54 protein-coding genes and 1 pseudogene (2 of these 55 running past the window's edge) are annotated in these 56472 nt (G+C 71.7%); 20 read left to right on the top strand and 35 right to left on the bottom strand.

Going from position 1 to position 56472, the window contains the following annotated elements; genetic code table 11:
* From OG792_RS14340 to OG792_RS14325, 4 genes are all read left to right on the top strand, one after another.
* On the top strand, positions 1 to 599 hold the 3' portion of the coding sequence (locus tag OG792_RS14340; RefSeq protein ID WP_329110039.1) for a ThuA domain-containing protein. Its footprint begins 91 nt before the window's first position; only the last 599 of its 690 coding nucleotides appear in the window; the start codon falls outside the window, past its left edge; the stop codon is at positions 597 to 599.
* 100 nt (positions 600 to 699) lie between these two features.
* Complete coding sequence (locus OG792_RS14335; protein WP_329110037.1) at positions 700 to 1671, top strand: LysR family transcriptional regulator; 972 nt, start codon at positions 700 to 702, stop codon at positions 1669 to 1671.
* A 359-nt stretch (positions 1672 to 2030) separates the two neighbouring features.
* Positions 2031 to 3530 carry a S1 family peptidase gene (locus OG792_RS14330; RefSeq protein WP_329110035.1) on the top strand — a complete coding sequence of 500 codons (1500 nt, stop codon included), beginning with the start codon at positions 2031 to 2033 and terminating at the stop codon, positions 3528 to 3530.
* 239 nt (positions 3531 to 3769) lie between these two features.
* Positions 3770 to 4006 carry a hypothetical protein gene (locus OG792_RS14325; protein WP_329110034.1) on the top strand — a complete coding sequence of 79 codons (237 nt, stop codon included), beginning with the start codon at positions 3770 to 3772 and terminating at the stop codon, positions 4004 to 4006.
* 117 nt (positions 4007 to 4123) lie between these two features.
* Here the strand turns inward: OG792_RS14325 and OG792_RS14320 are convergent, their stop codons facing one another.
* The 3 genes from OG792_RS14320 to OG792_RS14310 all read right to left on the bottom strand — a co-directional run bounded on the left by OG792_RS14320 (position 4124) and on the right by OG792_RS14310 (position 7360).
* Positions 4124 to 4474 (bottom strand): DUF3140 domain-containing protein, encoded by a 351-nt coding sequence (locus tag OG792_RS14320; RefSeq protein WP_329110033.1) that lies wholly within the window; start codon positions 4472 to 4474, stop codon positions 4124 to 4126.
* Positions 4474 to 4674, bottom strand: a complete 201-nt coding sequence (locus OG792_RS14315; protein WP_329110032.1) for a hypothetical protein — start codon at positions 4672 to 4674, stop codon at positions 4474 to 4476. The genes OG792_RS14320 and OG792_RS14315 overlap by 1 nt, the downstream gene beginning before the upstream one ends.
* 121 nt (positions 4675 to 4795) lie before the next feature.
* Complete coding sequence (locus tag OG792_RS14310; RefSeq protein WP_329110030.1) at positions 4796 to 7360, bottom strand: ATP-dependent Clp protease ATP-binding subunit; 2565 nt, start codon at positions 7358 to 7360, stop codon at positions 4796 to 4798.
* 89 nt (positions 7361 to 7449) lie between these two features.
* On the opposite strand from OG792_RS14310, the gene OG792_RS14305 reads away from it, so the two are divergent.
* The 5 genes from OG792_RS14305 to OG792_RS14285 all read left to right on the top strand — a co-directional run bounded on the left by OG792_RS14305 (position 7450) and on the right by OG792_RS14285 (position 12515).
* Entirely contained in the window at positions 7450 to 7830 is a 381-nt protein-coding gene (locus OG792_RS14305) for a hypothetical protein (protein ID WP_329110029.1), read from the top strand.
* A gap of 205 nt (positions 7831 to 8035) precedes the next feature.
* Complete coding sequence (locus OG792_RS14300; protein ID WP_121160520.1) at positions 8036 to 8296, top strand: hypothetical protein; 261 nt, start codon at positions 8036 to 8038, stop codon at positions 8294 to 8296.
* Between the two features lie 7 nt (positions 8297 to 8303).
* Positions 8304 to 9173 carry a hypothetical protein gene (locus OG792_RS14295; RefSeq protein ID WP_329110028.1) on the top strand — a complete coding sequence of 290 codons (870 nt, stop codon included), beginning with the start codon at positions 8304 to 8306 and terminating at the stop codon, positions 9171 to 9173.
* The gene (locus OG792_RS14290; protein ID WP_329110026.1) at positions 9166 to 11868 is read left to right on the top strand and encodes an FtsK/SpoIIIE domain-containing protein; all 2703 of its coding nucleotides are present in this window, start codon (positions 9166 to 9168) and stop codon (positions 11866 to 11868) included. Before OG792_RS14295 ends, OG792_RS14290 begins: the two co-directional genes overlap by 8 nt.
* On the top strand, positions 11865 to 12515 hold the full coding sequence (locus tag OG792_RS14285; RefSeq protein WP_329110024.1) for a hypothetical protein: 651 nt from the start codon (positions 11865 to 11867) through the stop codon (positions 12513 to 12515). Before OG792_RS14290 ends, OG792_RS14285 begins: the two co-directional genes overlap by 4 nt.
* Positions 12516 to 12533: 18 nt before the next feature.
* Here OG792_RS14285 and OG792_RS14280 read toward each other — a convergent pair whose 3' ends face one another.
* The 6 genes from OG792_RS14280 to OG792_RS14255 form a co-directional block, all read right to left on the bottom strand.
* On the bottom strand, positions 12534 to 13787 hold the full coding sequence (locus OG792_RS14280) for a cupin domain-containing protein (RefSeq protein ID WP_329110023.1): 1254 nt from the start codon (positions 13785 to 13787) through the stop codon (positions 12534 to 12536).
* A gap of 13 nt (positions 13788 to 13800) precedes the next feature.
* Positions 13801 to 14106: a hypothetical protein gene (locus OG792_RS14275; protein WP_329110021.1), complete on the bottom strand. Its 306-nt coding sequence runs from the start codon at positions 14104 to 14106 to the stop codon at positions 13801 to 13803.
* A gap of 176 nt (positions 14107 to 14282) precedes the next feature.
* The gene (locus tag OG792_RS14270) at positions 14283 to 15305 is read right to left on the bottom strand and encodes a LacI family DNA-binding transcriptional regulator (protein WP_329110020.1); all 1023 of its coding nucleotides are present in this window, start codon (positions 15303 to 15305) and stop codon (positions 14283 to 14285) included.
* A gap of 505 nt (positions 15306 to 15810) precedes the next feature.
* Positions 15811 to 17016 carry a DUF418 domain-containing protein gene (locus tag OG792_RS14265; protein WP_329110019.1) on the bottom strand — a complete coding sequence of 402 codons (1206 nt, stop codon included), beginning with the start codon at positions 17014 to 17016 and terminating at the stop codon, positions 15811 to 15813.
* Positions 17017 to 17311: 295 nt separating this feature from the next.
* On the bottom strand, positions 17312 to 18247 hold the full coding sequence (locus tag OG792_RS14260; RefSeq protein WP_329110018.1) for a sensor histidine kinase: 936 nt from the start codon (positions 18245 to 18247) through the stop codon (positions 17312 to 17314).
* A gap of 183 nt (positions 18248 to 18430) precedes the next feature.
* A complete protein-coding gene (locus OG792_RS14255; RefSeq protein ID WP_329110017.1) occupies positions 18431 to 19012 on the bottom strand; it encodes a hypothetical protein in 582 nt (193 codons plus the stop codon).
* Between the two features lie 199 nt (positions 19013 to 19211).
* On the opposite strand from OG792_RS14255, the gene OG792_RS14250 reads away from it, so the two are divergent.
* Positions 19212 to 19580, top strand: coding sequence for an FKBP-type peptidyl-prolyl cis-trans isomerase (locus tag OG792_RS14250; protein ID WP_329110015.1), 369 nt, complete (start codon positions 19212 to 19214; stop codon positions 19578 to 19580).
* Between the two features lie 78 nt (positions 19581 to 19658).
* Here the strand turns inward: OG792_RS14250 and OG792_RS14245 are convergent, their stop codons facing one another.
* On the bottom strand, positions 19659 to 20510 hold the full coding sequence (locus tag OG792_RS14245) for an alpha/beta fold hydrolase (RefSeq protein WP_329110014.1): 852 nt from the start codon (positions 20508 to 20510) through the stop codon (positions 19659 to 19661).
* A gap of 386 nt (positions 20511 to 20896) precedes the next feature.
* Between OG792_RS14245 and OG792_RS14240 the strand changes: the two genes are divergently transcribed.
* Positions 20897 to 23305 (top strand): glycoside hydrolase family 3 N-terminal domain-containing protein, encoded by a 2409-nt coding sequence (locus OG792_RS14240; RefSeq protein WP_329110013.1) that lies wholly within the window; start codon positions 20897 to 20899, stop codon positions 23303 to 23305.
* A gap of 19 nt (positions 23306 to 23324) precedes the next feature.
* On the opposite strand, the gene OG792_RS14235 is transcribed toward OG792_RS14240, so the two are convergent.
* From OG792_RS14235 to OG792_RS14220, 4 genes are all read right to left on the bottom strand, one after another.
* Positions 23325 to 23753 (bottom strand): DUF2267 domain-containing protein, encoded by a 429-nt coding sequence (locus OG792_RS14235; protein ID WP_329110011.1) that lies wholly within the window; start codon positions 23751 to 23753, stop codon positions 23325 to 23327.
* A 129-nt stretch (positions 23754 to 23882) separates the two neighbouring features.
* A complete protein-coding gene (locus tag OG792_RS14230) occupies positions 23883 to 24281 on the bottom strand; it encodes a TraR/DksA family transcriptional regulator (protein WP_329110010.1) in 399 nt (132 codons plus the stop codon).
* A gap of 176 nt (positions 24282 to 24457) precedes the next feature.
* Positions 24458 to 25096, bottom strand: coding sequence for a uridine kinase (locus OG792_RS14225; RefSeq protein WP_329110009.1), 639 nt, complete (start codon positions 25094 to 25096; stop codon positions 24458 to 24460).
* Positions 25097 to 25120: 24 nt separating this feature from the next.
* A complete protein-coding gene (locus OG792_RS14220; protein ID WP_329110008.1) occupies positions 25121 to 25780 on the bottom strand; it encodes a winged helix-turn-helix domain-containing protein in 660 nt (219 codons plus the stop codon).
* Between the two features lie 193 nt (positions 25781 to 25973).
* Here OG792_RS14220 and OG792_RS14215 point away from each other — a divergent pair, with 193 nt between their 5' ends.
* Entirely contained in the window at positions 25974 to 26897 is a 924-nt protein-coding gene (locus OG792_RS14215) for an AEC family transporter (protein ID WP_329110007.1), read from the top strand.
* A 34-nt stretch (positions 26898 to 26931) separates the two neighbouring features.
* Here OG792_RS14215 and OG792_RS14210 read toward each other — a convergent pair whose 3' ends face one another.
* From OG792_RS14210 to OG792_RS14160, 11 genes are all read right to left on the bottom strand, one after another.
* Positions 26932 to 27543: a winged helix-turn-helix domain-containing protein gene (locus OG792_RS14210; RefSeq protein WP_329110005.1), complete on the bottom strand. Its 612-nt coding sequence runs from the start codon at positions 27541 to 27543 to the stop codon at positions 26932 to 26934.
* 57 nt (positions 27544 to 27600) lie between these two features.
* Positions 27601 to 28095 (bottom strand): rhodanese-like domain-containing protein, encoded by a 495-nt coding sequence (locus OG792_RS14205; RefSeq protein WP_442932470.1) that lies wholly within the window; start codon positions 28093 to 28095, stop codon positions 27601 to 27603.
* 5 nt (positions 28096 to 28100) lie between these two features.
* Positions 28101 to 28553: a cysteine dioxygenase gene (locus tag OG792_RS14200; protein WP_329110004.1), complete on the bottom strand. Its 453-nt coding sequence runs from the start codon at positions 28551 to 28553 to the stop codon at positions 28101 to 28103.
* 158 nt (positions 28554 to 28711) lie between these two features.
* On the bottom strand, positions 28712 to 29854 hold the full coding sequence (locus OG792_RS14195) for an ABC transporter substrate-binding protein (RefSeq protein WP_329110003.1): 1143 nt from the start codon (positions 29852 to 29854) through the stop codon (positions 28712 to 28714).
* Positions 29855 to 29945: 91 nt separating this feature from the next.
* Positions 29946 to 30731 (bottom strand): ABC transporter permease, encoded by a 786-nt coding sequence (locus OG792_RS14190; protein ID WP_329110002.1) that lies wholly within the window; start codon positions 30729 to 30731, stop codon positions 29946 to 29948.
* A complete protein-coding gene (locus OG792_RS14185) occupies positions 30728 to 31606 on the bottom strand; it encodes an ABC transporter ATP-binding protein (RefSeq protein ID WP_329110001.1) in 879 nt (292 codons plus the stop codon). The genes OG792_RS14190 and OG792_RS14185 overlap by 4 nt, the downstream gene beginning before the upstream one ends.
* Positions 31603 to 32475, bottom strand: a complete 873-nt coding sequence (locus tag OG792_RS14180) for an ABC transporter permease (RefSeq protein WP_329110000.1) — start codon at positions 32473 to 32475, stop codon at positions 31603 to 31605. The genes OG792_RS14185 and OG792_RS14180 overlap by 4 nt, the downstream gene beginning before the upstream one ends.
* The gene (locus OG792_RS14175; protein WP_329109999.1) at positions 32472 to 33491 is read right to left on the bottom strand and encodes a TIGR03842 family LLM class F420-dependent oxidoreductase; all 1020 of its coding nucleotides are present in this window, start codon (positions 33489 to 33491) and stop codon (positions 32472 to 32474) included. The genes OG792_RS14180 and OG792_RS14175 overlap by 4 nt, the downstream gene beginning before the upstream one ends.
* Before the next feature lie 20 nt (positions 33492 to 33511).
* Entirely contained in the window at positions 33512 to 34993 is a 1482-nt protein-coding gene (locus OG792_RS14170; protein ID WP_329109997.1) for a CoA-acylating methylmalonate-semialdehyde dehydrogenase, read from the bottom strand.
* 23 nt (positions 34994 to 35016) lie between these two features.
* Positions 35017 to 36420 (bottom strand): dihydropyrimidinase, encoded by a 1404-nt coding sequence (hydA, locus tag OG792_RS14165; protein WP_329109995.1) that lies wholly within the window; start codon positions 36418 to 36420, stop codon positions 35017 to 35019.
* 42 nt (positions 36421 to 36462) lie between these two features.
* On the bottom strand, positions 36463 to 37302 hold the full coding sequence (locus OG792_RS14160; protein ID WP_329109993.1) for a nitrilase-related carbon-nitrogen hydrolase: 840 nt from the start codon (positions 37300 to 37302) through the stop codon (positions 36463 to 36465).
* Positions 37303 to 37542: 240 nt separating this feature from the next.
* Here OG792_RS14160 and OG792_RS14155 point away from each other — a divergent pair, with 240 nt between their 5' ends.
* On the top strand, positions 37543 to 38688 hold the full coding sequence (locus tag OG792_RS14155; RefSeq protein WP_329109992.1) for a cellulose binding domain-containing protein: 1146 nt from the start codon (positions 37543 to 37545) through the stop codon (positions 38686 to 38688).
* Positions 38689 to 38874: 186 nt separating this feature from the next.
* Here the strand turns inward: OG792_RS14155 and OG792_RS14150 are convergent.
* A pseudogene (locus OG792_RS14150) lies at positions 38875 to 39012 on the bottom strand (MerR family transcriptional regulator); the annotation flags it as partial.
* Positions 39013 to 39242: 230 nt separating this feature from the next.
* The gene (locus OG792_RS14145) at positions 39243 to 39968 is read right to left on the bottom strand and encodes a TetR/AcrR family transcriptional regulator (RefSeq protein ID WP_329109990.1); all 726 of its coding nucleotides are present in this window, start codon (positions 39966 to 39968) and stop codon (positions 39243 to 39245) included.
* 30 nt (positions 39969 to 39998) lie between these two features.
* On the opposite strand from OG792_RS14145, the gene OG792_RS14140 reads away from it, so the two are divergent.
* A complete protein-coding gene (locus tag OG792_RS14140; RefSeq protein ID WP_329109989.1) occupies positions 39999 to 41111 on the top strand; it encodes an FAD-dependent oxidoreductase in 1113 nt (370 codons plus the stop codon).
* Between the two features lie 9 nt (positions 41112 to 41120).
* The gene (locus tag OG792_RS14135; protein ID WP_329109988.1) at positions 41121 to 43046 is read left to right on the top strand and encodes a S9 family peptidase; all 1926 of its coding nucleotides are present in this window, start codon (positions 41121 to 41123) and stop codon (positions 43044 to 43046) included.
* A gap of 26 nt (positions 43047 to 43072) precedes the next feature.
* Here OG792_RS14135 and OG792_RS14130 read toward each other — a convergent pair whose 3' ends face one another.
* Complete coding sequence (locus OG792_RS14130; protein WP_329109987.1) at positions 43073 to 43846, bottom strand: rRNA methyltransferase; 774 nt, start codon at positions 43844 to 43846, stop codon at positions 43073 to 43075.
* A 93-nt stretch (positions 43847 to 43939) separates the two neighbouring features.
* Positions 43940 to 44434 carry a GyrI-like domain-containing protein gene (locus tag OG792_RS14125; RefSeq protein ID WP_329109986.1) on the bottom strand — a complete coding sequence of 165 codons (495 nt, stop codon included), beginning with the start codon at positions 44432 to 44434 and terminating at the stop codon, positions 43940 to 43942.
* 175 nt (positions 44435 to 44609) lie between these two features.
* Here OG792_RS14125 and OG792_RS14120 point away from each other — a divergent pair, with 175 nt between their 5' ends.
* Positions 44610 to 44945, top strand: a complete 336-nt coding sequence (locus OG792_RS14120; protein WP_329109984.1) for a hypothetical protein — start codon at positions 44610 to 44612, stop codon at positions 44943 to 44945.
* A gap of 264 nt (positions 44946 to 45209) precedes the next feature.
* Here the strand turns inward: OG792_RS14120 and OG792_RS14115 are convergent, their stop codons facing one another.
* Complete coding sequence (locus OG792_RS14115; RefSeq protein WP_329109983.1) at positions 45210 to 46301, bottom strand: lytic polysaccharide monooxygenase; 1092 nt, start codon at positions 46299 to 46301, stop codon at positions 45210 to 45212.
* Between the two features lie 411 nt (positions 46302 to 46712).
* The gene (locus OG792_RS14110; protein WP_329109982.1) at positions 46713 to 48158 is read right to left on the bottom strand and encodes an LVIVD repeat-containing protein; all 1446 of its coding nucleotides are present in this window, start codon (positions 48156 to 48158) and stop codon (positions 46713 to 46715) included.
* Between the two features lie 142 nt (positions 48159 to 48300).
* On the opposite strand from OG792_RS14110, the gene OG792_RS14105 reads away from it, so the two are divergent.
* From OG792_RS14105 to OG792_RS14090, 4 genes are all read left to right on the top strand, one after another.
* Entirely contained in the window at positions 48301 to 49029 is a 729-nt protein-coding gene (locus OG792_RS14105) for a DUF305 domain-containing protein (RefSeq protein ID WP_329109981.1), read from the top strand.
* 80 nt (positions 49030 to 49109) lie between these two features.
* Entirely contained in the window at positions 49110 to 49502 is a 393-nt protein-coding gene (locus OG792_RS14100) for an ankyrin repeat domain-containing protein (protein WP_329109980.1), read from the top strand.
* Between the two features lie 85 nt (positions 49503 to 49587).
* Positions 49588 to 49839: a hypothetical protein gene (locus OG792_RS14095; protein WP_329109979.1), complete on the top strand. Its 252-nt coding sequence runs from the start codon at positions 49588 to 49590 to the stop codon at positions 49837 to 49839.
* The gene (locus tag OG792_RS14090) at positions 49832 to 50782 is read left to right on the top strand and encodes a DUF3500 domain-containing protein (protein ID WP_442932413.1); all 951 of its coding nucleotides are present in this window, start codon (positions 49832 to 49834) and stop codon (positions 50780 to 50782) included. The genes OG792_RS14095 and OG792_RS14090 overlap by 8 nt, the downstream gene beginning before the upstream one ends.
* A 72-nt stretch (positions 50783 to 50854) precedes the next feature.
* Here the strand turns inward: OG792_RS14090 and OG792_RS14085 are convergent, their stop codons facing one another.
* The 4 genes from OG792_RS14085 to OG792_RS14070 all read right to left on the bottom strand — a co-directional run.
* Entirely contained in the window at positions 50855 to 51370 is a 516-nt protein-coding gene (locus tag OG792_RS14085; protein WP_329109978.1) for a DUF2231 domain-containing protein, read from the bottom strand.
* Between the two features lie 159 nt (positions 51371 to 51529).
* The gene (locus tag OG792_RS14080; RefSeq protein WP_329109977.1) at positions 51530 to 52273 is read right to left on the bottom strand and encodes a GAF and ANTAR domain-containing protein; all 744 of its coding nucleotides are present in this window, start codon (positions 52271 to 52273) and stop codon (positions 51530 to 51532) included.
* Positions 52274 to 52489: 216 nt separating this feature from the next.
* Positions 52490 to 54784: an accessory Sec system translocase SecA2 gene (gene secA2 / locus OG792_RS14075; RefSeq protein WP_329109976.1), complete on the bottom strand. Its 2295-nt coding sequence runs from the start codon at positions 54782 to 54784 to the stop codon at positions 52490 to 52492.
* Positions 54785 to 54872: 88 nt separating this feature from the next.
* A protein-coding gene (locus OG792_RS14070; RefSeq protein ID WP_329109975.1) for an ABC transporter ATP-binding protein crosses the window boundary here: on the bottom strand, positions 54873 to 56472 show its 3' portion. 170 nt of this gene lie beyond the right edge of the window; 1600 of the gene's 1770 nt are visible here — the last part of the coding sequence; its start codon lies beyond the right edge, outside the window; its stop codon occupies positions 54873 to 54875.

The raw sequence follows: 56472 nt of genomic DNA, 5'->3' as shown, positions 1-56472 counted from the left end.
GGGGCTTCGCCGTACGGGTCTACTCCGACCTCGACGTCTACACCGACACCGACCGGCTGGCCGCCGCCGACCTGATCGTGCAGTGCTGGTCGATCGGCACCATCACCGACGCCCAGGCGGCCGGCCTGGCCGAAGCGGTCCGGGCCGGCACGGGTTTCGCCGGTTGGCACGGCGGCATCGTCGGCGCCTTCCAGCACACCACCTACCACCAACTCACCGGCGGCGTCTTCATATACCACCCGCCCGGCTTCGTCCACCATGAACTGACCGTCGTGCCGGAGCGGGCCGGGCACCCGGTCGTCGCCGACATCGACTCGGTACGGGTGCACACCGAGAAGTACTGGGTGCTGACCGACCCGCTCAACGACGTACTCGCCACGGTGACCTTCGATGCCGACCCCGCCGACCCGGCCGACCCGGCGGGTGCGGGTTCCTCGGGCACACCGTGGCAGCAGCCGGTCACGGTCCCCGCAATATGGACTCGAAACTGGGGCTCGGGCCGGATATTCGTCTCGACGGTGGGCCACAAGCTGGACGATTTTGAGGTACCCGAGGTACGCCTCATCACCGAACGTGGACTGCTCTGGGCCGCACGTTAGCCCTGGTGGACCGTTCGGATACTTTTTACTTTGCCTTTGGGGGATCTTTCACTGGCCGAAGGTCTTCCCGTAGATCCCGTCATAGTCCTACCGTCACGCTATGAACCTGGAGCTGCGGCACCTGAAGGTGGTCTGCGCCATCGCGGAGACCGGCAGCGTGACCAAGGCTGCGTCCACGCTGGGACTCGCGCAACCCGCTCTCACCGCCCAGCTTCAGCGCATCGAACGTACCCTCGGCGGCCCGCTGTTCGACCGGGACCGCCGGGGCGCCCGGCCGACCGCCCTCGGCGAACTGGTGCTCGCCCGCGCCCGGGTGCTGCTGCCCGCGATGAAGGGGCTCCAGGACGAGGCGGCCCGGCTCGCCGGCACCGGTACGACGTTGAGCCGCTACCGGTTCGGTGGGGTGAACAGCCCGCTGGTCGGCCGGCTGGTGCACCGTCTCGCGGCCGACCAGCCGCACGCCCAGATCAGCACCTACGCCTCCTGGTACGTCGACGAGCTGGCCCAGATGGTGCTCGGCGGCCGGCTCGACTACGCGCTGGCCGGAGTCTGCGGCGACGCCACCCCGTCGGCGGAGTTCGGGTTGACCTGGCGGGCGATCGCGGTCGACGCCGTCTTCGTCGTCCTGCCCGAGGCGCACCCGCTGGCCGCCGCCGACGAGGTCAAGCTGGAGACGCTGCACGACGAGCAGTGGGCGGTGGCACCCGGCGACGGCTGCTTCGGTGACTGCTTCGCGGCGGCCTGCGCGCGGGCCGGATTCACCCCGCGCAAGGTGTACGAGACCGACATCCGGGGCTGTCTGGACCTGGTCGACGCCGGTGAGGCGGTGGCGCTGGCACAGGCCACCTTCCGCCCGGTGTCCGGTCTGGTGACCCGACCGCTGGCCGGTGCGCCGCTGCGGTGGCGGTTGCTGCTCGGCTGGCATCCGGAGGCACCGGCGGCCGGGATCGCCGACCGGGTGCTCGGCCACGCAGTCGCCGCGTACACCGACTCGCTGGACCGCAACCCGGACTACCTCGCCTGGCTCGCCCGCAACCCGGCCTTCGGGCCGCAGCAGATGGCCGCCGCCTGACCCGACCACGGGTCGGCGTACGCACCTGCCTGTCTCCGTGCCCGTCGCCTGCCGGGTGCGCTTCCGGCGGCGCCGCGTTCGGCCGTGACAGCGCCCGAGCGGTATGAGCAAGGTGGTATATACCTGTGTCGATTATGTGGCCGATAAGTTAAGCCTGCCCTGCTCGACCCAGGCCCCGCAGGACGGCCAACGGCCGCCCGGCACCGGGTCTGACCCCCGGTCGGCAGGGCACCGGAACATCCGCACCGCCGGGTCACCGGGTTGGACGCCGCCGCGTCGCCACGGCGTGGCGAAGCAACCCCCATGCTCCCGCTTCGCCCGCCGCGCCGGGACCCGGCACACCCTTAGGAGACGAACGGATGAAGCGAAGACTCGCCGCAGTGGCAGCGGTGATCCTGCTGCCGGCCGGTGTCCTCGGCACCGTGGCCGTACCCGCGAACGCGGCCCCCGGCACCGGATCGACGAGCGCGACCGAATCGACGAGCGCGACCGGCACCGCCGCGACGCCGGAGATGCTGGCCGCCATGGAGCGTGACCTCGGCCTGAACGCCAGCCAGGCGAAGGACCGGATCACCCGCGACGACAAGGCCAGCCGGACCGACGCCGACCTGCGCAAGGCACTCGGCCGGGCGTACGCCGGTGGCTGGGTGAGCGCCGACGGCGGCGCCCTGGTGGTCGCGATCACCGACGCCGCGCTCGCCGGCCGGGTCACCGGCGCGGGCGCCCAGGCGAGGGTGGTCGCGCGCAGCGCGGCCGAACTCGACGGTGTCAAGAGCGGGCTGGACCGCGCCGCCACGAAGGCGACGCACACCTCGGTCGCCGGCTGGTACGTCGACGTGGCCAGCAACACCGTGGTCGTACTGGCCAAGAACGGCACCGCCGCGAGCGCCTTCGTCAAGGCGAGCGGCGTGGACGCCAAGGCGGTCCGGTTGGTTCCCACCACCGAGTCCCCGGTGCCCTTCTACGACGTACGCGGCGGCGACGCCTACTACATGGGCGGCGGACGCTGCTCGGTCGGCTTCCCGGTGACCGGCGGCTACGTGACGGCCGGCCACTGTGGCACGACCGGCACCGCGACCCAGGGCTTCAACCAGGTTGCCTCCGGCACCTTCCGGGGCTCCTCGTTCCCGGGCAACGACTACGCCTGGGTGCAGACCAACTCGAACTGGACCCCGCAGCCCTGGGTGAACAACTACGCCGGCGGCAACGTGACTGTGGCCGGCTCCACCGAGTCGGCGGTCGGCGCGGCCATCTGCCGGTCCGGCTCTACCACCGGCTGGAAGTGCGGCACCGTCCAGGCGAAGAACTCGTCGGTGACCTACCCGCAGGGCACCGTCTCCGGGCTGACCCGTACCAACGCCTGCGCCGAACCGGGTGACTCGGGCGGCTCCTGGCTCTCCGGTCAGCAGGCGCAGGGTGTCACCTCCGGCGGCTCCGGCAACTGCACCTCCGGCGGGACCACCTACTTCCAGCCGGTCAACGAGATCCTGTCGGTGTACGGCCTGACGCTGCGTACCGGCAGCGGCGGCGGCAACCCGCCGCCGACCGGCTGCACCGGTTACGAGGCGACCTACAGCGGCTCGGTGACCAGCGGAAACAGCCAGATCCAGCCGGGTGGCAGCTACTACCAGTCGACCGTCTCCGGCACCCACCGTGGCTGCCTCGACGGTCCGTCCGGGGTGGACTTCGACCTCTACCTGCAAAAGTGGAACGGCAGCGCCTGGGTCGACGTGGCCGCCGCCGAGACCGCCAGCGCGGACGAGACGATCACGTACAACGGCACGGCCGGGTACTACCGCTACGACGTCTACGCCTACAGCGGCTCGGGCAGCTACACGCTCGGCATCACCAACCCGTAACGAACGGGAACCGGCCGGCGCGGGTCAGACCCGCGCCGGTCGGCCACCGCCCGGATCCGGGCGGGGTGCGGGGTACGCACCGGACCCCGCAACCCGCCCCCGGCCCACGCGACGTCCCCGGCTCGGGCAAAGTCCCGCCCCACCTGGCGTTCCCGGCCCACGCGAGGTCCCCGGCTCGGGCAACCGTGCGGAGATCGCCGGCAGGTGCGAATCGCCCCGAACCGGGTACGGGTAGGTACATGACCGACCTCATCCCGCCCGACGACGCCCGGGAAACGGCCCGGCGGATCGCCGCCGCCCACACCGCAGCCTCCCGCGACGTGGAGGCGTTCCTGCGCCGGGCGCCCGACCTGCCCACCCCCGCCGACATCGCCGAGTACGCGGCCCTGCTCGCCCGCGAGCAGGCACTGCGGGACGAACGCCGGGACGCCGCCGAAACGGCCGGCCTGGGCGCCCCCAGCATCGGCGGTGAATAACCGTCCCACCCCAACAAACGACAGTGCCCACAGGTGATCCCGAAGAGTTCGGCTCGCTCCGGCCGGCCGAACTCTTCGGGATAACGGAGTGCCCGTGGTGGGCGGCTGGTGGGTGGTTCAGCGGTCGGCGAGGGGGTCGTGGCCGAGGTCGAGCAGGGCACGCCGCCAGGTCTCGTCGCTCGGGCCGAGGTCGGGGCGGGAGTCGAGCAGGCCCTCGATCTCGTCCACCGTCTCCCGCATCACGTCGATGTCGTCCGGGGTCAGGTCGACCTTGCGCTTGCGCTTCACGGCGAGGATCTGCCGGCCCGGTTCGGGCAGGTCGAGGTCCGGACCCGGCCCGAACGCCTCCTCACCCGACCCCTGCGTCATCAGCCAGGTGCGCAACTGCTCCGAGGTGACGTTGACCCGGTCGTGGAAGTCCTGCCACAGCTGTTCGACCTCGGGTTCGATGCGTTGCTCGCGAGCCATCACCGCTCCTTCCGGGACGTCGACGAGATCCCCGTACCGGGGTCGTCCCCGGACCGGTCGGCCTCGTCGCGGTCGGCGTCGTCGCTGCCCGGCCCGTCCTGGTCGCCCCGCAACTGTGTTCGGTCGGGGTTCGCGGTCGGCGGTTGCAGCACCGCGTCGGTCTTCGGGCTCTTCTCCCGGCTTTCCTCAGGCTGACTCACCGTCCGACTCCCCTCGCCGTGCCACCGTCTGTCCCCACCCGTGCCCCCTCGCTCACCCGACCGCCGCCACCGATGGTCACCCGACCGCCGCCGATGCTCACCCGACCGCCGCTACCGGTGCTCATTCGGCGGCTGCCGAGGCAGGTGCGGGGTTGCGTCCGCTGTTGTGGTCGCTGTCCGAGACGTCGAAGGTGAGCGCACCGTCGGCGGCGTCGACCGTGATCCGCTGGCCGGGTGAGAGCGAACCGTCCAGCAACATCCGGGACAGCCGGTTGTCGATCTCGCGCTGGATCGTCCGGCGCAGCGGCCGGGCTCCGAACTCCGGCTGGTAGCCGTGTTCGGCGATCCAGTCCACCCCGGCGGTGGTGAAGTCGACGACGATGTCCTGGGCGTGCAGGCGTCGCCGGGTCTCCTCCAGCAGCAACTCGGTGATCTGCCGCAACTGCTCGCTCTCCAGCCGACGGAAGATGATCACCTCGTCGATCCGGTTCAGGAACTCCGGGCGGAAGTGCTCCTGCAACCGACGCATCAACCGCTCGCGCAGTTCGATGGTCTCGTCCTCCTCACCGTCCCCGCCGAAGCCGACGCTGCGCTGGCTGCCGGTGATCAGCTCCGAGCCGAGATTGCTCGTCATGATCAGTACGGTGTTGCGGAAGTTGACCGTACGGCCCTGGCTGTCGGTGAGCCGGCCGTCGTCGAGCACCTGGAGCAGAATGTTGAACACGTCCGGGTGCGCCTTCTCGATCTCGTCGAGCAGCACCACCGCGTACGGGCGTCGGCGTACCTCCTCGGTGAGTTGACCGGCCTCCTCGTACCCGACGTAGCCGGGCGGGGCGCCGACCAGGCGGCTGACGGTGTGCCGCTCCTGGAACTCGCTCATGTCGAGCCGGATCATCCGGTCGGACTCGCCGAACAGTGCCCCGGCCAGGGCCCGCGCCAACTCGGTCTTACCGACACCGGTCGGACCGAGGAAGAGGAAGCTGCCCATCGGCCGGTTCGGATCCGCCAGCCCGGTACGGGACCGCCGCACCGCCTCGGCCACCGCGTTGACCGCGTCGTCCTGGCCGACGATCCGCTCGTGCAGGTGCCCCTCCAGGCGCAGCAGCCGGTCGCGTTCCTCCTCGGTGAGCTGACTGACCGGGATCCCGGTCGCGCGGGAGACCACCTCGGCGATCTCCTGTGGCCGTACCTCGGGGACCTGCTGCTGGCCGTTGTCGCCCCGGGACGACTCGATCCGCTCCTGTACGCCCTGCAACTTGTCACGCAGCTGCGACGCCCGCTCGTACTGCTCGTCGGCGACCGCCTGCTCCTTGTCCCGGCGCAGGTCCTCCAGTTCCCGCTCCAGGTCGCGTACGTCGTTGTCCGGGGTGCGGGTACGGAGCCGTACCCGGGCGCCGGCCTGGTCGAGCAGGTCGATCGCCTTGTCCGGCAGGAACCGGTCGGTCAGGTAGCGGTCGGACAGTTCGGAGGCGGCGACCAGCGCCTCGTCGGTGAACCGCACCTGGTGGTGTGCCTCGTAGCGGTCGCGCAGGCCGCGCAGGATCGCCACCGTGTCGTCCACCGACGGTTCCGGCACCAGCACCGGCTGGAACCGGCGGGCCAGTGCCGCGTCCTTCTCGATGTGCCGCCGGTACTCGTTCAGCGTGGTCGCGCCGACCACCCGCAACTCGCCCCGGGCCAGCGCGGGCTTGAGCATGTTGCTGGCGTCCATCCCGCCCTCGCTGCCCGCGCCGCCGGCACCGACGAGGGTGTGCAGCTCGTCCAGGAAGACGATGAGTTCCTCGCCGTGCGACCGGATCTCGTCGATCACCTTCTTGAGCCGCTCCTCGAAGTCGCCCCGGTAGCGGGTGCCGGCGACCAGCCCGGCCAGGTCGAGCTGGACCACCCGCTTGCCGAGCAGGGTGCGCGGTACGTCGCCGTCGGCGATCCGCTCCGCCAGCCCCTCCACGATCGCGGTCTTGCCGACCCCGGCCTCGCCGATCAGGACCGGGTTGTTCTTGGTTCGGCGGGACAGGATCTCCACCGCCTGTTCGATCTCGTCGGCCCGCCCGATGACCGGGTCGATCTCGTCGGCGCGGGCCAGGTCGGTGAGGTCCTGGCCGTACTGGTCCAGGGTCGGGGTGCCCCGGTCCGGTTTGGGGCCGGCCGCCCCGGACCGCTCCGAGTTGGCGTTTTGCAGCGACTGCGGCTGGATCCGGCCGGCGGCGAGCATCCGCCCGGCCGGTGACTCGGGGTTGAGCGGCAGCGCCATCAGGATGTGCTCGGGCCCGATGTAGGAGGCGCCCATGGCGCGGGAGAGCTGGTGGGCGTCGAGCAGGGCGCGCTTGGCCGCCGGGGTGAGGGAGAGGTTCGGCGGCACCTGCCCCTGCGGCGCCGGCTCGGCCGGGCGCTGCTGGCCGCCGAGCGCACCGGCCAGCGCGTCCGGGTCGGCCCCGGCCCGGCGGACCAGTTCGCGCAGCGGCTCGCGCTGCAACGCGGCCCAGAGCAGGTGGTCGGTGTCGAGGTCGCTGCTGGAGGCGGAGGCGGCCCGGCGGGCGGCGTCGGCGAGCAGTTCCCGGGCATCGGCGGTCATCAGTCGGGTGATGTCCACCCGGTGGGCCGGACGGCGCCCCTCACCGCGCCCGAAGTACCGCGCCAGGAACTCGTCCCAGGGGTCAACGCCGGAGTCACCGGGTGGCTGCGTCATCTCTGGTCCCCTTCGGCGGGCGCGACACGGTCGGCGTGGCCTACCCGGCGGTCGGCCCGACAAACGTGCGCCGGTGGCAGGCTGACCCCATGGAGACCGAGCCGCTGCTGGTGGTGGACGCCGCGAACGTGATGGGTTCCCGACCGGACGGCTGGTGGCGGGACCGGGCCGGGGCGGCCGCCCGGCTGCGCGACGCGATCGCCCCGGTTGCCGATCAGGGTCTGCCCGACCTGCCCGCACCGGTCGAGGTGGTGCTGGTGGTCGAGGGGGCGGCCCGGGACGTGCCCGGCGCCGATCGGGTCCGGGTGGTGCCCGCGACCGGGTCCGGCGACGACCGGATCGTCGACCTGGTCCGGGCCGAGGCCGCCGGCCGGCGCTGCGTCGTGGTCACCGCCGACCGTGAGCTGCGGGCCCGCGTCCAGGCGCTGGGTGCGGAGGTACGCGGTCCGCGCTGGTTGCGACCCGCCTGACGACTGCCGTACGCCGTCTCGGGCAGTCTGTCGGAGATCCGACTTAATGTTGCCCGAAATGGTGAGTGCTGCGGTCCTACCTCGGACTCCACCGGAAGCCACGCTGTGCGCCGGAACGGACACCGAGGCAAGAACCGCCCACGGGGGTATGTTGACCCCAGCAGAAAACGAGAGCCCTCCCCGCCCGCCCCCAGGAGGTTCCGCAGTGGCGAGCGTCGCCGAGCTGAAAGCAGCCATCGATGCCGCCCTCCAGCAGATCACCGAGGGCCAGACCGCGGTGCAGGCGGCCAGCGAAAAGCTGACCGAGGCACAGCAGACCCTGGCCGGCGCGCTGGAGGGCAGTGGACACGAGACAGTCAGCGCCGCCCAGGCCTCGCTCACGCAGGCCTCCCAGGAACTGGAGGAGTGTCTCTCCGCGACCCTGGCCGCGGTGGAGCAGGCGCAGCTCTACGTCTCGACGCTCTGAGCCGCCGATGTCCATCGTGGAGGAACTGGGCGCACAGGTCCGAGCCGCCGCCGACGAACTGCCGGTGGCCCTGGTGACGCAGGCGCTGGACCGGCTCCGCCAGGCCGCGGACCGGCTGCGCTGGGTCCGCCAGGAGTCGGCCGACCCGATGGGGGTCCCCGAGCTGTCCGCGGCCACCGAGCACGCGGAGACCGCCGGGCACGCGCTGCTCGTGGCGAAGGACCAGGTCGCCGCGTACCTGGCCGCGATCGGGCTGGCCGGGGACGGGCCGCCGGTCGCCGGGCAGACCCAGCGGCGCGAGCCCACCGACGATCCGCCGACCGCGGGACCCGGACCCGTACCGGAGCCACGCGGCGCGGCCGGGCCGGTGCACCGGTGGTGGTCGGTCCGGGTGACCGAGCTGACCGGCCAGCGGGACTCGCCCGAGGCGAAACCGGACCGCGAGATCACCGATGCCGAGGACCTGCTGCGCCGGGTGGCCGAGCGGGTCCGCGCCGACGATCGGGGCCAACTGCACGCCCAGCTCCGGGACGTACCGGCGGACGTGGGGCTCGGCATGGCCGCGGTGGCCCCGCCGATGCTGCGGGACCTGGCGGCCGAACTGCTCGGGCACCCGCCCCGGGCGCAGGACCTGCCCCGGCTGCGCGACGAACTCACCGGCAAGGCCCGCGACCTGCTGCCCGGACTGCCCGCCGAGGTGCTCGAAACGGCGCTGAGTCGGGTCTGCCGGATGCCACCGCCGAAGAACCCGACCGCCCCACCGCACCCGGCCGACCCGGCGGTTGCCGCCGGGGTGCTCACCGGACTGCTGCTCAACCGGCTCGGCCACGACGCTCGCTCGGTGGCCGCCCAGAACCTGCGGGAGTCCGATGGCTGACGTCCGGACCCAGCTCGTCACCCGGGTCCGCGGCATGCTGTCGCACGCGCTCGGCGTCACCCGTGGACGACTGACCCAGGCCCGTACCGAGTTGGACGGCTCGCGGGACCGGTTGACCCGGACCCGGCGGGCCGCCGCGCGGGTGCCGCAGCGGGTCGGCGCCGAACGGGACCGCCGACTCGACGAGATCGCCGACGAGTACGACGGCCAACTCGTCGACCTGGCCCGGCGTACCGCCCATGCGGCGACCGACGCGGCGCCGGGAGCGGCCAGCGCGCCCTGGCCGGCGTGGCGGCCGAGCCCGGCCGACCGGCACGAACCCGCCGGGGCGCTGCGGGTCGGCGCGGTCCGGCTGCCCGGCGCCGAACCGGTGCCGGCCCTGGTGCCGCTGCTCGACCAGGGGCACGTGCACCTGGCCGGCGAGGACCGGGCCGGCTGCGACGCGGTGGTGGCCGCCCTGCTGCTGCGGGCGATCGGCCGGGCCGAACCCGGCGCGGTGCGGTTGATCGGGTACGACCCGGAGCACCTCGGCGGCGGGCTGGCCGGCTTCGCCCCGCTGTCCACCGCCGGCCTGCTCACCTTCGTCGGGCCGGGCGGCCTGGCCCGGCTGCTGGACGACCTGGTCGACCAGATCCGCCGGATCAACGAGACGGTCCTCGCCGGTGAGTACGGCTCGCTGCGCGAACTCGCCGCCGCCACCGGACGACGGCCCGAACCGTGGCGGGTGGCGGTGCTGCTCGGCGGGGACGAACTGTCCCGGCACGAACGCGGCCAACTCGACCGGGTGGTCCGCACCGGTGCCGCCTGCGGGGTGCACCTGGTGGTCCGGGGCATCGAACTGCCCGACGAACCGGACGTCGAACGGGTCCTGGTCGGCGACGGCCTGACCCGGCTGCGGACCGCACCGGGGCTGGCCGTACGGCTCGATCCGCCGCCGCCGGCCGCCCTGGTCACCGACACCTGCCGGGAGATCGCCGCGACGGTCACCGCCGGGCCCGCACCGGCGCCGTTCACCGACCTGCTGCCCCCGGTCGACCAGATGTGGAAGGAAGGCTCGGCGACCGGCCTGACGGTGCCGATCGGCGACGGCCCGCAGGGGCGGCCGGTGCTGCTCACCCTCGGCGACTACCCGCCGCACGCGTTGATCGGCGGCCCGTCCGGCACCGGCAAGACAAACCTGATCTTCGCCTGGATCGGTTCGCTCGCCTCCCGCTACTCCCCCGCCGAGCTGGAGTTCTACCTGCTCGACTTCAAGGAGGGCGTGTCCTTCGCCCGGTTCGCCCAGGGTCGCCGCGACCCGAGCTGGCTGCCGCACATGCGGCTGGTCGGGATCAACGTCAACACCGACCGGGAGTTCGGGCTGGCCCTGCTGCGCTTCCTCGCCGAGGAACTGCGCCGCCGGGCCGACGCCGCCAAGCGGCACGAGGTGACCAAGCTGTCCGAGCTGCGCGCCGTCGACCCGGACGGGCACTGGCCCCGGATCGTCGCCGTGGTCGACGAGTTCCAGATGCTGCTCGCCGGCCGGGACGCGGTCGCCCGGGAGGCGGCCGACCTGCTGGAGGACCTGGCCCGCCGGGGCCGGTCGCAGGGCATCCACCTGGTCCTGGCCTCGCAGGACGTGCGCGGCATCGAGGCGCTCTGGGGGCGGCCGGCGCTGGTCGCCCAGTTCACCCTGCGGATCGCCCTGCCCAAGGCGCTGCGCATCCTCGCCGAACGCAACGACGCGGCCCAGGCCCTGCCCCGGCACCACGCCGTGATCAACGCCGAGTCCGGGATGACGGAGGGCAACCAGGTGGCCCGGATCCCGTCGGCCAGCGACTGGGGCACCTGGAGTGAGTTGCAGAACCAGCTCTGGCGGATGCGTCCGCAGGACGCCGCGCCGGCTCGGCTGTTCGACGGCGACGCGGTGCCCCGGCTGGCCGAGGCGCCGGACTACGCGGCGCTGCGGCCGGTCGACGGGTCGGCCGAGGGCCGGGCGGCGGGCGGTCCGCGCGGGCCGGTCGCCCTGCTCGGCGAGATCATCGACGTCCAGGCGCGGTCGGCCGGGATGCGGCTGCCCCGCGCCCCCGGTCGGAACCTGGCGATCATCGGCACCCGGGTCGACGAGGCGTGCGCGGTGCTCGACGCGGCCGCCCGCTCGCTGCACCGGCAACACCCGCCCGGCACCGCCCGCTTCTCGATCGCCTGCCTGGACCCGGACGCCGACTCGGCCGCCCGGACGCTCTACGACTCCCTCGGCGACGACGCGGCCTGGTACGACGAGGAGACGGTGCCGGAGCTGATGGCCGAGACGGCCACCGGACTCGGCCTGGGCACCGCACCCGGCGCACCGCACTACCTGCTGCTGTACGCCGTCGACGCGGCCGCCGGCCGGTTGGCGGCCAGGGCCGGTGGGCGGACCGGGCTGGAGCACCTGCGGCAGATCCTGCACGACGGGCCGGAGCGGCGTACGCACGTACTGGCCTGGTGGCGGGGGGTGGCCCGGATGCGGGCGGACCTCGGTGGCCCGGCCTCCCGGACCGACCAGATCGGCGCCTGGGTGGCGCTGGACGTACAGGGCGGGGAGCTGGGTTCCTCCCTGTATCCGGGCACCGGCGGGCCGGACTGGTATCCGCGCCCGTGGCGGGGGCTCTTCTTCGACCGGGCGGTGCACCGCACCGGGCAGACGATCATCCCCTACGGACCGGCCCGATGAGCGAGACGTACGCCGAGCTGATCCGCCGGCTGGCCGAGGTGACCGCGCGGGTGGACGCCGAACGGGCCGAGGCGCAGAGCTGGTACGCCGGCCAGGTCGCCGCCGCCGAACGCGCCGTACGCGACGCCGAGCAGGCGGTCCGGCGGGCCGAGGCGGAACTTGAGGCGGCCCGCGAAGAGGCCGAGTCGACCGACGCCGAGGTGCTGCACCTGTGGCAGACGCTGCGGGAACGGCTCGGTGGCGGGGCCCGGCGGGTCGGTGACCCGCCGATGCCGACACCGGGTGCGCCGACCGACCCGAGGATGCTGCTCGACGGGGTCCGGGAGCTGCTGGACCGGAACAAGCACCGTGGTGAGCTGCCCGGCTCGACCCAACCGCTGCTGGCGTTCTTCGGTGTGCTCGGCGCGGCGGTCGCGTACGCCCTGGGTTTCGCCGCCCGCGCGGCCGGCCTGCGTTACGGCGGCGACCTGGCGATCGGGATGCCGGTGCTCGGCGTGGTGGTGACGCTGGTCGGCCCGGTGGTCGGGCTGGCGCCGGCGAAGCTACTCGCCGACCGCCGGCACGCCGGGCTGGACCCGAAGTCGGTGACCGTGGTGGTGGCCGCCGGGCTGCTGACCACCGCGGCGCTGTTCGCCCTGGTCCGCTGACCCCGGCCCAAGCCCAGGTCAGGCCGGTACGGCCACCGCCTCCCGCAGCAGCCGGCGGGCGAGCAGGATCCGGTCCGCGTCGTCGTCGAGTCCGGGCAGGTCACCGACGCGCGAGACACCGCCGTCGAGAAACGCCCGCAGCGCCAGCGCGCACTGTCCGGGGAAGTTGACGGTCCGGTCGAACAGGCGCAGCACGACCCGGTCCGACTCGTCCGCCCCGGCCGGGCCGAGCTGCCAGTGCAGCCCGTCGCGGGGGGCGAGCCGGGAGTCGGCGTCCAGGCCGGCGATGGCGTCCGCCTGGGCCAGCGGCCGGATCGGCGCGGGCCGGGCGGCGGACCAGACCCGGTCCCGGAGCTTGGCCGCGACGGCGGTCGGGTCGGCCCGGTCCAGCCAGTCGCGCAACGCGGCCACGGTCTCGGTCAGCTCGGGTGCGATCTGGGCCGGTTCGGCGAGGTCGAGGCCGAACGGCAGCGCGGCGCGCAGCCGTGGGTCCTCGGCGGCCAGCCCGAGCAGGGTCTCCACCAGCGCGTACCGGGTGAGGGCGCGGACCCCGACGGTGAGGTGCAGCGAGCTGCCCTGCTGGGCCTGGGCGCTGTGCAGCCAGCCTCGGGGCAGGTAGAGCGCGTCGCCGGGTTCCAGGGTGACGTCGAGTGCGGGTGGTCCGGCGGCGGTGGCGCTGACCTCGTCGGCCCGGCCGCCCCAGGGTTGGCGTTCCAGCGGGTCGATGAGCACCGGTTCGTGGATCCGCCAGTGCTTGGCCCCGTCGACCTGGAGCACGAAGACGTCGTGGGTGTCGTAGTGGGTGGCGAAGCCCTGGTTCCCGGCGGGGGTCAGGTAGGCGTTGACCTGCAACGGTTGGTGCAGGGCGGCGCCCAGTTCGCGGGTGAAGTCGATCAGCGGCGGCCAGTTGCGGTGCAGTCCCTGTAGGACGAGGGTGGCGCCGTCGGCGTACAGGTCGAGGATCCGCTCGTCGAGCACCTGGTCGGTGACCTCGGCCCCGGCGCCGCCGCCGCCGGTGAACCGGTCCGTCGGCAACACCCGGCCGTCCTTGGCCACCCGCAGGAACGGGGTACGCAGTCCGCGCCGGCTGAGCAGGTCGTCGGCGTCGGCGGGGCTGAGCAGGTCGCTGAAGCCGTCCGGATTGGCGAGTTCCTTGGCCCGGGACAGCAGCGGTGCCCGGCCCCAGTGGGTGGTGACGAAGGCGGCCGGGGGAAGGGCCACGCAACGGGCCAGCGCCGGACGGCGGTGGCCGTCCGGCGCGTCGTCGGTCATCTCCGGGTCCCGGCTAGCGGGCGGCGCTGTCCGCGCCACCGTCACGCTGGCCGGGATCGGCCCCGCCGTCGACCGGGCCCTCGGCGGAACCGTCGGCACCGCCGTCGTGCTGACCGGGCGTGGCACCACCGTCGGCCGGGCCCTCGGCGGAACCGTCCGCACCGCCGTCGTGCTGACCGACCGCGGCACCACCGTCGGCCGGACCCTGCGCCGCGCCGTCGGCGCCCCCGTCGCGGCCCGCCGGGTTGGCACCGCCGTCGGCCGGACCCTCGCCGGCGCCGCCGCCGCTCGTCCGGATGTCGTCGTCGTCGAGTCTCATCGGGCCCCCTCGGTTCAGTCGCCCCACCTTCCACGCGGCGGGGCGCCGTGCACGGGGTGGTACCCGGTGCACGATCACCACTAACCCGCTGGCGGGGTCATTCCACCAAGCAGCCTAATTCAGCTCAATTCGCCGCAGAACGGTTCGCGCAGTCCCGCTAGTGCTGCCGGACGCGGTCAGCGGCGGACCAGTGGCGCCGAGCTGTCCCGGACGACCAGGTCGGTGGAGAGCTCGACCCTGGGGGTGTCGACCGGCTCGCCGCGGGCCAGCCGGAGCACCGTACGGGCCGCGAGCAGGCCCATCTCGGCCAGCGGCTGGCGCACGGTGGTCAACGGCGGCGAGGACCACCGGGCCTCCGGCAGATCGTCGAACCCGACCACACTCACGTCGTCGGGCACCCGCAGGCCACGGCGACGGACCGCCTCGTACGCACCGAAGGCCATCTGGTCACTGGAGGCGAAGATCGCGGTCGGCGGGTCGGCCAGGTTCAGCAGCGCCGTACCGCTGGAGTACCCGGACTCGTGGTAGAAGTCGCCGGGCGCGATCAGCTCGTCGACCATGGGGATGCCGGCCGCCTCCAGCCCGGCCCGGTAACCGTCCAACCGGGCCCGGCTGCACAGCAACCGGGGCGGGCCGGCGATGAAGCCGATCCGGCGGTGGCCGAGGGAGAGCAGGTGCTCGGTCGCCCGTAGCCCACCGGCCCAGTTCGTCGCCCCGATCGTCGGGATGTCCAGGCTGGGTACGCCCGCCGGGTCGACCAGCACCATCGGCACGTTGAGCCGGCGCAACTCGGCGTGCACCGGCGGAGCGAGATCGCTGCTGACCAGGATCACCCCGTCGGTGGCGCGGGTACGCAGATTTTGCAACCACTGCCGGGTGGAGGTGGACCGGCGGTGGATGGCCGACACGACGGTGCCGACGCCGGCCGCGTGCGCGACGTCCTCCACCCCACGGATGATCTCCACCGCCCAGGGGCTGTCCAGGTCGTTGAAGACCAGGTCGATCAGGCTCGCACCGGCCCGTGGCCGGGTGGCCCGGCGGCGGTAACCGTGCCGGCGCAGCAACTCCTCGACCCGCTCCCGGGTCTGCGGCGCGACATCGTTGCGACCGTTGAGCACCCGGGACACGGTGGGCACCGACACCCCGGCCTCCTGGGCGATCGCGGTGATGGTGATCCGGCGTCCTTCGTCGACCGTCACGATGCAGCTCCTTCTTCGAGGCTCCAGCCTACGACCGAAACACTTTCGCGGTCGCGCCGGTACCGCACCGGGCGGATCACCGTTCTCCCAGGCCAGGTGTTGAGGCGATGGCAGGTGCCGGCAGTCTGGCGTTTTGCACCAAGTTACGGAACTGTTCCGGAAACTGGTATCCCGAGGGTAGCCGACCGGGGCCGGAGCTCGACGCGTCGCGGGCGGCGAACGCGGTGGCGTGTTCGGCGTAGATCCCCGTGCGCGGGGCGGGTACCGCGCCTACCGGGGATGCTGGCTCAGCCTCTTCGAGCACCGCGGCTGGCCGGGCGGCTTGATCGGATACTGGGGTGACCGAACCGACCTTGGCATCCTGGACGACAACGCCACTTCGATCCGCTGGTCCTGAACTCACACGAACACGGGCGGTGGCGCAACACGCGTCACCGCCCGGTGTTGCCCGTCACCCGAACCGGCAACCCACGTCAGACGCCCGGGTCCGACTTCGACACAGGCCCTAGCGCCGGAGTGGGACCCGACGCGCGTCGGTCCACGAACGTAGCAGCCATTCGACCGGTCCGTACCGGAACCGGGCCAGCCACCAGGCGCTGAAGGCCAACTGCCCGCCGTAGATCGCGACCGCGATCAGCAGGGTGGGCAGCGGGGCGACCCGGCCCACCAGGCCGAACCCGACCCCGGTGAAGATCAGCACACCGGCGACCGACTGGCCGAGATAGTTGGACAGCGCCATCCGCCCGGCGGGCGCGAGCACCGCGGCGAGCCGGGGACCCCGGCCGGTGTGGAAGGCCCGCAGCGCGGTGGCGACGTACGCGGCCATCAGCAGGGGCGCGGTGACGATGCTCAGCACCAGCCCGGTCAGGTTCGCCGTCCCGCCGCCGACCGCGAAGACCAGCGCTCCGGCCAGGCCGACCGGGTAACCCACCCACTGCACCCGCCGCAGCAGGAGCCGGTGCGGGGTGACGTCGGCGAGCAGCCGTACCCTGCCGGCCGCCAGGCCGACCAGGAAGGCGCAGAGGGCCAGTGGCCCCTGGACGAGCAACGCCGAGATCATCGCCGGCATGGCGCGCAGGTGCTCGACCAGCACCGAGCCGAGGCCACCGCGCAGCGCCTCGGTGGACCGGGCACCCGCGTCCGCCGCGATCGTCGGGTCCGGGACCAGGCCGCCACCGCGTACGGCCGCCAGCGCGATGACCAGCGCGACCAGGCCGAGCAGGGCACCCGCCAGGGTCGACGCGGTTCTCGGCCGGAGCCCCCGCGCCGCCAGCAGGACCAGCCCGAGCAGGGCGTACGTGGTCAGGATGTCGCCGTGGAAGAGCAGCACGGCGTGCAGTACGCCGAGCACGAACAGCCCGGCCAGCCGGCGCCGGAAGCGCGGAGCGAAGGCGACACCTCGCCGTACGGCGGAGTCGATCTGGAGGGTGAAGCTGTATCCGAACAGGAAGGAGAAGAGCAGGTAGAACTTCATGGTGAAGAGGAGTTCGACCAGCCAGCGGGTGACCTGGTCCAGCCATGAGTCGTACGACGGGTCGGGTACGAGGTGGAACGGGTACCCCGACGCGAAGAACGCGATGTTGACGACCAGGATGCCCAGGAGCGCGAAGCCCCGCAGCGCGTCGAGGTCCCCGATCCGAGGTCCCTCGCCCGTTCCCGCCGGCGCGTGCGCCGGTGGCTCCACTCGCACCGAACTGGTCGACGGATCCACCATTGCTCCCCCCGGAGGCCGAACCGACTGCTTGCCCATTCCAACGTATGAGCGGGTGGGGTCCGGCCGACAGCCGGCAGGCGGGAGGATCGGGGGGTAGGGCTGGTCCTACCGTGACCACCGGGCACATTGTCAGCGTGGTTCGTGGTGGCTCCGGGAGGGCATTCTGCGGACGCTGAGCAACCGGTCAGCGCTGAGCAACCGGTCAGCGCTGAGCAACCGGTCAGCGCTGAGCAACCGGTCAGCGCTGAGCAACCGGTCAGCGCTGAGCAACCGGTCAGCGCTGAGCAACCGGTCAGCGATGCATGTGCACGCGGATGCTGGTGGCGCCCGGACGGGTGTGTACGCGTACCAGGTCGCAGAGCTCGTTGACCAGGAACAGGCCGCGCCCACCGTCCTGGTCCGGCGCGGCCGGAATCCGACCGGCGAGTGGTTCGGCGATGTGCCCGTTGTCGCTGAGCTGGCAGATCAACTGCTTGTCGTCGGTCCAGACCGACAGGGTCCCGGTGGCACCCGCGTGCTCGACCGTGTTGGCGGCCAGCTCGTTGACCGCCAGGGTCACGTCGGCGACCCGGTCCGGTGCCAGCCCGGCGGCGAGGGCCTGCGCGGTCACCAGCCGGCGCAGCGCCCAGAGGGAGTGGAACTCGACGGCGATGGTCTCGGCGTGCGCCGGCGGGGACGGCAGCGGCAGGTTGAACCCGGCGGCCACCGCCAGCGGATCGGCGTAGTGCGGGCTAGCAAAGGCGGCACCGGCGGTCCGCACCGTGGGATGGGTACGGTACGCGTCGTCGAGCCAGCTCCGGTCCAGCCGGCCGGTGTCGTACGGGCACAGGATGGCCGCCGGACGGCCGGTGAAGGCGGCGTTGATCAGTGCCTCGTGCTGGGCGCAGGCGGGGTACTCGTCGGCGGTCCGACCGGCCCAGACGGGCTCCCCGACGATCCGGACCCGGGTGTCGCGGTGGGCGTCGGCGAAGGCGAGCAGCACACCGGGCAGGATCCGGCCGGGATTGCGCCCGGCCACGCCCATGTCGTGCAGCTGGACTCGTGCCGCGTCGACGCCGAGGGCGGCCCGGATGTGGTCGAGGTTCTCCTCGGGCACGGCGACCATCACCGGTTCACCGGCCGCCAGCCCGGCCCGGATGAACGGCACCGTGCCGGCGAGGTATTCGTACCGGCTCGCGTAGAACAGGGCCGGGTGCACGAACACGTCGGGACTGGTCGACTCGCGCATGGCTCGACGCCTCCCCTGCCCCGCCTGTTTCCGGTCGGTCCCCGCAGCGGCCCGACCGGTTCGACGGAGATCGCCCGACCGCCGCGCCGACTCCGCCGTCCATCACCCTAGCCGCCCGTTGCATCGGTGCATTCCCGGTGGCGGACACAAAGCTCCGGCCACTCGGCCAGCGAGAACGGCGGTTCAGGGGGTGGCGTACGCGTGCAGCGGACCCGGAGCGGATCGGCCGTCGAGAATGCTCGGGTCCACGCTCCACGCACCGGCGAGCCGCATCACGTCGTGTTCGGAGACCAGGATGTCGGGCTCCCCGTCCAGCGCGGGCGGCAGCCCCATCGACTGCTCGACGTCGTCGGGGTCGCCCCGCCACTCGGTGACCTCGCCGATCTCGCCGAGGAACCCGAACGCGCGCACGGCGACGCCGTCGACCGCGCGCGCCCAGCGGTGCAGTTCGGAGACCCGGTAGGTGGCGAACAACTGCACCTCGGTGCCGAGTGTGGCGGACAGTTCGACCACGTCCACGACGGTGGTCGGCCGCAGCAGCCAGCGGCCGGTGGCGAGCAGCCAGCGGGCGTCGCGGGCACCGGGCAGCGGCGGGGTCACCACCAGCCGGTCGTCGGTCAGGTAGGCCAGGTCGATGCCGTCGCGCCAGGAGACCGTACCGAGGTCGCGCAGGGCCAGGGCCCCGCTGAGGGCCTCGACGTCGGCGTCCCGAACCGCCAACCACGACTGTTTGTGGCCGAATCCGACCATGGTCTCCCCCTGCATGCCCCGCACGTTACCGACCTTCGCCACGATGACGCGGCGACTTACCGGCGCGACCGCCGGATCCGACGGTCCGGGTCCGCGTCCGGCCGGCTGCGATCGGGTACGACCCCGGCCGCGACACGTCGGCGAATCTCGATGAGTAAGGATGATTCGTTAGTTCCGTTCCTGATCACGTATTTCGTCCCCGGAAGGACTGGACATGGAAAAGCCCAGCATCGGACCGATCGAGGGTGCACCCCCGGCCGACCTGGTCATCGAGGACATCACCGTCGGCGAGGGGCCGGAGGTCGGGCGCGGCCAGTGGGCCTCCGTGCACTACGTCGGCGTCTCGCACTCCACCGGTGGGGAGTTCGACTCCTCCTGGGGCCGGGGTGAGCCGTTCGGCTTCCAGGTCGGCGCCGGTCGGGTCATCGCCGGTTGGGACCAGGGCGTGGCCGGCATGAAGGTCGGCGGCCGGCGCAAGCTGACCATCCCGCCGCACCTCGGGTACGGCAACCAGGGCGCCGCCGGTGTGATCAAGCCGGGCGAGACACTGGTGTTCGTGGTCGACCTCGTCGACGTGAAGTAGCAACCGGCCGAGCGGCTCCGTGCACCGCCGACGACCCCCCGCCCGTGCCGGCGGGTCGTCGGCGGTGTGCTGCCCGGCTCAGGCGCCGACCGGCACCCGCTCCTTGATGAAGTTGAGCAGTTCCCGGTTGACGTCCTCGGCGTGGGTCCAGGGGATGCCGTGCGGCGCGTCCTTGAGTACCACCAGCTTGCTGCCGTCGACGGCCTGACTCAGCCGCTTGCCGGTGGCCGGGAACGGCAGCACCCGGTCGGCGTCCCCCTGGATGATCAGCAGCGGCACGTCGATCCGTGGCAGGTCGTCCCGGAAGTCGGTCAACCAGGCCGGGATGCAGGCCACGGTGGCCGTCGGGGACGCCATGATCGCCGAGTTCCAGTTCGCCCGGACCACGTCGTCGCTGACCAGCTTGCCGGCGTTGACGTCGAGGTTGTAGAAGTTCTGAAGGAACTGGGTGAACCAGACGTAACGGTCCTTGATGATCTGCTGCATGAAGCCGTCGAAGAGGCTCTGTTCGACGCCCTCGGGGTTGTCGGCCGTCTTGAGCAGGAACGGCGGGATCGGTGAGACCACCACCGCCCGGTTCACCCGCGCCGACCCGTACGCGCCGAGGTAGCGGGTCACCTCGCCGGTGCCCATCGAGTGCCCGACCAGGGTGACGTTGCGCAGGTCGAGGGTGGTCATGATCTGGTCGAGGTCGGCCGCGAAGGTGTCGTAGTCGTAGCCCATGGTGGGCTGGCTGGACTTGCCGAAGCCCCGACGGTCGTACGTGATGGCCCGGTAGCCGGCGTCGACCAGGGCCGCGACCTGCTTCTCCCAGGCCGTGCCGCCGAACGGGTAGCCGGGGATGAGCAGGACCGGCTGACCCGCACCGTGGTCCTCGTAGTAGATATCGATGGACGCGGAATTCTCCACCCCGACACTGATGTACGGCATCTCGACAATCCTCTCGCGTGGATGTACGTCCGTGACGGGGGTCGGTCGCGCGGTGCCACGTGAGAGGGGCGCAGCAGCCTGAAGCTAACACGGTCCGGAGCGGGTGGTGGCCGGGTCGCCAGGTTGGGCCGGTGCCCTAACGGCGGCACCGCAAATTTTCGCCCCCGGACCGATAGTTCAGGCCACCGTGACCCGTGGTTCTGTCCGCCGCTTTGACGTGTCGGTCCGGCCGCCGACCGGACGGCCAGCCGGGACCGGAGTCGACAGACCCCTCGACGGGGAGCCGAGTTTCCGGAAACATATCGGAAGCAACGGCATCAGACCCCCGGCACGACGACGTCGCCGCGGGACTTTCGGAATGCCGGTACAAGCGACAGGAGGCTGCCATGAGCAGCGATCCCCGGGCCGGCGACGGCCACCGCACCCTGACGGCGACCCCGCCGGCACCCTGGCAGGACCCGACCCGACCGGTCGACGTACGGGTCGACGACCTTCTCGGCCGGTTGTCGCTGGAGGAGAAGATCGCCCAGTTGTACGGGGTCTGGGTCGGCGCGGACGTGACCGACGAGGACATGGCCCCGCACCAGCACGAGATGGTGGACGAGATCCCGGACTGGCGGGAACTCATCCGGGTCGGCCTGGGTCAGCTCACCCGGCCGTTCGGCACCGCGCCGATCGACCCGGCACTCGGTGCGCGGGCACTCGCCCGGATGCAGGCCGAGATCGTCGCCGCGAACCGGTTCGGCATCCCGGCGATCGCCCACGAGGAGTGCCTCTCCGGGTTCATGACCTGGGGCGCCACCGTCTATCCCACCCCGCTGGCCTGGGGCGCCACCTTCCACCCGGAGCTCGTGGAACGGATGGCCGCGCAGATCGGCGCCGCCCTGCGGCAGGTCGGCGTACACCAGGGGCTGGCTCCGGTGCTCGACGTGAGCCGCGACCCGCGTTGGGGGCGGACCGAGGAGACCATCGGCGAGGACCCGTACCTGGTGGCGACGATCGCCACCGCGTACGTGCGGGGGTTGCAGTCGGCCGGGGTGGTGGCCACCCTGAAGCACTTCGCCGGCTACTCCGGCTCCCGCGCCGGCCGTAACTTCGCACCCGTGGCGGTCGGCCCGCGCGAGTACGCCGACGTGCTGCTCCCGCCCTTCGAGATGGCCGTGCGCGACGGCGGGGCCGGTTCGGTCATGCACTCCTACGCGGAGGTCGACGGCGTACCGGCGGCGGCCGACGAACGGCTGCTCACCGACCTGCTGCGGGATCGGTGGGGCTTCACCGGGACCGTCGTCGCCGACTACTTCGGCATCGCCTTCCTGCAACTGCTGCACCACGTGGCGGACTCGACCGTCGACGCGGCCCGGCTCGCCCTCACCGCCGGGGTCGACGTCGAGTTGCCCGCCGTCCGCTGCTTCGGGCCCGGCCTGGTCGCCGCCGTCCGCGCCGGCACCGTGCCGGAGGACCTGATCGACCGCGCCGCCGCCCGCGTGCTGCGGCAGAAGTGCGCGCTCGGACTGCTCGACCCGGACTGGTCACCGCAACCGGCGGCCCTGGCCGGGCGGGCCGACGAACCGGCCGGCCTTGAGGGCACCCTCGACCTGGACCCGCCGGCCAACCGGGCGCTGGCCCGCGAACTCGCCGAGGAGTCGGTGGTGCTGCTCGCCAACTCCGGCGTCCTGCCGCTCGCCCCCGAGTCCCGGATCGCGCTGGTCGGGCCGCTCGCCGACGGCGTCACCGGGATGCTCGGCTGCTACACCTTCCCGAGCCATGTCGGCGGTCAGCATCCGGGCGTACCGGCCGGGGTGGAGATCCCCACCCTGCTGGCCGCGCTGCGGGCCGAGCTGCCCGGGGCCCGGCTCGACCACGCCGCCGGCTGCGCGGTCGACGGTACGGACCGGTCCGGGATCGCCTCGGCCGTGGCCGCCGCCACCGGTGCCGACGTCTGCGTCGCGGTCCTCGGCGACCGGGCCGGCCTGTTCGGCGCCGGCACCTCCGGCGAGGGCTCCGACGCGGCCGACCTGCACCTGCCGGGCGTGCAGCAGGACCTGCTCACCGCACTGCTCGACACCGGCACTCCGGTGGTGCTGGTGCTGCTCGCCGGGCGCCCGTACGCCCTCGGCGAGTGGGCCGACCGGCTCGCGGCCGTGGTGCAGACGTTCTTTCCCGGTGAGGAGGGCGGGCCCGCGATCGCCGGCGTACTCGGCGGTCGGGTCAACCCGTCCGGCCGGCTGCCGATCGGCGTGCCCCGCCTACCCGGCGGGCAGCCGTCCGGTTACCTGGCACCGGCGCTGGGCCAGCGTACCGAGGTCAGCAACGTCGACCCGACCGCCCGGCACCCGTTCGGGTACGGCCTGTCCTACACCCGGTTCGACTGGAGCGACGCCCGGGTCGACGGTGTCGCAGCGGACGGGGACCGGCGCACCGAGATCCCGACCGACGGCACCGTGTCGGTGTCGGTGACCGTGCGCAACACCGGCGTTCGGTCCGGCGCCGAGGTGGTGCAGCTCTACCTGCACGACCCGGTGGCCCAGGTGACCCGGCCGGTGGTCCGGCTGACCGGTTACGCCCGGATCCCGCTCGCGCCCGGCGAGTCCCGGCGGGTGACCTTCGCGGTGCACACCGATCTCACCTCGTTCACCGGTCGCGACGGGCACCGGGTGGTCGAGCCGGGCGACCTGGAGTTGCGGCTCTCCGCGTCCAGCGCCGACCACCGGTTCACGGTGCCGTTGCGGCTGATCGGGGCCGAGCGCCGGGTCGACCACCGGCGGCGGCTGGTCGCCGGGGTGACGGTGGAGTGAGAGCCATCCGGTACGCGGGTCAGGGGATGATCGTGCTCAGGTCCTTGGGCATGGTCGACCTGACGTCGTCCCACTCCCCCGGGCTGATGTGCCGGCGCAGGGCGTCGAGAACGGTCTTCACCACACCCTCGGCGCCCCCGTCGACCTCGTACGGGAAGCCCTGCCGGACCTCGTAGAGGAAGTCCTCGCGGTTCAGCTTGACCGGTACGTCGCTCGGCTGCCAGCCCTCGAAGTAGACGCCGCGCACCAGTACCGGCAACTGGGCCGCGAACTGGACGCTCTCCTGCACCGGCAGCCGGTCCCGGAGCAGCTGCAACACCGTGCGCAGCGCCGCGTACGACTGGTTGCGCCGTTGCTTCGGCCACCCGTACGCATGCTCGATGTCCTTGAGGATGAGGTTCGTCTTGTCGATCGACGCCTCGAAGGTCGAGTACGGATTGCTGGCCATCACTGTCCCCCATCCGTGTGCCACCGGCTCCCCCGGCCGGTGCTTCCCCCAAGGGTCGCCCCGAGCCGGGTGAGCGAGGCTCACCCGAGCCGGGTGAACCGGGCGAACCGTCGCCGGGGTGCACCCGGGTCAGGCGGCTCGCCGCTCCCGTACCTGCTTGCAGGAGACACAGGTGGTGGCGGACGGGAAGATCTCCAACCGTTCCACCGGGATCGGCGCGGAACACCCCTCGCACCAGCCGTAGGTTCCCTCGGCCAACCGGGCCAGCGCGTGCTCGAACTGCGCCCGGCGGTCCAGAATGGTCCGCAGCAACGACTGTGCGGTGTCCCGCTCGGCGGTCTTGGTTCCGCTGTCGGCCTGGTCGTCACCGGCGGTGTCACCGACCTCCACCAGCCGCAGCACCTGGCTCTGCAACAGGGCGTCGTCGTACTCGCCGGTCAGCTCGTCGAAGCGAGCCTCCAGGGCGACCCGGATCAGGTCGATGTCCGCCTGGGAACGGTCCGTGTCGACCGCAACGTTGACGAGCATGCGCTGCCCTGCCTTTCCGTGACGGCGGTGGACTCGCTGCCAGGACCCGGTTGGTCCGGCGCGGTCCACCGTGACCGGGCGCATACCCGTATCGGGCGGCCGTCAAACCAGGAATTTTCACGGCCGCCCCGGCACCTTCCGGGCCGGCCCGACCCGCCGTGCCGGCGGGGCGCGGTTCAGCCCGGCCCGCCCGGTTCGACCAGGGCGGGCCGGCGGGCGTCGTCCATCCGTACCACCACGTCGGCGAAGGTCGCCGGGGCCACCTCCTCGCTGTAGCGGGCAAAGGCGGGCAGGGTCCAGGCGTCGTTCGGGTCGGTGCGTCGGGCCAAAGCGGCCGGCGACAGGACAAGGTGGACGCTGACGTCGAAGGGCAGGCCGCCACCGAGCAGCAGTGGCCCGCTGATCAGGAGCACCGCCCCGGCCGGCAGGTCGACGTAGTCGGCCCGGCTGGCCCGGTCGGTGCGCGCGTTCCACAGCGACGGCAGGATCCGGCCGGTGCCGCCGGGTCCGGCCGGGTCGAGCACCTCGCGCCGCAGTCCCGCCTCGTCCAGCCAGTCGGTGTAGAACGCGTCCGGGTTGTCCCGCCCGAACTCGTAGCGCAGGGACGCCGGCCGGAGGAAGTCGGTGGCCCTGATCGGCAGTGCCGGGCGGCCGCGCAGGCGCAGCGGGTCGACCAGGGCGTCGGCGAGTTCGTCCGGTCCGGCGGCGGCCGGACCGTCGACCGCCACCCGTACCGGCGTTCCGGGGCGAACGGCTGCGAGCCGGTCGGCCAGTTCCTGGACCAGCGACTCGGGGCTGATCGGGCGGATCCTCACCCGGTCCATCCTGCCCGAACGGGGTCAGCCGGTCTGGTCGATGGTGATCCGCGCCTCGTCGGCGAGTCGGTAGCCCACCCCGTACACGGTGGTGACCAGGGGGACGTCCGCGCCGACCTTGCCGCGCAGCCGACGTACGTGCACGTCGACCGTGCGTACGCCGGTGTGCTCGTAGCCCCAGACGGCGGCGAGCAGTTGCAGCCGGGTGAAGACCCGCCGGGGGTGCTCGACCAGGTGCAGCAGAAGGTCGAACTCCAGCCGGGTCAGCGGCAGTGGTTGGTCGTCGAGCAGCACGGAGCGGGACGCGGCGAGGATGCGCACCTCGGGCGAGGTCGGGTCGGCGGCGGACGCTTCGGTCGAGACCTGGCCGGCGTCGTTCGGCTCCGGCGTCGCGGGTCGGGCCGGTGGTCGCAGCGCCGCCGGCTCGGCGGTACGCCGGTCGCCGAGGGACTGTCCGGAGATGACCGTGGCCTGCCCGTGTTCGAGCAGTTCGCGGGCGGCGTCGAGCAGCCGCTGCGCCGACGGGGTCAGCACCTCCTCCCCACCGAGCGGAATGGACAGTGTCACGGTCAGCGCGGGCGCCCCTGCGCTGGGCGGGCGCCGCTGGGCACCCGGCGGGCGACCAGGTCCCGTTGGCTGGGACGTGTGCCATCCGGCACGCGACGAGGCGGGGCTGACCGACATGGTCCTCCTTGGCTGGTGGGGGGAATTCCCCGCGGCTCGTGGTGCCGCAGGCTCGATGTTTCCGGCCACCACGGGCAGGGTCAAGGGGCCTTTACGTTGCATGAATGTGACAATTGACGCACGCATCGAAACTGAACGCTCGCTCTGCGTACCAGATCTTGGGAAATCCGGCGGGGCGGTCCACGATGATCGAGTGCGGGGAGTACTGACCGGTTTCACGGTCATCTGGACGGTCACGCTCGCCGGTTACCTGATCGGCCGCACCGGCCTGCTCGGCCCCGACGGCACGACGGTACTGGCCCGACTCGCCTTCTTCGTCGCCGCCCCGGCACTGCTGTTCACCACGCTGGCGCGTTCCTCGCTCGCCGAGGTGTTCACCCCGGCCCTGGCCGTCTTCGTGCTCAGTACGGTACTGGTCGCGGCGGCCTACCTGGCGCTCGCCCGCTGGGTGTGGCACCGACCGGCCGGCGAGGCGACGGTCGGCGCGCTCAGCGCCTCGTACGTCAACGCGGCGAACCTCGGCCTGCCGGTGGCCGCGTACGTCCTCGGCGACGCGTCCTTCGTGGCGCCGGTGCTGCTGTTCCAGGTGCTGCTGGCCTCGCCGCTCGCGCTCGGCGTGCTGGACGCCAGCGCCACCGGAGCCCGCCCCTCGGCCCGGCGACTCGCCCTGCTGCCGGCCCGCAATCCGATCATGCTGGGCTGCGCCGCCGGGCTGGCCGTCGCGGTCAGCGGCGTACCGCTGCCGGATCCGGTGATGCGGCCGTTCGAGCTGGTCGGGTCGGCCGCCGTACCGCTGGCTCTGCTCGCCCTCGGCATGTCGCTGCCCGGCAGCCGGCCGCTGCGCGGCGGCCCGGAGGCGGTCGAACGCTACACCGCGGTCGGCCTCAAGGTGCTGGTCCAACCGGCACTGGCCTACCTGATCGGACGGTTCGCCCTCGGGCTCGGCGGGCCGACGCTGCTCGCGGCGGTGGTCACCTCGGCCCTGCCGACGGCGCAGAACGTCTTCGTCTACGCCACCCGGTACGGGCGGGCCGAGTCACTGGCCCGGGACGCCGTCGTGCTGTCCACCCTCGCCGCCGCCGTGACCCTGGTGGTCATCGCGGCCTGGCTGGGCTGAGCCGGCACCGGCACACCCCGGTACCGGCGCGCGGCTACGCGTCGCGGTCGACGCTGACCCGGGCCTCGTCGGCGAGCCGGTAGCCGACCCCGTACACCGTCGTCACCAGCGGCACCGCCTCGCCCACCTTGGCCCGCAGCCGGCGTACGTGCACGTCGACGGTGCGGGCGATCGCGTGTTCGTAACCCCAGACGCTGTTGAGCAACTGGAGTCGGGTGAACACCCGGCGCGGGTGCTCGGCCAGGAACACCAGCAGGTCGTACTCCAACCGGGTGAGCGGGATCGGCGCGCCGTCGCGCAGCACCTTGCGGGAGCCGGCCAGGATCCGCAGTGGAGCGAACCGGTCGGTGGCCGGCTCGGCGTCGCCGACGAAGGGTGTGACCGGTGCCGGCTCGACGGCCAGGGCGATGCCGGTGACGTCCGCGACACCCGCCCCCCGGTCACCGTGCTCGACCAGCTGCTGGACCAGTTCCAGCAGGCGGGTGGCCTGCGGGGTCAGGGTGTCGCCGTCGCTCAACGTGATGTCGAGGGTGACGGTGAGGGTGGTGGGGGCGCCGCTCGGCACGGGCCGCCGACGCGCGAGGGTCGACCGGACCGATCCGCTCGACGGTGAGTACGTGCGCGGGCTGATCGCGATGACCGACATGAGGGGCCTCCTAGCGCTGGTGTTCCGTGCCGTCCCGCAGCGCGGTGGCGCGCGAAATCAGGGGTACGCCCGGTCGGCGGTCGCCGGGGGCGCGGTGGTCAGGTGGGCGTAGACGTCGGTCGGGCCGAACGCCGGCAGACCGGCCAGCCGCCAGGCCGCGAAGCCACCCACGATGTCGGTGGCCCGGTAGAGGCCGACGTCCTGTAGTGCGGCGGCGGCCAGCGAGGAGGTGTAGCCCTCCTGACAGAAGATCACCACCGGCAGGTCGTACCGGTCCGCGACCGGCAACCGGGCGTCGCTGCGCGGGTCGAGCCGCCACTCCAGCACGTTGCGCTCGATCACCAGCGCGCCGGGGATTGAGCCGTTCGCGGCCCGCTGGGCGGCCGGCCGGATGTCGACCAGCAGCGCCCCACCCCGGTACGCGAGATGCCCCGCCTCCGGGTCGAGTCGACGCAGCCGCAGCCGGGCCGCCTCCAGGATCTCGTCGATGCTCCGGGATCCCACCGGTGCGCTGGTGTCCGGACAGCCGATCTGCCGGTGCGCCGAGTTGATCAGTTTCACCAGGCCACTCCCGCCTCGGCGACCTCGGCCACCCGAAGCTTGCCGCCGTCGAGTTCGTAACGGGTCATCCGGCGCAGCGCCGGCAGGTAGACGTGCACACTGACCGCCGGCTCGTCGCCCCGGTTGCTGACCCGGTGCACGTGCTGCGGGCCGAACTGGCGCCCGGTGCCGGCGCGCAGCACGGTCGGCCGGAGTTCGCCACCGACCACGATCTCCTCGGTGAGCGCACCGGCGGACACCACGAAACCACCGGAGGAGCCGCCGTGGTCGTGCAGGTCGGTCGACTGACCGGGCAGCCAGGTCAGCAGCCAGACCTCGTACTCGTCGGTGCCGGCGAGGCGGGAGTACCAGCGTTCGACCGGGTCGAACCGGGCCGGTTCCGGCCAGGAGGCCGGGTCCGAGGCGTACCGGCGGGCGATGGCGAGCGGGTCGGTGGAGTTGATGGTCATCGTCATTCCTCGTCGAAAGCGATCGGTCCAGTGCACCCACCCTAGCCAATAAAACCTATAGGCTTGGTAGGTAATAGACTTCGTCTCATCTGTTGGGAAACGGGCGAGGCCCGCCCCGTCGGGCGGGACGGGCCTCCGGGACGCGGTCGTGCCGACGCTCAGGCGCCGCCCTCGTTCAGGGTGACCGTGGCCGGCTGGAAGCCCGCGCCGGTGACGTCGACACCCGAGCCCTTGAGCGCGTCCAGTGCCCGCTGGACGTACTCGTTGGTGTACGCGGCCCGATCCGGCTGCTTGGTCAGCACCGTTCGCCCGTCCTGGTTACGAGTATTCAGGGCCAGCTCGACGGTGGCCTTCCAGGCCGTCTCGTCGATCAGCCCGATCCCCTTCGGCGCCGGCCAGACCAGCTTGTTGACCTCGTTCGTCTGCCAGAGCTGGTGGCTGGCGCCCAGCTTGGCGCCCCGGGCGACCACCAGATCCCGGCACTGCTGCGGATTGTCCCGGCAGTACGCCCACCCCTTGATCGTGCCGGTGAGGAACTTCACCGCCGTCTCCCGGTACGCCTCGTCCTGCGCCAACCGGTCGCTGTTGGCCCAGACCGCGTCCTGCAACATAGCGGTGCCGAGCGTGTTCCAGTCCAGCACCGTGAACGCCTCCGGCCGGTAGAGCTGACCGGTCTTCGGGTCCTTCGCCTCCAGCAACTGGGCGTACTCGTTGTAGCTCATCGCCTGCGCGGCGTCGATGTCCCCGCGCAGCAACGCCTGCATGTCGAACTGCTGCTGCACCAGGGTGACGTCCCGGCCCGGATCGAGACCCGCCTTCGTCATCCCGGCGAACAGCTCGAACTCGTTGCCGAACCCCCAGTTGCCGACCTTGCGTCCCTTCAGGTCGGCGGCCGTACGGATCCCCCGGTCGGCGAAACTGACCTGGTAGGTGCCGGAGCGTTGGAAGATCTGGGCGATGTCGGTGATGCCCGCGCCCTGCTCCCGCGAGGCGAGCGCCTTCGGCACCCAGGCCACCGCGAAGTCGGCCTGGCCCTGCGCCAGCACCGTCTGCGGCACGATGTCGACACCGCCCTCGACGATCTCCACGTCGAGGCCCTGCTCCCGGTAGAAGCCCTTGTCCACGGCGGCGATGTAGCCGGCGAACTGGGCCTGCACGAACCACTGTAGTTGCAGCTTGACCGAGGTCTTCCCGCCCGGTGCGGTGGATCCGGAGCCGGTGCCGTCCGCGGTGCCGCAGCCGGCCAGCACCGCACAACTCACGAGCCCGGCGACCAGGCGCCGTCTGCCGAGACTACCCATCTGTCCTCCAGCGGTTGACTCTGCGCATCGGGGCCGGTCGACCCCGACGTCGGGCGGCGCCGGGCGGGCGAGGTGCCCAGCAGGGCCGTCGTCAGCGGGACCGCCGTACGCGCCAGGGCATCGTCAGGCGTTCCAGGCCGAGGGCGACCAGATAGAAGACAAGACCGAGTACGCACGCGCCGACCACGAACGCCCAGGCGCGCGGGTACGCGGTGTACGAGGCGGCCGAGGTGATCCGCGATCCGAGCCCGTCCTGCCGACCGCCGAAGTACTCGGCGACCACCGCCGCGATCACCGCCAGGGAGGACGCCTGGCGCAGGCCGGTGAAGACGAACGGCAGTGCTCCGGGCAGCCGGACCAACCGGGTGAAGGTCCAGCCGGGGGCGGCGTAACTGGCCATCAGCTCGCGGTGCACGGGATCGATCTCCCGCAGCCCGCGCAGGGTGTTGAGGAAGACCGGGAAGAACACCACCATCGCCACCACGCTGCGGCGCGGGATGCTGCTGGTCGACTCGAACATGTTGTTGAGGATCGGCGCGAGCGCGATGATCGGAAGCGCGTTCAGCGCCGCCGCGACCGGCACCGCCACCTCGCCGAGGAAGTCGGACCGGCTGGCCAGCATCGCCGCGAGGATCGCCAGCACCGTCCCGGCGATCAGCCCGACCAGCGCGTTCGTGCCGCTGGCCAGCCCGACCTGCCAGATCACCGCCCGGTTGTCCACCAGTTCGGTGAAGATCGCGGACGGCGCCGGCAGCAGAAAGGGCGCCACCCGCCCGAGGGTGACGGTCAGCTCCCACAGCACCAGCCCGGCCACCCCGACCAGCAGCGGCGGACCGACGCCGCGCAGCAGCCGACCCGTTCCGCCGCCACCGGTCACCGCGACACCGCCGGATCCGCCGACTCCGCCTCGCCCGGTTGACCTTGCTGGCCCGGTTGGTCGGCTGGTTCGGGATCGCCGGGAACCTCGGCCGCCGGCTGATGGCGCAACGTCTGGCGGACCCGGGTGATGCCGGCGAAGAACTCGGCCGACTGCCGGGTCGTCTCGGTCCGCTCGGCCAGCTCGACGCCGATCCGGGCGGTGATCCGGCCGGGACGGGCCGACATCACCACCACCCGGTCGGAGAGGTAGACCGCCTCCGGAATCGAGTGCGTCACGAAGATCGTGCTGGTCCCGGTACGGGCGCAGATCCGCAGCAGCTCGTCCTGGAGCCGTTCGCGGGTCATCTCGTCCAGCGCGCCGAACGGCTCGTCCATCAGCAGCAGCGGCGGGTGCACCGCCAGCGCTCGGGCGATCGCCACCCGCTGCTGCATGCCGCCGGACAGCTGCGCCGGATAGTGCCCGGCGAAGTCGGCCAACCCGACCAGTTCCAGCATCTCCCGGGCCCGGTCCCGCCGTTCCCGGCGTCCGGTGCCGCGCAGTTCCAGCGGCAGTTCGACGTTGCGTTGGACCGTGCGCCACTCGAAGAGACCGGCCTGCTGGAAGGCGATGCCGTACTCGCGGTCCAGGCGGGCGGCACGGGCGGGCTTGCCGGCCACCCGTACGGTGCCCTCGGTGACCGGGAGCAGGTCGGCGACCAGGCGCAACAGGGTCGACTTGCCGCACCCGGACGGGCCGATCAGGCTGACGAACTCGCCCCGTCCCACGGTCAGGTCGACGCCGGTCAGCGCGGTCACCCGGTCCGGGCGGCCGGGGTTGAAGACCTTCGTCACGCCGGTGATCTCGACCGCCGGCTCACGCTGGATGGTGGTCACCGCGTCAACGCCCTTCGTCCGGGGGTGAGCAGGAGTTCGGCGAGCGCGACCGCGCCCGCCACCAGCAGGCCGAGCAGCACCGCGCCGAGCAGCGCGGTGTAGACCTTGGCCGGGTCGGTGGTCGCCTCCCGCGAATACTCGATCACCAGCCGGCCGATCCCGCCCCGGGTGCCGGTGGAGATCTCGCCGACCACGGCACCGACCACCGCCGCCGCGCCGGCCAGCCGCAGCGCCGGATGCAGGTACGGGGTGGCCGCCGGCAACCGCAGTTTCACCAGCGTGCGCCACCACCCGGCGGCGTAGCTGCGCATCAGCTCCTCGGCGATCGGTGCCGGCGAGGTCAGCCCACGCAGCAGCCCGACGGCGATCGGGAAGAAAGCCAGGTACGCCGCGATGGTGGCCACCGACATCCACGGCTGCCACGGGTACGACCCGATCGACAGCCGCCCGCCCCAGCCGGCGATCACCGGCGCGAGCGCGATCAGCGGTACGGTCTGCGACAGCACCACGTACGGCAGCAGCCCGCGCCGGACCCAGCGCAGCCGCTGCATCAGCACCGCGAGCAGCAGCCCGACCAGCGCCCCGGCGAGGAACCCGACCGCGACGCTGCGCAACGTGACCAGGCCTGCGTTCGTCACCACCAACCAGATCGGATCGCCGCCGACCCGCTCCGGATCGGCGAAGCGGCCCAGGATCTCGCCCAGGTGCGGCATGGCGGCGTCGTCGGCCCGGGGCAGCACCCGCACCCCGAACAACACGGTCCCGTCCGGGTTGCCGACCGCCTTGTAGCCCTCCCATGCCAGTCCGCCGAGCAGCACCGCCCCGACCACCCCGACGGCGGTACGTGGTGCCGGTGCGGCGCGGGTCATGTGGCGTTCGCGGCCGGCTCGGCCCGCAGGGCCGGGATGACGTGCTCGCCGTACGCGGCCAGGGTCTGTTCCTTGGCGTCGTGCTGGAGGTAGACGGCGAACTGGTCGACGCCGAGTGCGCGCAGTCGTTCCAGCTTCTCCAGGTGCGCCGAGACCGGGCCGAGCAGGCAGAACCGGTCGACGATCTCGTCCGGTACGAAGTCGGCGTGCCGGTTGCCGGCCCGGCCGTGCTCGGCGTAGTCGTAACCCTGCCGACCGGCGATGTAGTCGGTGAGCGCCTGCGGCACCGCACCGGTGGCGCCGTACCGGCCGACGATGTCGGCGACGTGGTTGCCGACCATGCCGCCGAACCAGCGGCACTGGTCCCGCTGGTGGGCCAGGTCGTCGCCGACGTAGGCCGGGGCGGCGACACAGAACCGGATCGCCGCCGGGTCCCGTCCGGCCCGTTGCGCCGCCGCCCGTACCGCGCCGATCATCCAGGCGGCGATGTCCGGGTCGGCCAGTTGCAGGATGTAACCGTCGCCGACCTCGCCGGCCAGAGCCAGCGCCCGTGGCCCGTACGCGGCCACCCAGACCTCCAGCTCACCACCGGTGGCCCAGGGGAACCGCAGCTCCTGGCCCCGGTAGGTGGCCGGTCGGCCGTTCGCCAGCTCCCGGATCACGGTCACGCAGTCGCGCAGCTCGTTGATGCTGGTCGGCGGGTAGCCCAGGGTACGCAGGGCCGAGTCGCCCCGGCCGATGCCGCAGACGGTGCGGTTGCCGTACATCTCGTTCAGGGTGGCGAAGTGCGAGGCGGTGACGGTCCAGTCCCGGGTGCCGGGGTTGGTCACCATCGGTCCGACGATCACCCGTTCGGTCTGGGCCAGGATCTGCGAGTAGATGACGAACGGTTCCTGCCAGAGCAGGTGCGAGTCGAAGGTCCAGACATGGCTGAAGCCGGCCGCCTCCGCCCGTTGCGCCAGTGACACCAGTTCCCGCGCGGGTGGGTCGCACTGGAACACCACGCCGATGTCCATAACCGCTCCTCCTGGTCGGGCTAGCGCACCTTGGGGAATCCGAGGTCGACCTCGCTGGTCGCCGGGTCGGGCCAACGGGAGGTGACCACCTTCGTACGGGTGTAGAAGTGCAGCCCCTCCGGCCCGTACATGTGCAGGTCGCCGAAGAGGGACGCCTTCCAGCCGCCGAAGCTGTAGTAGGCCACCGGGACCGGGATCGGCACGTTCACCCCGACCATGCCGCAGACCACGTCGTACTGGAACCGGCGGGCCGCTCCGCCGTCACGGGTGAAGATCGCCGTGCCGTTGCCGTACTCGTTGGAGTTGACCAGGTCGACGGCCTGCTCGTAGGTGTCCACCCGGACCACCGACAGCACCGGCCCGAAGATCTCGTCGCGGTAGTAGTCGGAGTCGACCCGGACGTGGTCGACCAGGGACGCGCCGAGGAAGAAACCGGGTCCGTCGGCGGCCGGCAGCGTCCGCCCGTCGACCACCAGTTCGCCGCCGGGCCGATCGAGGTACGACCGCACCCTGTCCCGGTGCTCGGCGCTGATCAGGGGGCCCATCTCGGCGTCCGGGTCGGTGGCCGGGCCGACCCGGATCCGGCCGATCCGTTCCGCGATCGCCGCGACGAGGGGGTCGGCGACCGCCCCGACGGCGACCACCACGGAGATCGCCATGCACCGCTCCCCGGCCGACCCGAACCCGGCCGAGATGGCCGCGTCGGCCGCCGCGGCGAGGTCGGCGTCGGGCAGCACCACCATGTGGTTCTTCGCCCCGCCGAGCGCCTGCACCCGCTTGCCGGCCCTGGTCCCGGCCTCGTAGACGGCGCGGGCGACCGGGGTCGAGCCGACGAACGACAGCGCCGCCACGTCCGGGTCGGCGAGCAGCGCGGCCACCGCCGTACGGTCGCCCTGGAGCACGTTGAACGCCCCGTCCGGCAGCCCGGCCCGGCGCAGCAGGTCGGCCAGGAACAGTGAGACGCTCGGGTCCTTCTCACTCGGCTTGAGCACGAACGTGTTGCCGGCGACGAGCGCGGTGCAGAACATCCACATCGGCACCATGGCCGGGAAATTGAACGGGGTCACCCCGGCGACCACGCCGAGCGGCTGGCGGATCGAGTAGACGTCGACCCCGGTCGCGGCCTGCTCGCTGTAGTCGCCCTTGAGCAGGTGCGGCGCCCCGGCGGCGAACTCGACGTTCTCCAGCCCCCGGGCCAGTTCACCGGCGGCGTCGGCGACGGTCTTGCCGTGCTCGGCGGAGAGCAGGGTGGCGATCTCCTTGCTGTGCGCGTCGACCAGGTCCCGGAACCGGAACATCACCTCGGCGCGGCGGGACAGCGAGGCGGCCCGCCAGCCGGGCTGCGCGGCGCGGGCGGCGAGCACCGCGGCGCGTACCTCCTCGTCGGTGGCCGCGACCACGGCGGCCCGCTGCTCGCCGGTGGCCGGGTCGAAGACCGGCAGCCGGCGCTCGCCGGTGCCGGCGACCTCGACACCGTCGATCCAGTGCGGAATCTCGCGCATCGTTCTCACGTTCCCTTTGCTCGCTAGCCGAGGTACGACGACAGGCCCCGGGGCAGGAACCGGCCGTGACCGGCCCGCCCGTGGTACGTCCCGTCGGCGACCAGGACCGTGCCACGGGAGATGACCGTGTCGACCCGACCGGCGATCCGGTAGCCCTCGTAGGCGGAGTGGTCCATGTTCATGTGGTGGGTCTCCACGCCGATGGTGGTCTGCCCGGCCGGGTCGTAGAGCACGATGTCGGCGTCCGAGCCGGGAGCGATGATGCCCTTGCGCGGGTAGAGGCCGAACATCCGGGCCGGGGTGGTGGAGATCGTCTCGACCCAGCGCTCCAGCGACAGCTTGCCGTCGACCACGCCCTGGTAGACCAGGTCGACCCGGTGCTCGACGCCGCCGATCCCGTTCGGGATCTTCGAGAAGTCACCCAGGCCCAGTTCCTTCTGGTCCTTGAAGCAGAACGGGCAGTGGTCGGTGGAGACGATGGCCAGGTCGTTGGCGCGCAGGCCGCGCCACAGGTCGCGGCGGTGCGACTCGTGGCCGCTGCGCAGCGGGGTGGAACAGACCCACTTGGCGCCCTCGAAGCCCGGTGCGCCGAGCTGCTCCTCCAGGGTCAGGTAGAGGTACTGCGGGCAGGTCTCGGCGAAGACGTTGCGCCCCGCGTCGCGGGCGGCGGCGACCTGTTCGAGTGCTTCGCTGGCGGACAGGTGCACGATGTAGAGCGGGCAGTCGCGGGCCACCTCGGCCAGCCGGATGGCCCGGTGGGTCGCCTCCGCCTCCAGCGCGGCCGGTCGGGTCAGCCCGTGGTGGATCGGGTCGGTCTCGCCCCGGGACAGCGCCTGCTGGACCAGGACGTCGATGGCGATGCCGTTCTCCGCGTGCATCATGATCATCGAGCCGTTCTCCCGGGCCCGCTGCATCGCCCGCAGGATCTGGCCGTCGTCGGAGTAGAACACCCCCGGGTACGCCATGAACAGCTTGAAGCTGCTGATCCCCTCGTGCGCGACGAGTTGGTCCATCGCCTTGAGCGAGTCGTCGTCCACGCCACCGAGAATCATGTGGAAGGCGTAGTCGACGTGGGCGTTGCCGGCCGCCTTCGCGTGCCAGGCGGCCAGCCCGTCCTGGACCACCTCACCGGTCCGCTGCACCGCGAAGTCGATGATCGTGGTGGTGCCGCCGTACGCCGCCGCCCGGGTGCCGGTGTCGAACGTGTCGCTGGCGAACGTACCGCCGAACGGCAGCTCCATGTGCGTGTGCGCGTCGATGCCGCCGGGGATGACGTACCGCCCGGTGGCGTCGATGACCTCGTGGTCGCCGTCCGGCGCCCGCCCCGGGGCGAACAGGGCGGCGATCGTCTCGCCCTCGACGAGGACGTCCGCCTGGTGCGCCCCGGTGGGGCCGATCACGGTCCCACCGGTGATCAGCAGTGCCATCTCCCGCTCCTCCCGCTCGTTTCGACCTGCCCGCCCGGTCGGTTACGGCTGCACGAGCCCCTGGTACGCGTCCGGGCGCCGGTCCCGGTAGAAGGCCCACCGGTCGCGCACCTCGGCGAGCAGCCCCAGGTCCAGGTCACGCACGATCAGCTCGGGCTGGTGCGCGTCACCGACCGCACCGACGAACTTGCCCTCCGGGTCAACGAAATACGACGTGCCGTAGAAGTCGTTGTCGCCGAGGTCCTCGATGCCGGTCCGGTTGATCGCCCCGATGAAGTACTCGTTCGCGACCGCCGACGCCGGCTGCTCCAGCTGCCACAGGTACGACGAGAGCCCGCGACTGGTCGCCGACGGGTTGAACACGATCGTCGCGCCGGCCAGCCCGAGCGCCCGCCAACCCTCGGGGAAGTGCCGGTCGTAGCAGATGTAGACGCCGATCCGGCCGACCGCCGTGTCGAAGGTCGGGAAGCCCAGGTTTCCGGGACGGAAGTAGAACTTCTCCCAGAAACCGCGCACCTGCGGGAGGTGCGTCTTGCGGTACTTGCCCAGGTAGCTGCCGTCGGCGTCGACCACGGCGGCGGTGTTGTAGAGGACGCCGGGCTGCTCCTGCTCGTACATCGGCAGGACCATGACCATGCCCAGTTCGGCGGCGAGGGCCTGGAACCGCTCGGTGGTCGGGCCGGGGATCGACTCCGCGTACGCGTAGTACGCGGGGTCCTGCACCTGGCAGAAGTACGGACCGTAGAAGAGTTCCTGGAAACAGATGACCTTGGCACCCTGGGCGGCCGCCTGGCGGGCGTACTCCTCGTGGGCCTTGATCATTGACTCTTTGTCACCGGTCCAGTTGGTCTGCACCAGGGCGGCACGGATGCTGTCGGCCACGGGTCGTTCCTCCCTCGGGTGTTTCCGGGTGGATGGCGTAGGACCTTAGTGACACTTGCCGGAGTGGACAATGGCCAATCTGTTACAGGCTCGTTCGGAGAAATGACACGCTGCAATTGATCATCGTCGCGGGCCGCGCCCCGCGCCGGACGGTTGAACGGAAGACAGTTACCTGCTTCAATGCCCCTGGGAGCACCGGGCCGTCACACCTTTCACTCAGCACCGTGACAGGAGACGACCATGCTCCGCAAACCCCTCGGTCAGGCCGTGCTGGCCACGCTGGCCGTACTGATCGGGCTCGTGATCGCGACGCCCACCCTTCCGGCCGCGTCCGCGCCGACCACCACCCTCGCCCCGGTCCGGATCATGCCGCTCGGTGACTCGATCACCGGCTCGCCCGGCTGCTGGCGCTCGATGCTCTGGAACAGGCTCCAGGCCACCGGCTACACCAACGTCGACTTCGTCGGCACGCTCGGCCCACAGGGCTGCGGGCAGCCGTACGACGGCGAGAACGAGGGTCACGGCGGAGCGCTGGTGACCAACGTGGCCAACCAGAACCAGTTGCCCGGCTGGCTGTCGGCCACCCGGCCGGACATCGTGCTGATGCACTTCGGCACCAACGACGTCTGGAGCAACGTCGCACCGGCGACCATCCTCGCCGCCTACGGCAGACTGGTCGACCAGATGCGGGCCAGCAACCCGGCGATGAGGGTGCTGGTCGCCCAGATCATCCCGATGGCGCCGAGCACCTGCGCGGAGTGCGGCCAGCGGGTGGTCGCCCTGAACAACGCCATTCCGGGCTGGGCCGCCTCGAAGAGCACCGCCGCGTCACCCGTCGTGGTGGTCAACCAGTGGACCGGTTTCAGCACCGGCACCGACACCTACGACGGGGTGCACCCGAACGCGGCCGGCGACCAGAAGATGTCCGACCGCTGGTACCCCGCCCTGACCGCGGCGCTCGACAGCGTCACCCCGACGGCGAGCCCGACCCCGACCCGTACGCCCACGGCGAGCCCCACTCCGACCCGTACCCCGACGACCGGGCCGCCGACCACCCCGCCGCCGACCACCACCGCACCACCGACCGGTGGCTGCACCGCCAGCTACCGGGTGACCGGACAGTGGCAGGGCGGCTTCCAGGCCGAGGTGACCGTACGCAACGGAAGCACCGGGGTCTTGGCCGGCTGGGCCGCCTACTGGAGCTTCGGCGCGGGGCAGCAGGTCAGCCAGGCGTGGAACGCCACGCTCACCCAGACCGGGACGAACGTGTCGGCCCGCAACGTGGCCTGGAACGGCAACCTGGCGCCGGGGGCGACGGCGACGTTCGGCTTCATCGCCAGCTGGAACGGCTCGAACCCCGTACCGACGGTCACCTGCACCGCCTGAACCGATCGCCGAGGCGTTGCCCGACGCCACCGAGCCGCCCGGCGACAACGGCGGCGACAACGGCCCAGGACGAGGCCACGAACGATCCACGGCGGCACGGACGGCCCGAACCGATGGTTCGGGCCGTCCTCGTCGCCGACCCGTACCGCCGGTGACGGGACCCGGGTGCCGGCACGGCGTGCTGGCTCAGGGCTCGCGCTTCGCCACCCGGGTCCACCCGGTCCAACCACGCTCGGCGATCAACTCCCGCAGCCGCGCGACGGAGGGGTGCGCGGCGTCGGCCAACGAGTCCATCAGGCGGACGAAGGCCTCGTCGGGCAGCACGTGCAGATCCTGGTACGACTTCTCCGGGCCCCGGACCCGGATCGCAGGCCCGCGAACCTGCTCGCCTGCCAGTTGAATATCCTTGGACATCGCGCCAGCATGCAGGGTTGACGCTGCGTCAAGGTCAAGCCCGATAGCAGGACCCGCCTACGCGCCGAACCCAACGCCTCCGCCCGCCCCCGGTCGTCGGTGAAGGTGCCGGCGGCGGTCGGGCGCCTCCCGAAGGGTCGTCAGGTGCCGGGATGGCCGGTGATGCCGTCCAGGATGGTGGTCAGGTTGCGGTGGAAGGTCTCCTCGGCGTCGAGGTGGGCGCCGTCGACGACGAGCCGGGCGACGGTGGGGTACCTGCCGGTTTCGAGCTGACGGGTCAGGTAGGGGCCGAGGCTGGCCTGCCAGGCGGACTCGTCGGTGCCGGTGGAACGGGCGGTACGTCGCTCGGTTACCTCTCGGCGGAGCGCTCCGATGATGAAGGCGTTGAGGGTTCCCACAGCCCGCTGTAGGTCATCGATGCCGCGCACGCCCGGGGCCCGGCTGAGCGCCGCCGCGGTCGATTCGCCCACGGCGAGCGCGTGCGGTCCCAGGTGTGGCCTTCCGCCGAGCAGGTCGGAAAACCACTCGTGGTCAAGGGTGGCGAGCCGGGTCGCGTGGGCGATGGCCAGGACCGCGCCGCGCCAGTCGGAGTGCTGGCCCGACTCGCCGATCCGGGCGTAGACGGCGTCGACCATCAGATCGAGCAGCTCGGATCTGTTGACCACGTAGTCGTAGAGCCGCATCGGACCGACCCCGAGTTCCGTCGCGATCTTGCGAACCGACAGCCCGTCGAGGCCGTGTGCGTCAGCCAGCCGAATCGCCGTGGCGGCGATCTTCTCGCGGGTCAACGGCACCGGAGCGGCCCGTGGCTGGGGCTCGGGCCGCTCCCAGATCGGCGCCGCCGCGCTAGGGTACGGTGTATTCACACAATACAGCGTACGGTAAGGAAGTCTCTGATGCGAATAGCCATCGCCGGCGGCGGCCTCGGCGGGCTGACCCTGGCCCGGATCCTGCACCGCCACGGCATCGACGCGGTGGTGTACGAGCGCGAGGCGAGCCGGTCCGCCCGATCGCAGGGCGGCTCACTCGACCTGCACCCGGAGTCCGGGCAGCACGCCCTGGCCGAGGCGGGTCTCGCCGGCCGGTTCCGGACCGAGGCGCGACCCGAGGGCGAGGAACATCGCATCCTCGACCCGGCCGGACGCACCCTCGTGCACCACAAGCCACCACCCGGCTCGTTCTCCGGACGTCCCGAGATCGATCGGAGGGCGCTGCGTGACCTGCTGCTCGATTCGCTCCCGGGCGACGCGGTGGCGTGGCAGCACCGGCTCGTCGCGGCGACGCCACGACCCGCCGGGGGCTTCGGCCTGAGGTTCCATGGTGGCCACCGGACCGACTGCGACATCCTCGTCGGCGCGGACGGCGCGCGTTCGGTCGTCCGGTCGCTGCTGACCGACGCGAAACTGTCCTACGTGGCCACCCTGGTGGAGCTGGGCATCAGCGACGCCGACCGGCGCCACCCGGAGGTCGCCGAGCTGGTCGGCCCCGGGAACCTGTGGTGCATCGGCGCGAACCAGATCCTCGCCGCGCAGCGCCTCGGCGACGGCAGCATCCGAGTCGGAATCTCGTTGCGCGCCGAGGACCGCGATATCGACACGTACCGCAGTAAGCGTGCTCTGTTGGACCTGTTCGACGGCTGGGACCCGAGCCTCACCGCACTCATCGAGGCCGGCGACAGCGAGCCGACGCCGCGCCGGATCGAAGCGATGCCGATCGGTGCGCGCTGGGCCAACCGGCCGGGCATCACCCTCATCGGTGACGCCGCGCACCTCATGCCGCCGGTCGGCGAGGGGGCCAATCAGGCCATGCTCGACGCCGCCGAACTCGCCGGCGAACTCGCCGCCAACCCCGCCGAACCGGACTCGGCGATCCGGACGTACGAGGAGGCGATGTTCACCAGAACCCGTTCGATCGCCGAGATGTCCACCCGAGTCCAGGCGATGATGCTGTCCCCGACCGCGGCGGACGACATCACCCGCTTCTTCACGGCGCGGGCGGTTGACCGATAGCGTGCCCCGGTGACCCGTACACAGCTCACCGCCGAGTTGGTGGTCGACGGTCGTGTTCCGCAGGCATTGGCGCTGTCGCCGGACGGCAGGTGGGTCGCGTACGTGGTCGCCCCGGTCGGACGGGCTGGTGATCACCCGGTTGGCGAACTCTGGGTCGCCGCCACCGACGGAGGCGGGGCGCCGCGACGGTTGACCTCGGGTGAGGCGCACGATTCGGCGCCTCGGTGGGACGCGGATTCGTCGCTGGTCTACTTCCTTTCCGACCGGGCCGAGCGTGGCACCGCGCAGCTACACCGGGTCCGGCTGGTCGACGGGGTCGTGGAGGCGGTCACGTCCTGGTCCGGTGGGGTGTCGGGTCACCTCCCGCTGGCCGATCCCGACCTGGTCGTCGTGATCGCGGCCGACGAACCGTCCACCGAGGACGAACGTCGGCGCCGGGAGCGCGACGACGCCCGGGTGTGGGGCGAACGCGTACGCCCGGACCGGTTGCGGCTGCTCGACGTACGACGCCGGGAGATCCGGACACCGGACGGGTTCGGTGATCGTCATGTGGTCGAGGTGACCCAGCGGCCCGACGACGGCATGCTGGCGGTTCTCACCTGGTCGACCCCCGAGGTGGACCCGGGCCTGGTCGAGCCCGCTCTCCACCTGTTCGACCCGGACAGGGGCAGGACGCGGGACCTCGGGCCGGCGGCGGCGGACGCGTCGTCGCTTGTCTGGTGGTCCGCCGACGACGGCTGGCACCTGGCATATGTCGCGAAGACCCCACCGATCCTGGTGGGCGGACACGCGGTGCTCGATGTCACCGTACCGGTCGGCGGGCCGGTGGGCGAGCACCGCAACCTGACCGCCGGCACGACCAGCTGCCCGAGCGATCTGGTCCAGGTCGACACCGGTCCGCCGCTGGTGCTGGTCGCCGACGGGCTCGATACCGCGATCCAGCGGCTCGATCCGCTCGGGCCCCACCTCGTCGAGATGGCCCGGGTCGACGGCCTCGCGACGTCGTTGACCACGAACCGGCGCGGTGACACGGTCGCGGTGGTGGTCAGCACCTCCTACGAGCCCGGAAACGTCCACGCCGGCCGCGCCTGCGGGCCACTGACGAGGCTGACCGACCTCAGGCCCGAACTCCGCGACATCCGGTGGGGTGTTCAGGAACGCCTGGCATACGAGGCGTCCGACGGGCTGGCCCTCGACGGCCTGCTGATCCTGCCCGCCGGCCGGTCCCCCGAGGAGGGGCCCTTTCCGCTGGTGACGCTGGTGCACGGCGGCCCGTACAACCGGCACGCCGACCGGCTCATGCTCGGCCTGGACCCGTTCGGTCAGTGGCTGGCGACCGCAGGCTACGCCGTGTTCCTGCCGAACCCGCGCGGTGGCAAGGGGCACGGCCACGACTTCGCGGTACGCGTCGCCGGTGCGGTCGGCCTGGATGAGTGGACCGACATCTGCGCCGGTATCGACCTGCTCGTCGCCGACGGCGTCGCCGACCCCGCCCGGCTGGGCATCGGCGGCTGGAGCCACGGCGGGTTCATGGCCGCCTGGGCGGTCGGGCAGACCGACCGGTTCAGGGCCGCCGTGATGGGAGCCGGAATCAGCGACTGGGGCATGCTCGCCGCGACCGGGGAAGAGGGGCCGTTCGAGTCCGCCCTCGGCGGCAGCAGCGGCTGGGAAGGAACGGGTCCACACCGCCACGACCGGCTCAGCCCGATCTCGTACGCCTCCCGGATCCGTACGCCGGTGCTGATCCTGCACGGCGAGAACGACACCAACGTCCCGTTGGCACAGGCGGAGTTCTTCCACCGCGCGCTGCGCAGGTTCGGAGTCGAGCACGAGTACGTCGTGTATCCCCGAGCGGGTCACTCGATTCGCGAACGCAACCACCAACTCGACCTGCTCCGGCGTACCCGCGCCTGGTTCGACCGTTGGCTCGGATGACCACCGCCGGGGTCGAACCGATCTCCTTATGCTCCGGATACGCCGACGAGCGTGGCGTGAAGGTCCCGGAGGCGGACCAGGACCACCGCCCGCGTCCCGATCTTGAATCGTGCCGTCGCGTGGACGCCCGCCGGGAGCGGGACGCGGCGGCCACGGGCAATCATCGCGATCATGGTGTCGGCCGGGAGCGCCGACGCGAGCGACCTAAGCAGGTTGGGAACACCCTCCGCCTGACCCGCCCCCTGCCACGCGGTCTGCTCGCCGTACGGCACGTCGGTCAGCACGAGTCGCGGCTGTGGTGACACCGCCAACAGGGCCGCGACCTGCCGTTGGTCGAAGACGTCGGTTTGTCCGACAACGTGCGGCAGATCCTGTCCGCCGCTCCGGGAAAGCAGTTCCTGTAGGCGCCGTGCGGCCCCGGCCGCGTTCACGTACGAGGGCCGACCGAAGCGGCGAGCCAGCTCGTCCAGCTCGGCTGTCCGCCTCCGTAGCCCCCTGGTGGACAGGAGGGCAAGGTTCGCCCGCGCGATCCGGAGTGGATCGTCGGCTATGTCCGAAGCGATGAGTCCGGCGATTTTGTCCCGATGCAGCAGCCCCAGCACCGTGAGCAGGTAACCACTGCCGCAGCAGGGATCCCACACGGTCAGTGGTCGGGCTTCTTCCAGCGCGTGCCAGGCGCGGAGGAACACCTCCGACGCGAGCCGGACCGGAAAGGCGGGGTGGCCCGGCGCCGAACGCAGCACCGCCCCGCTGGCCAAGTCGGAGTAGTCATGTTGTTCCGTGACAAATTGATAGGTCATCACACCTCCGCATAACCGCCTGGCACCGCTGTCGCGCTGGCCGGCGCGGCCGAGCCGGTGTACTCGATGTCGCTCAGGTGCCGGTGGAACCGGTCATATCGGTTCCACCGGGAGCCACAGCTCGTACGTCCCGGTGCTGGAGTCGGCTCCGCGCTCGACCACCGCGACGATTTCCGGACCCGGCCGCAGCCGCCACCGGTTGGACGGGAACCACTCGCTCGCGATCGCGGCCCAGGTCTCTCGCAGGGCCTCGGGGTAGAGCCCGGTAGCGCGGAAGACCGCCCACGTGCCGGCCGGGACCTCGATGGCGTCGAGCCCATCGGCCGCCGGCGCGTCGCGGGAGACGGCAACCCCGTGCAGGTACGTCAGCTCACTGCCGTCGACGAGGTCGGGGTCGAGGTCGTCACTGACCGCGAGCAGACCCGTCGGCTCGGTGTCACTCAAATCCTTCAGCCGGCGATGCTCTTCGTCGGACAGTGCGGCGACATGTCGGCGAATGTGCGGGTTGACGCCCTGGCGGACCAGCGGGACCCGGGTCGCGTACCCGACGAGCCGGAACGCGGGGCGGTCGATGACGCGGCTGTCCATGGGACGCTTCCTTTCGACGGTCAGGCGGAACCCGAGCTGTGGTTGTGCGCGCGGAGCACCTTCGTCGCGGCCTCCTTCCGACAGCAATGCTGGCGCGGAACACTCCGCCTGTGCCCGATCGCTGCGGTCCGATCCGATCAGTCGGTCATCCGCCTAGCGGGTTTACCGTCGAGGCATGACCACAACCGATGACCACGCATGGGTGCCCGAGGCATGCACCCTGCCCACCGTTGAACGGCCGCTGCGGCTGGCCGAATTCGATGAGCTGTTCGCCACCGCGCTGCATGGCCAGCAGCGGCTGTCGAGCACGGCGCTGCGCTGGGACCTCGATCCGGCCGCGGAGGCGACGGCCCGGGATCTGACCGGCCGGGAGAGCGGTTGCTGCTCGTTCTTCTCGTTCACCTTTCGCCCGGACGTTGACGGGCTGCGGCTCGACGTCGAGGTGCCGGCCGCGTATGTCGAGGTCCTGGACGCGCTCGCCCAGCGGGCCGCGGCCGGGTTCCGATCGTGACCGGGCCGCGTACGGCAGTGGCTGGGCTGCCGCCGGAACGTGGACAGCCGGCATCGCTGTCGCTCCTGCGCGGTCGGCCGAGCCAGTCGTCGATCTCCATCCACATGCGCGGGGCGACCACTCGCTCCTCCCGGCGGGACGGATGAGGGCGGGGTGCCACCGGTCGACCCGGTGGCACCCCGCCCCACTCCGTTGCGGAGCCCGGAAGAACCTTCCGCGTACGGCCGGGCCGCGTCGAACCACGGCGGGCCTACCGTCGGTGGCTCAGGCGGTGCAGGTGGCGCCGTTCAGCTTGAAGCCGCTGGGCGGTGGGCTGGACGACCCGCTGCTGATGAACCCGACCGTCGCGGACGCACCCGGCGCCAGTGAGGCACCCCAACTCGGTGCGGTGGCGGTGGCCGTACTGCCGCTCTGCGAGACGGTGGCGTTCCAGCCCTGGCTGATGGTGTTGCCGCCGGGCATGGTCCAGGTCGCCGTCCACGGGTTGACCGCCGTGCTGCCGTTGTTGCGTACCGTCACGGTGGCCTGGTAGCCGCCCGACCAGGAGCTGTCGATGCGGACCGAGGCGGTGCAGGCTCCCCCACCGGGCGGCGGGGTGGTCGGCGGTGCGGTGGTGGGCGGCGGTGTGGTCGGGGGCGGTGTGGTGGGCGGAGGCGTGGTCGGGGGCGGTGTGGTCGGGCCGCCGGTGCCGCCGAAGTTGACGTCGGAGCAGTTGTAGAACGCCTCCGGGCTGTCGGAGCGCTGCCAGATCGAGTAGATGATGTGCCGACCGCTCTTGTTGGGCAGCCGGGCGTTCCACACGTACTCGGCACCGGATGTTCCGCTGCCCAGCGGCGGGTTGGTGATCTGGTCGAACGGCGTCGCGTCGAGGTCGGACCACTTCAGCGGCGCGTTCGGGTCCCAGCCGTCGCGGGTGACGTACTGGTACCAGGTGCCCGGGTGCGGGGCCCAGGCGTTGTAGCGGAAGGTGATGGCCGCGCCGGACTGAAGGTTCGTCGTGGGCCAGCTCGACGAGACCGCGTTGTACGCGGCGTACTTCGTCGTCCCGGCGCCACAGAGCGTGCCGTCCGGGATGATCTCCCGGTGCCGGCCGCCGGCGTTGCCGATGAGCACCCCGTAGAAGTCCCAGAGCGGCTGCTTGCCGCCCTGGGCGACGGCAGCCGCGCAGGCGGGGTTGGTCGGGTTCAGGTCGCCGCCACCACCGGCGCGACCGTCGAGATAACACGCGTACGTACGCGTCGCGGGGTACACCATCGCCCCGTGTGCCAACGCGGCATCGGGCTTGAGGAGCAGCGGGAGCCCGCTGCCCAGGATCGCGGCGGCGGCGATGACCGCCAGCCTGCGGCTGAATTTCAACGTACTTTCCTTTCGGTGCGGCCACGGCCGTCACCTCGCGCGTCCACCCTGAAAGGCGGGGCGCGTGGGTTGCGGCATCGTGGGCTCGGGCCACCGCAGGGGCTTCACCCGGGGTGCCCGACGCCGAGGATCTGGACGGTGTCTCTCGCCCGCACCACTCGGTCCACCTCCGGAGCGTCGCCCGCTCGCTCCGTGCCCGGGCACCGTTGGCGCAGACGGCCACTCGCGACCGGCACGCACCGACATTCGACCACAGGACGATCCAGATAGCAACGTACGTCGATGTGTTCGCCCGTGTTCGCGTACCGTGAAAAAACAGCGGGCCCGACCTCCGCAAGGAAGGGTCGGACCCGCTGGTGCGGAGCCGTTCACCCGGCTCCGGCAGCAGTGGCTACCGGGGCCGGGAGGTGGTCACCAGGACCAGTAGCTGGGCTGGGTCTGCGGGTTGAACTCCTTGTACGGCTGGAGCTTCGCGGTCCAGGTACGCCAGTCGTTCAGGTCGAGCACATCCAGGCCCTTCTGGATGTCGTTCGAGTAGATGTAGCCGTTGTAGTAGTACGCCGACCACGATCCACCGGTCGCCAGACGGGTGTCCGAGAGCGGACCCCGCTCCCAGAAGGCGATTTCCTTCGGCTGGGCCGAGTTGGTGAAGTCCCAGACCGAGATGCCGCCCTGGTACCACGCCTGCACCATGATGTCGCGGCCGAGCACCGGGATCAGCGAGCCGTTGTGGGCCACGCAGTTCTCGAAGTTCGTGTTCTCCCGCGGAATCTTGAAGTAGCTACGGAAGACCAGCGTACGGGCGTCGCCGCGGCCGGTGATGTCGTAGATACCGTCGGCACCACGGGTGGCACCGATCGTCGGGTTGCAGGTCGGGCTGCCGCCGCCACCGAGCTCGTCGGTGAAGACGACCTTGGTGCCCTCGTTGTTGAAGGTGGCCGAGTGCCAGAACGAGAAGTTGGTGGTGTCACGCACCGAGCTGATCACTCGGGGTGCTTCCCGGTTCTTGATGTCGAACAGCACACCGTCGCCCATGCACGCGCCGGCCGCGATGTCCTTCTCCGCGTAGACGGTGATGTCGTGGCAGCCGGCGGTGGCCGAGCTACCGTTACCGCCCGGGTTACCGCCCTCCGGGAAGAGCACCGGCGTGGCCACAACCGCGGCGTCGGTCGGCTTCTTCAGCGGGACCTTGATGATGGAGATCAGGTCGTGCGGCGGCTGGCAGTCCGGGAAGGCGGCGTTCGGGCTGTACGACGAGACGTACAGGTAGACCGTCTTCTTGTCCTTGCTCGGGACCAGGGTGTTGGTGTGCGACCCGCACTTGGTCTCGACGGACTTGATGTACCGGGGGTTCTTCTTGTCCTTGATGTCGAAGATCTTGATGCCCTCCCAGGAGGCGGGGTTGGCCGCCGACTGGGACGTGCTGGCACACGAGTCGTCGCTGCGGGACGAGTCGGTCGACAGGAACAACAGGTCACCGTGGACGGAGATGTCGTTCTGCGAGCCGGTGCAGACCACCTGGGAGACGACCTTCGGCGACTTGGGGTTCTTGACGTCGAAGATGACGAACCCCTCGTAGTTGCCGGAGAAGAGGTAGTTACCCGAGAAGGCGAGGTCGCTGTTGAGGGCGGACTCCGTGTTGAACGGCCCCACCTTCGGTACATTGGCGATCTGGCGCAGGTTCGGGCTGCTGGAGATCTCATCGACACCGGGTATGGCGTCCACAGTGGTCGGAGCGGTGGTCCGCTCCTGGGCGCTGCTGGGCGGTGCGGTCGCAACGCCGAGCACGAGCAGGGCACTCGCGGCAAGCCCGACGATGCGGAGTTGCCGCGACCCTGGTGGGGATAGGTTGAACATCTGGCGGCACCCTTCGAAAGGGGTTATCGATCCTGGAGACCTTACCTAATCGATCAATTCCTCGATGTGATGAATGTCACACCAGGGAACTTCCGCACCAGGTGGCTATTATCCAAGACGATCTTCGACGAGGAGAGGCCAGATGATTGGAACAAGCCGACGGCGGATCGTCCTCGTCGCCCTGGTGGCACTGCTGGTGGTCGGCGGAATCGCTGCCATACGGTCACTTTCCGGCGAGTCGTCCACTGACGACCGTACCGCCGCAGCCACCGCCGGCACCACCCCCAGCCCTTCCGCCGGCACCGGCGACGGTGGCGGCGAGGCGGCGCCGATCATCATGCCCGGCCGGCCCGGCGAGGCGGCCTCGGTCGCGTCCCCCGGTACACAGATCGCGCCGAACACGCCGCGTCACAACACGATGGACGCCGAATACATCCGGATGATGATTCCGCACCACAGCCAGGCCCTACAGATGACCGAACTGGTGCCCGACCGCGCCGCCGACCCCCGGATCAAGGTGCTGGCCGGGCGGATCAAGGACACCCAGGGGCCCGAGATCCTGCGCATGCGCGGCTGGCTTGAGTCCTACGGGCTGGACCCGGACGAGGACAAGCGTCGCGGCCACGATCACGGCACCATGGCCGGCATGCAGAGCCCCGAGGCGATGGCCAGGCTCACCGCGGCTCGCGGGGTGGAGTTCGACCGGCTGTTCATCGAGATGATGACCAACCACCACCAGGGCGCGATCGACATGTCGGTCAACCTGCTCAAGGTCGGTATCGACCTCATCGTGGAGGAGATCGCCACCTCCGTGGCGTCCGAACAGAACATCGAGATCCAGCGCATGCAGGGGCTGCTGCCGCCCCGGTAACCCCTCCCCACCCGACGGCCGGCACCGGGGAAACCCCGGCCGCCGGCCGTCGGCGACCCCGGCCTGCCTAAGCTGACGGGATGGCCGAGGAACTGGACCAGGAGACGTTGGCGTTCGCGCACCGGATGTTCGACCTCGCACGCGAGGGACAGACAACCGAACTGATCGGCAACGTGGCAGCCGGGCTGCCGGTCGACCTGACCAACGACAAGGGCGACACGCTGCTGATCCTGGCCGCGTACCACGCGCATCCGGAGACCGTCGCCGCGCTGCTGAGCCACGGCGCCGACCCGGCCCGGACCAACGACCGGGGACAGACGGCACTCGCCGCGGCGGTTTTCCGACGCTCCACCGAGATCGTCACCGCCCTGCTGGCCGCCGGTGCCGATCCCACCCACGGCGGCCCGTCGGCGATCGACACGGCCCGGTTCTTCGAACTCCCCGACATGCTCGCCCTGCTCCAACGCGACTGATCGGGTCGACCGACGCGACCGACGCGAGTCAACCGGTGTGGCGTCGGAGGCGTTTGGCCGGGCGCACGGCGGGTAGCCGCCGGCCATGACGACCCCGAAAACACCGGACGCCCTGCTCGTCGGCGGGCCCCGGGACGGCACGCTGTTCACCGCCGACGACGCGTCCAGCGTCGAGCTGGAGATCGACGGGTTGGTCCAGCGCTACCTGCGTACCGACCGGGAGCAGTCCCTGGACGGTACCCGGATGGTGGTGTTCGCGTACGACGGCGTCACCGACGAGGGCGTCACCCGGGCCGAGGTCGAGGCGAGCGACCAGGTATACAGGGCGGGTGGATGACTCCGTACCCCGGCAGATGCGGACCGCGGCAACGGCCCTGCTGAACGCGCTCGCCGGGCCGGAGCGCGAACTCGCGGCCCACCCGTTCGACGCCGACGCGCAACGGCGGTGGATCGAGTACCGACCCCGGCCCCGGCCCGGCGTCTGCGTCGCCGATCTCGACCGGACCGCCCGCAAGGCGGCGCACCGGCTGCTCGCCACCGCGCTGAGCCCGCACGCGTACGCCCAGGCGATGGGGATCATCGCGCTGGAGGAGGTGCTCGACCGGCAGGAGGGCTGGCGGCGGGGCCGGCACAGTGACGACTACTGGGTGGTCGTCTTCGGTGATCCGGCCCGCGACGACCACTGGTCCTGGCGGTTCGAGGGCCACCACCTGTCGGTGACCATGACCGTGCTCGGCGACCGGATCTTTCCCACCCCCGTCTTCCTCGGCGCGAACCCGGCCCGGGTCAGCTACGCCGGCCGACCCGTGAGTCGTCCGCTGGCACCGGAGGAGGACCTGGCCCGGGAGTTGCTGGACGCGATCGGCCCGCTCGGTCGGGCCACCGCGATCGTCGCCGATCGGGCGCCGGACGACCTGCGCAGCGGCACCTCGCCGGTGGCGCAGGCCCGGATCGAGCCGCTCGGGCTGCGGGCCGGCGGCCTGGGTCCGTCCGCTCGGGCGATGCTGGACCAACTCGTCGCGCTCTACCTCGACCGGCTGCCGGCGGAACTGGCCGCCGGCGAGGCGGTCCGGGTGGCCGGCGGCGACCTGCACTTTGCCTGGCAGGGGCCGACCACCCCCGGCCAGCGCCACTACTACCGGATCCAGGGCGACGACCTGCTGATCGAGTACGACAACACCAGCGACGACGGCAACCACCCGCACACCGTGCTCCGCCGCCCCCACTCCGACTTCGGCGACGACATCCTCGCCACCCACCGCTCCACCCACCCCCACTGATCCCGAAACCTGACCCGGGACCGTCACTCGTGTAGAGAAAGAGTGGTAATTCAGCGATGGATTGCGCCTCTTTCAGGGAAAGAGGGTCGGTCTGGGGGCGGGGTGGGGTGCAGGGGCGGGCTCGAAGTCGGGGCGGAGGGTGTCCAGGGAGCCGGGGGCGTGGCGGGGGCGGTCGAAGTGGCGGATCAGGGCGGCGCCGAGCCAGACGCCGACGGCGCCGACCAGCAGTGCCAGTAGTTCGACCGTGACCAGGACACCGGTGGCGGCGTAGCCGGGTGAGCCGGAGCGGGCCAGGCAGGCGAAGACGAACAGCACCGCCATCGCCGCGTTGACCAGGTTGAACGTGACCGCGATCCGACGGGTACGGCCGTCCGGCACGTCCCACAGGTCGACCAGGCCCGCCCCCGCGGTCAGTACGGCGGCGACCAGCGCGGCCACCACCGTCCAGTAGCCGACCTCGCCGAGGAACGCCGGCCCGCCGGCCAGGTACGTCAGGTCGAACACCACCGCGCTGACGAACAACCCGAACGGGAAGGTCACCAGCATCGGTTGGATCGGATGACCGTGCACCCGCAAACGGCTCTCCATGGTGGCGACCCTCCCCGGTTCGTTCATGGACTACCGTCAGGCCCTACCCGCACGGTAGCGCGTCGAACCGGGTTCCCGACACGCTGTGTATCTCCGTACGACGCATTCCGCAAGATTGTCCCCGGCAACTGTCCATAATGTCCGGACAGCCGGCGGGAGTCACGACGTACGCGACCGGGCCAGCGATCGGACCAGCCGCTCGGCCACCTCGCGCAGTGGAATCGACAGGGTGCCCGAGGTCCGCCGAAGCACCTGCAACGCCTCCGGCGCGGAACACCCCCGTTCCGTCATGATCACCGCGATCGCCTGTCCGACCAGCTCACCGTTGGCCAGCGTCCGGTCCAGGTCACCGGCGAGCGCGTGCTGCCGGACCCGGTCGCGCACCGAGGCGAGCAGCAGCCCCGCGTGCTCGGCGAGCAGCATCGCGGTCACCTGCCGCTGCTCGCTGAGCGCCTCCGGCTCGCGGGAGTAGAGGTTGATCGCCCCGAGCACGTGGTCGTCCACGTCGACCGGGGCCGAGATCACCGCCCGTACGCCGAGCGCCCGCGCCCGCCGGGTCCAGCCCGGCCACCGGGACTCCCGGCGCAGGTCGGCGACGTACACCAGGTCACGGGACCGGATGGCGGTCAGCGCCGGGCCGTCGGTGCCGTACTCGATGTCGTCCAGGGTGCGGGAGGCGGGATCGGACGCCACCACCGCCGCCGGTGCGCCGGCCCGCAGCACGGTCACCCCGCACCAGGTCACCCCCGGTATGGCCCGCTGGCTGGTCCTCACGAGTCGCTCCAGGGCATCGTCGAAGTCGTTGCTCCCGATCAGCCCGGCGGTCAGTTCGCGCAGCAGGGCGGCGGTCTCCAGCACACCCAGCGTCTCGGTGGGGTGCGCCGCCCGGATCTCCAGGTTCACCGGGCCGGGGCCCAGACCACCACCGCGTGCCGCGCGGCACGCCCCGCCGGTTGCATCGCCTCGGTCATGTCTCGCCCTTCCCCCACCTGATCGGACCCGCCCTACTACCCCGGTGGGCCGAGGATCAAACCGACAAAAGGGTGAGGCCCCGCCAACCGACCTGCGGTTGGCGGGGCCTCGGACACGATCAACGAGAAGCGGGGTTCCTCGCGCCGGTCAGCGGGAGGCGGCGGTGAGCCGGCGGCCGACGGCGGCGATCAGGCGGTCCAGCTCCGAGCCGAACGGGTTGTCGTGGACCAGGTACGTCCAGGTGGCGCTCGGCCGGACCAGCTCGGACTCGTCCGGCTGCCAGTCGTCGCCGATCTCGCTCTCCTCGAAGGTCGCCACGGTCCGCGTCTCGATCTCCGGCACCAGGGCGGTGAACGCCGGCACCGCCGCCCGGTGGAACTCGTCGAGCGGGTCCAACCGGCCCAGGGCGCGCAGGTGTACGCCCTCGCGGACCTCGGAGAGCTCGGCCAGGTGCTCGGCCCAGAGCCGGTCGAGGTGGTAGAGCGCGATCGACCGGGCGGCCCGGGAGAGCACCTCCGGGTCGATCTCGCCGGTCTCCTCCGGGAACCGGCCCTTCAGCATGTCGGCCGCCACGTCGCTGTTCAGCAATCGCTCGCGGCGCTCGGCCAGCGCCTTGCGCTGCTGCTCGATCACCACGCTGTACCGCCAGGTGTTGCGGTGGATCTCGTGGTTGACGCCCTCCGCGACCCGCTGCGCGTGCTCGACGGCGAAGTCGACCTGCTCGTCCTGGACCAGACCGTCGGCGTTCATCTTCGGCGACGGCGGGATGGCGTCCGAGGCGTGCCGCAGGACCAGCTCGTCCTCCAGGCTGACGAAGAACTCCGACCGACCGGGGTCACCCTGTCGACCGGCCCGGCCACGGAGCTGGTCGTCGACCCGGCGGCTGTCGTGCCGGCCGCTGCCGATGACGTACAGACCGCCGAGTTCGGCGACCCGGTCCCGGTCGGTCTGCTCGCTGCCGCCGAGTCGGATGTCGACACCCCGACCGGCCATCTGGGTGGAGACGGTGACGGCACCGTACGCGCCGGCCTCGGCGATGATCGCCGCCTCTTCGGCGTCGTTCTTCGCGTTCAGCACCAGACAGGGCACGTCGGCGGCGAGCAGCGCCTTGGACAGGCTCTCCGACTCCTTGACGTCGAGCGTGCCGACCAGCACCGGGCGGCCCGTCTCGTGAGCCTTCTTGATCTCGGTGACCAGGGCCTCTTCCTTCTCGGCCCGGGTGGCGTAGATCCGGTCCGGCTCGTCCACCCGGACACACGGGGTGTTCGGCGGGATCACCGCGACCTCCAGCGAGAAGAACTCCCGGAGCTGGTCACCGACGAGCACCGCGGTCGCGGTCATGCCGCACACCGTCGGGTAGAGCGCGACGTACGCCTGCACGGTGATCGTGCCGAGCACCTCGCCCTCGGCGGTGGCGGTCAGCCCCTCCTTCGCCTCGACCGCCGCTTGCAGGCCGTCCGGCCAGCGACGGCGCTGGGCGACCCGGCCACGCATCTCGTCGATCAGCTCCACCGCGCCGTTGCGGACGATGTAGTCCACGTCCCGGTGCAGCAGGGCGTGCGCGTGCAGCGCCACGTTGACCGCCGAGAGCTGCTCCATGTTCTCGTCGGCGTAGAGGTTGACGTCCTCCAGCTTCGACTCGATCACGGCCAGGCCGGTGGTGGTGAACGCCACGCTCCGGCCGTCGTCGGCGATCTCGTAGTCCTCACCGGCGCGCAGCCCGCGTACCAGCGCGGCGGCGGCGTGCACCGGGTCCTGCTCGCCGGGCACCGCGCCGGCCAGCACCATCGGCACCCGGGCCTCGTCGATCAGGATCGAGTCGGCCTCGTCGACGATCGCGGTGGTCAGCTTCGGCTGCACCCGATCCTCGATGTCGGTGACGAGCTGGTCGCGCAGGTAGTCGAAACCCGCCTCGCTGACCGAGACATAGGTGACGTCGCACGCATACGCCTCGCGGCGCTCCTGCGGCGTCGACGCCTCGGTCACCCAGCCGACGTTGAGCCCGAGCAGCCGGTAGATCGGCTCCATCCACTCGGCGTCCCGGCGGGCCAGGTAGTCGTTGACGGTCAACACGTGCACCGGCCCGTTACCGCGCCGGACGTGCCCGTACGCGGCGATCGTGGCGGTCAGGGTCTTGCCCTCACCGGTGGCCATCTCGGCGACCTTGCCGGCGAGCAGCGACATGGCGCCGAGCAGCTGTACGTCGTACGGCCGCTGGTCGATGCCGCGGCGGGCGGCCTCGCGGCCGACGGCGCAGATCTCCGCGAAGTCCTCGGCCTTACCGGCCGCCTCGGTCAGCTCGGCGTCGTCGAGGGCCGACAGCTCCTCCTCGCGGGCCTCGATCGCCGGCAGCAGCTTCTCCAGCGGCGCCAGATCCACCGTGCTACCCGGCCGCTGCAAGAAACGCCGGAACCTGCTCTTCAACCGTGTCGACACACCCATGAGCGGCAACGGTAGCCGACTTCGGCGCAACTGTGCGGCCCGGCTGGCCGGGGCGGTATGTCCGGTGCCGGAAGCCCAGGTCAGCGGCTCAGCCGACCAGCAACTGGTGCGCGGCCAGTTCCCGGTAGAGCGGACTGGTCCGGGTCAGCTCGGCGTGCGGCCCGACGGCCACCACCCGCCCCGCGTCGAGCACCACTATCTGGTCGGCGTCGACGACCGTGGCCAGCCGATGCGCCACGATCACCAGGGTCCGGTCGGCGGCCACCGCGTCGATCGCCCGGCGCAGCGCCGCCTCGCTGCGCGCGTCGAGGTTGCTGGTCGGCTCGTCGAGCAGCAGGACCGGCGGGTTCGCCAGCAGCGTACGGGCGATCGCCAGGCGCTGGCGCTCGCCGCCGGAGAGCAGCACCCCGCCCTCCCCGACCTGGGTGTCCAGCCCCAGCGGGGAGCGTCGCACCACCCGGGTCAGGTCGACCGCGCCGAGCACGGCGTGCAGTTGCGCCTCGGTCGCGGCCGGCGCGGTCAGCAGCAGGTTCTCCCGCAGCGTGCCGGCCAGCACCGGCGCCTCCTGCTCGACGTAGCCGAGTTGGGCCCGCAACGCGTCGCGGGACAGGTCCCGGATGTCCGCCCCGCCGACCCGCAGGCTGCCGCCGGTCACCTCGTAGAAGCGCTCGACCAGCGCCAGCAGGGTCGACTTGCCGGCGCCGGACGGGCCGACGAGCGCGGTCCGGGTGCCGTACGGGACGGTGAAGCTCACCTCGTGCAGCACCGGTCCGGTGTTCGCGTAACCGAAGCTGACCCGGTCGAACTCGACCGCGACGCCGCCCGGCCGGCGGGGCGTCGGCAGCACCGGCAGGCCGGACCGGCTCGGCGGGACCCGGTCCCCGGCGCCCTCGACCGGCAGGTCCAGCACCTCCTCGATCCGCTGCAACGCGCCCAGCCCCGTCTGCAACCGGGTGTACGCGTTCAGCGCCTGCCCGAGCGGCATGACCAGGAAGAACAGGAACATGATGAAGGCGACCAGATCGCCGACGCTGATCGCACCGGTCGCCACCCTGGCCCCGCCGACGCCGAGCACGACCAGGAAGGCGCCCTGTACGGCGAGCGTGCTGACCGGGCCGATCAGCGCCTGCAACCGGGCCACCCGCAGCCCGGCCCCGTACGCCTCGGTGGCGGCGGTGCCGACGCCGGCGGTCTCCCGCTCCTGCGCCCGGCTGGCCCGGATGGTGCGGGCCGCGGAGATCGCCCGTTCGACCGCCGAGGTCATCTCGCCGACCCGTGCCTGCGCCTGCTCGGACAGGCCGCGTACCCGGCGGGCGAAGAAGATCGCGACGCTCAGGCCGAGGCCCACCCCGGCCAGGGTCACGCCGAACAGCAGCGGGTCGAGCAGGATCATCGCGGTCCCGGCACCGAGCACCATGACGAACCCGGTGACCGTCTCGAACAGCCCGGAGGTCACCACCGCCCGCAGCAGGGTGGTGTCGGCCCCCACCCGGGAGAGCAGGTCCCCGGTACGGCGCTGGTCGTACTCGACTATCGGCAGGCGGAGCAGGTGGCCGGCGAGCCGGTGCCGGGTGCCCAGCACCAGGCCCTCGGCGGTGCGTTGGAGCAGGTAGTCGCGTACGCCGTCGAGGGCGGCGCCGACCACGAGCAGCGCGATCAGCAGGCCGACCAGCAGGGTGACCGGTTGC

Source organism: Micromonospora sp. NBC_01699 (genome assembly GCF_036250065.1).
In the GTDB taxonomy this organism is placed as follows: Bacteria; Actinomycetota; Actinomycetes; order Mycobacteriales; family Micromonosporaceae; genus Micromonospora_G.
Note: the sequence above shows the minus strand (reverse complement) of the source record. Positions and strands in the feature narration are given on the sequence as shown.

Bases quoted from the DNA above. Each gene is read 5' to 3' on its own strand.
- OG792_RS14310 (WP_329110030.1), bottom strand. From the start codon at position 7,360: ATGACGCAGCCACCCGGTGACTCCGGCGTTGACCCCTGGGACGAGTTC.
- OG792_RS14085 (WP_329109978.1), bottom strand. From the start codon at position 51,370: ATGGAGAGCCGTTTGCGGGTGCACGGTCATCCGATCCAACCGATGCTG.
- OG792_RS14175 (WP_329109999.1), bottom strand. From the start codon at position 33,491: ATGGACATCGGCGTGGTGTTCCAGTGCGACCCACCCGCGCGGGAACTG.
- OG792_RS14235 (WP_329110011.1), bottom strand. From the start codon at position 23,753: ATGGCCAGCAATCCGTACTCGACCTTCGAGGCGTCGATCGACAAGACG.
- OG792_RS14195 (WP_329110003.1), bottom strand. From the start codon at position 29,854: ATGGGTAGTCTCGGCAGACGGCGCCTGGTCGCCGGGCTCGTGAGTTGT.
- OG792_RS14285 (WP_329110024.1), top strand. From the start codon at position 11,865: ATGAGCGAGACGTACGCCGAGCTGATCCGCCGGCTGGCCGAGGTGACC.
- OG792_RS14200 (WP_329110004.1), bottom strand. From the start codon at position 28,553: ATGACCATCAACTCCACCGACCCGCTCGCCATCGCCCGCCGGTACGCC.
- OG792_RS14180 (WP_329110000.1), bottom strand. From the start codon at position 32,475: ATGACCCGCGCCGCACCGGCACCACGTACCGCCGTCGGGGTGGTCGGG.
- secA2 (WP_329109976.1), bottom strand. From the start codon at position 54,784: ATGGGTGTGTCGACACGGTTGAAGAGCAGGTTCCGGCGTTTCTTGCAG.
- OG792_RS14220 (WP_329110008.1), bottom strand. From the start codon at position 25,780: ATGTCGGTCAGCCCCGCCTCGTCGCGTGCCGGATGGCACACGTCCCAG.
- OG792_RS14330 (WP_329110035.1), top strand. From the start codon at position 2,031: ATGAAGCGAAGACTCGCCGCAGTGGCAGCGGTGATCCTGCTGCCGGCC.
- OG792_RS14280 (WP_329110023.1), bottom strand. From the start codon at position 13,787: ATGACCGACGACGCGCCGGACGGCCACCGCCGTCCGGCGCTGGCCCGT.
- OG792_RS14320 (WP_329110033.1), bottom strand. From the start codon at position 4,474: ATGGCTCGCGAGCAACGCATCGAACCCGAGGTCGAACAGCTGTGGCAG.
- OG792_RS14245 (WP_329110014.1), bottom strand. From the start codon at position 20,510: ATGCCGTACATCAGTGTCGGGGTGGAGAATTCCGCGTCCATCGATATC.
- OG792_RS14095 (WP_329109979.1), top strand. From the start codon at position 49,588: ATGACGACCCCGAAAACACCGGACGCCCTGCTCGTCGGCGGGCCCCGG.
- OG792_RS14275 (WP_329110021.1), bottom strand. From the start codon at position 14,106: ATGAGACTCGACGACGACGACATCCGGACGAGCGGCGGCGGCGCCGGC.
- OG792_RS14140 (WP_329109989.1), top strand. From the start codon at position 39,999: ATGCGAATAGCCATCGCCGGCGGCGGCCTCGGCGGGCTGACCCTGGCC.
- OG792_RS14255 (WP_329110017.1), bottom strand. From the start codon at position 19,012: ATGCAGGGGGAGACCATGGTCGGATTCGGCCACAAACAGTCGTGGTTG.
- OG792_RS14295 (WP_329110028.1), top strand. From the start codon at position 8,304: ATGTCCATCGTGGAGGAACTGGGCGCACAGGTCCGAGCCGCCGCCGAC.
- OG792_RS14210 (WP_329110005.1), bottom strand. From the start codon at position 27,543: ATGTCGGTCATCGCGATCAGCCCGCGCACGTACTCACCGTCGAGCGGA.
- OG792_RS14120 (WP_329109984.1), top strand. From the start codon at position 44,610: ATGACCACAACCGATGACCACGCATGGGTGCCCGAGGCATGCACCCTG.
- OG792_RS14325 (WP_329110034.1), top strand. From the start codon at position 3,770: ATGACCGACCTCATCCCGCCCGACGACGCCCGGGAAACGGCCCGGCGG.
- OG792_RS14105 (WP_329109981.1), top strand. From the start codon at position 48,301: ATGATTGGAACAAGCCGACGGCGGATCGTCCTCGTCGCCCTGGTGGCA.
- OG792_RS14100 (WP_329109980.1), top strand. From the start codon at position 49,110: ATGGCCGAGGAACTGGACCAGGAGACGTTGGCGTTCGCGCACCGGATG.
- OG792_RS14155 (WP_329109992.1), top strand. From the start codon at position 37,543: ATGCTCCGCAAACCCCTCGGTCAGGCCGTGCTGGCCACGCTGGCCGTA.
- OG792_RS14230 (WP_329110010.1), bottom strand. From the start codon at position 24,281: ATGCTCGTCAACGTTGCGGTCGACACGGACCGTTCCCAGGCGGACATC.
- OG792_RS14250 (WP_329110015.1), top strand. From the start codon at position 19,212: ATGGAAAAGCCCAGCATCGGACCGATCGAGGGTGCACCCCCGGCCGAC.
- OG792_RS14240 (WP_329110013.1), top strand. From the start codon at position 20,897: ATGAGCAGCGATCCCCGGGCCGGCGACGGCCACCGCACCCTGACGGCG.
- OG792_RS14260 (WP_329110018.1), bottom strand. From the start codon at position 18,247: ATGCGCGAGTCGACCAGTCCCGACGTGTTCGTGCACCCGGCCCTGTTC.
- OG792_RS14290 (WP_329110026.1), top strand. From the start codon at position 9,166: ATGGCTGACGTCCGGACCCAGCTCGTCACCCGGGTCCGCGGCATGCTG.
- hydA (WP_329109995.1), bottom strand. From the start codon at position 36,420: ATGGCACTGCTGATCACCGGTGGGACCGTGATCGGCCCCACCGGGGCG.
- OG792_RS14125 (WP_329109986.1), bottom strand. From the start codon at position 44,434: ATGGACAGCCGCGTCATCGACCGCCCCGCGTTCCGGCTCGTCGGGTAC.
- OG792_RS14305 (WP_329110029.1), top strand. From the start codon at position 7,450: ATGGAGACCGAGCCGCTGCTGGTGGTGGACGCCGCGAACGTGATGGGT.
- OG792_RS14130 (WP_329109987.1), bottom strand. From the start codon at position 43,846: ATGACCTATCAATTTGTCACGGAACAACATGACTACTCCGACTTGGCC.
- OG792_RS14110 (WP_329109982.1), bottom strand. From the start codon at position 48,158: ATGTTCAACCTATCCCCACCAGGGTCGCGGCAACTCCGCATCGTCGGG.
- OG792_RS14335 (WP_329110037.1), top strand. From the start codon at position 700: ATGAACCTGGAGCTGCGGCACCTGAAGGTGGTCTGCGCCATCGCGGAG.
- OG792_RS14170 (WP_329109997.1), bottom strand. From the start codon at position 34,993: ATGCGCGAGATTCCGCACTGGATCGACGGTGTCGAGGTCGCCGGCACC.